General features: G+C 39.3%; 40 protein-coding genes and 3 tRNA genes. 16 read left to right on the top strand and 27 right to left on the bottom strand.

Annotated elements, in window-relative coordinates; all coding sequences use genetic code 11:
• Positions 1–14: 14 nt before the first annotated feature.
• A complete protein-coding gene (gene obgE, locus G3I01_RS07575; protein WP_219552472.1) occupies positions 15–1,022 on the bottom strand; it encodes a GTPase ObgE in 1,008 nt (335 codons plus the stop codon).
• A 7-nt stretch (positions 1,023–1,029) separates the two neighbouring features.
• On the bottom strand, positions 1,030–2,142 hold the full coding sequence (locus G3I01_RS07570) for an adenylate kinase (RefSeq protein WP_219552470.1): 1,113 nt from the start codon (positions 2,140–2,142) through the stop codon (positions 1,030–1,032).
• A 122-nt stretch (positions 2,143–2,264) separates the two neighbouring features.
• Between G3I01_RS07570 and G3I01_RS07565 the strand changes: the two genes are divergently transcribed.
• The 5 genes from G3I01_RS07565 to G3I01_RS07545 all read left to right on the top strand — a co-directional run bounded on the left by G3I01_RS07565 (position 2,265) and on the right by G3I01_RS07545 (position 7,072).
• A complete protein-coding gene (locus G3I01_RS07565) occupies positions 2,265–3,425 on the top strand; it encodes a 5-(carboxyamino)imidazole ribonucleotide synthase (RefSeq protein ID WP_219552468.1) in 1,161 nt (386 codons plus the stop codon).
• A 4-nt stretch (positions 3,426–3,429) separates the two neighbouring features.
• Positions 3,430–3,915 carry a 5-(carboxyamino)imidazole ribonucleotide mutase gene (gene purE, locus G3I01_RS07560; protein WP_219552466.1) on the top strand — a complete coding sequence of 162 codons (486 nt, stop codon included), beginning with the start codon at positions 3,430–3,432 and terminating at the stop codon, positions 3,913–3,915.
• A 209-nt stretch (positions 3,916–4,124) separates the two neighbouring features.
• Positions 4,125–6,155, top strand: coding sequence for a M3 family metallopeptidase (locus G3I01_RS07555; RefSeq protein ID WP_219552464.1), 2,031 nt, complete (start codon positions 4,125–4,127; stop codon positions 6,153–6,155).
• 96 nt (positions 6,156–6,251) lie between these two features.
• Positions 6,252–6,803 (top strand): sigma-70 family RNA polymerase sigma factor, encoded by a 552-nt coding sequence (locus G3I01_RS07550; RefSeq protein ID WP_219552462.1) that lies wholly within the window; start codon positions 6,252–6,254, stop codon positions 6,801–6,803.
• Between the two features lie 2 nt (positions 6,804–6,805).
• Positions 6,806–7,072 (top strand): hypothetical protein, encoded by a 267-nt coding sequence (locus G3I01_RS07545; protein ID WP_219552460.1) that lies wholly within the window; start codon positions 6,806–6,808, stop codon positions 7,070–7,072.
• Here the strand turns inward: G3I01_RS07545 and G3I01_RS07540 are convergent.
• Positions 7,041–7,880 carry a hypothetical protein gene (locus tag G3I01_RS07540; protein WP_219552458.1) on the bottom strand — a complete coding sequence of 280 codons (840 nt, stop codon included), beginning with the start codon at positions 7,878–7,880 and terminating at the stop codon, positions 7,041–7,043. The genes G3I01_RS07545 and G3I01_RS07540 overlap by 32 nt on opposite strands.
• A gap of 135 nt (positions 7,881–8,015) precedes the next feature.
• Here G3I01_RS07540 and gcvP point away from each other — a divergent pair, with 135 nt between their 5' ends.
• The 4 genes from gcvP to G3I01_RS07520 all read left to right on the top strand — a co-directional run bounded on the left by gcvP (position 8,016) and on the right by G3I01_RS07520 (position 13,478).
• Positions 8,016–10,865 carry an aminomethyl-transferring glycine dehydrogenase gene (gcvP, locus tag G3I01_RS07535; protein WP_219552456.1) on the top strand — a complete coding sequence of 950 codons (2,850 nt, stop codon included), beginning with the start codon at positions 8,016–8,018 and terminating at the stop codon, positions 10,863–10,865.
• 128 nt (positions 10,866–10,993) lie between these two features.
• Positions 10,994–12,055: a ketoacyl-ACP synthase III gene (locus G3I01_RS07530; protein WP_219552454.1), complete on the top strand. Its 1,062-nt coding sequence runs from the start codon at positions 10,994–10,996 to the stop codon at positions 12,053–12,055.
• Position 12,056: 1 nt separating this feature from the next.
• A complete protein-coding gene (locus G3I01_RS07525) occupies positions 12,057–12,578 on the top strand; it encodes a class I SAM-dependent methyltransferase (protein ID WP_219552788.1) in 522 nt (173 codons plus the stop codon).
• Positions 12,579–12,629: 51 nt separating this feature from the next.
• On the top strand, positions 12,630–13,478 hold the full coding sequence (locus tag G3I01_RS07520) for a glycosyltransferase family A protein (protein WP_219552452.1): 849 nt from the start codon (positions 12,630–12,632) through the stop codon (positions 13,476–13,478).
• Positions 13,479–13,481: 3 nt separating this feature from the next.
• On the opposite strand, the gene pafA is transcribed toward G3I01_RS07520, so the two are convergent.
• Positions 13,482–15,113 (bottom strand): alkaline phosphatase PafA, encoded by a 1,632-nt coding sequence (gene pafA / locus G3I01_RS07515; protein WP_219552450.1) that lies wholly within the window; start codon positions 15,111–15,113, stop codon positions 13,482–13,484.
• Between the two features lie 115 nt (positions 15,114–15,228).
• Here pafA and G3I01_RS07510 point away from each other — a divergent pair, with 115 nt between their 5' ends.
• The gene (locus G3I01_RS07510) at positions 15,229–15,966 is read left to right on the top strand and encodes an ABC transporter permease (RefSeq protein WP_219552448.1); all 738 of its coding nucleotides are present in this window, start codon (positions 15,229–15,231) and stop codon (positions 15,964–15,966) included.
• A gap of 3 nt (positions 15,967–15,969) precedes the next feature.
• Positions 15,970–16,734 carry an ABC transporter ATP-binding protein gene (locus G3I01_RS07505; RefSeq protein WP_219552446.1) on the top strand — a complete coding sequence of 255 codons (765 nt, stop codon included), beginning with the start codon at positions 15,970–15,972 and terminating at the stop codon, positions 16,732–16,734.
• On the opposite strand, the gene G3I01_RS07500 is transcribed toward G3I01_RS07505, so the two are convergent.
• The 9 genes from G3I01_RS07500 to porV form a co-directional block, all read right to left on the bottom strand.
• Positions 16,735–18,168, bottom strand: a complete 1,434-nt coding sequence (locus G3I01_RS07500) for a DUF389 domain-containing protein (protein WP_219552444.1) — start codon at positions 18,166–18,168, stop codon at positions 16,735–16,737.
• A 2-nt stretch (positions 18,169–18,170) separates the two neighbouring features.
• On the bottom strand, positions 18,171–19,262 hold the full coding sequence (locus G3I01_RS07495) for a mannose-1-phosphate guanylyltransferase (RefSeq protein WP_219552442.1): 1,092 nt from the start codon (positions 19,260–19,262) through the stop codon (positions 18,171–18,173).
• Positions 19,263–19,266: 4 nt separating this feature from the next.
• The gene (locus G3I01_RS07490; protein ID WP_219552440.1) at positions 19,267–19,866 is read right to left on the bottom strand and encodes a SprT-like domain-containing protein; all 600 of its coding nucleotides are present in this window, start codon (positions 19,864–19,866) and stop codon (positions 19,267–19,269) included.
• A gap of 3 nt (positions 19,867–19,869) precedes the next feature.
• On the bottom strand, positions 19,870–20,553 hold the full coding sequence (locus G3I01_RS07485; RefSeq protein ID WP_219552438.1) for an SDR family NAD(P)-dependent oxidoreductase: 684 nt from the start codon (positions 20,551–20,553) through the stop codon (positions 19,870–19,872).
• The gene (locus tag G3I01_RS07480; protein ID WP_219552436.1) at positions 20,553–21,521 is read right to left on the bottom strand and encodes a M20/M25/M40 family metallo-hydrolase; all 969 of its coding nucleotides are present in this window, start codon (positions 21,519–21,521) and stop codon (positions 20,553–20,555) included. The genes G3I01_RS07485 and G3I01_RS07480 overlap by 1 nt, the downstream gene beginning before the upstream one ends.
• Positions 21,522–21,583: 62 nt before the next feature.
• Positions 21,584–23,281, bottom strand: coding sequence for a pyruvate dehydrogenase complex dihydrolipoamide acetyltransferase (locus G3I01_RS07475; protein WP_219552434.1), 1,698 nt, complete (start codon positions 23,279–23,281; stop codon positions 21,584–21,586).
• Positions 23,282–23,284: 3 nt separating this feature from the next.
• Positions 23,285–24,286, bottom strand: a complete 1,002-nt coding sequence (pdhA, locus tag G3I01_RS07470; RefSeq protein WP_219552432.1) for a pyruvate dehydrogenase (acetyl-transferring) E1 component subunit alpha — start codon at positions 24,284–24,286, stop codon at positions 23,285–23,287.
• A 110-nt stretch (positions 24,287–24,396) separates the two neighbouring features.
• Entirely contained in the window at positions 24,397–24,879 is a 483-nt protein-coding gene (gene cdd, locus G3I01_RS07465) for a cytidine deaminase (protein WP_219552430.1), read from the bottom strand.
• An 82-nt stretch (positions 24,880–24,961) separates the two neighbouring features.
• Positions 24,962–26,113, bottom strand: a complete 1,152-nt coding sequence (porV, locus tag G3I01_RS07460) for a type IX secretion system outer membrane channel protein PorV (RefSeq protein WP_219552428.1) — start codon at positions 26,111–26,113, stop codon at positions 24,962–24,964.
• Between the two features lie 418 nt (positions 26,114–26,531).
• Between porV and gldJ the strand changes: the two genes are divergently transcribed.
• Positions 26,532–28,226 carry a gliding motility lipoprotein GldJ gene (gene gldJ, locus G3I01_RS07455; RefSeq protein WP_219552426.1) on the top strand — a complete coding sequence of 565 codons (1,695 nt, stop codon included), beginning with the start codon at positions 26,532–26,534 and terminating at the stop codon, positions 28,224–28,226.
• 66 nt (positions 28,227–28,292) lie between these two features.
• The gene (gene murF / locus G3I01_RS07450; RefSeq protein WP_219552424.1) at positions 28,293–29,603 is read left to right on the top strand and encodes a UDP-N-acetylmuramoyl-tripeptide--D-alanyl-D-alanine ligase; all 1,311 of its coding nucleotides are present in this window, start codon (positions 28,293–28,295) and stop codon (positions 29,601–29,603) included.
• Positions 29,604–29,605: 2 nt separating this feature from the next.
• On the opposite strand, the gene G3I01_RS07445 is transcribed toward murF, so the two are convergent.
• From G3I01_RS07445 to G3I01_RS07395, 11 genes are all read right to left on the bottom strand, one after another.
• On the bottom strand, positions 29,606–30,022 hold the full coding sequence (locus tag G3I01_RS07445) for a DUF4440 domain-containing protein (RefSeq protein WP_257710835.1): 417 nt from the start codon (positions 30,020–30,022) through the stop codon (positions 29,606–29,608).
• Between the two features lie 107 nt (positions 30,023–30,129).
• Positions 30,130–30,204, bottom strand: a tRNA-Val gene (locus tag G3I01_RS07440).
• Between the two features lie 103 nt (positions 30,205–30,307).
• A tRNA-Val gene (locus tag G3I01_RS07435) sits at positions 30,308–30,382 on the bottom strand.
• Between the two features lie 124 nt (positions 30,383–30,506).
• Positions 30,507–30,581, bottom strand: a tRNA-Val gene (locus G3I01_RS07430).
• 143 nt (positions 30,582–30,724) lie between these two features.
• Positions 30,725–31,537 carry a hypothetical protein gene (locus tag G3I01_RS07425; RefSeq protein ID WP_219552422.1) on the bottom strand — a complete coding sequence of 271 codons (813 nt, stop codon included), beginning with the start codon at positions 31,535–31,537 and terminating at the stop codon, positions 30,725–30,727.
• A 170-nt stretch (positions 31,538–31,707) separates the two neighbouring features.
• On the bottom strand, positions 31,708–32,928 hold the full coding sequence (locus tag G3I01_RS07420) for a folylpolyglutamate synthase/dihydrofolate synthase family protein (protein WP_257710834.1): 1,221 nt from the start codon (positions 32,926–32,928) through the stop codon (positions 31,708–31,710).
• Positions 32,929–33,750: an energy transducer TonB gene (locus tag G3I01_RS07415; protein WP_219552420.1), complete on the bottom strand. Its 822-nt coding sequence runs from the start codon at positions 33,748–33,750 to the stop codon at positions 32,929–32,931.
• A gap of 1 nt (position 33,751) precedes the next feature.
• Complete coding sequence (locus G3I01_RS07410) at positions 33,752–34,144, bottom strand: biopolymer transporter ExbD (protein ID WP_219552418.1); 393 nt, start codon at positions 34,142–34,144, stop codon at positions 33,752–33,754.
• Between the two features lies 1 nt (position 34,145).
• Positions 34,146–34,847 (bottom strand): MotA/TolQ/ExbB proton channel family protein, encoded by a 702-nt coding sequence (locus G3I01_RS07405; protein WP_108172251.1) that lies wholly within the window; start codon positions 34,845–34,847, stop codon positions 34,146–34,148.
• A gap of 113 nt (positions 34,848–34,960) precedes the next feature.
• Entirely contained in the window at positions 34,961–36,187 is a 1,227-nt protein-coding gene (locus tag G3I01_RS07400; RefSeq protein ID WP_219552416.1) for a Glu/Leu/Phe/Val dehydrogenase dimerization domain-containing protein, read from the bottom strand.
• Positions 36,188–36,252: 65 nt separating this feature from the next.
• Positions 36,253–37,317: an anhydro-N-acetylmuramic acid kinase gene (locus G3I01_RS07395; RefSeq protein WP_219552414.1), complete on the bottom strand. Its 1,065-nt coding sequence runs from the start codon at positions 37,315–37,317 to the stop codon at positions 36,253–36,255.
• A gap of 91 nt (positions 37,318–37,408) precedes the next feature.
• Here G3I01_RS07395 and G3I01_RS07390 point away from each other — a divergent pair, with 91 nt between their 5' ends.
• Positions 37,409–38,551 carry an acyl-CoA dehydrogenase gene (locus G3I01_RS07390; protein WP_219552412.1) on the top strand — a complete coding sequence of 381 codons (1,143 nt, stop codon included), beginning with the start codon at positions 37,409–37,411 and terminating at the stop codon, positions 38,549–38,551.
• A 72-nt stretch (positions 38,552–38,623) separates the two neighbouring features.
• On the opposite strand, the gene G3I01_RS07385 is transcribed toward G3I01_RS07390, so the two are convergent.
• Together G3I01_RS07385 and G3I01_RS07380 are read right to left on the bottom strand one after the other, a co-directional pair.
• Positions 38,624–44,290 carry a T9SS type A sorting domain-containing protein gene (locus G3I01_RS07385; RefSeq protein ID WP_219552410.1) on the bottom strand — a complete coding sequence of 1,889 codons (5,667 nt, stop codon included), beginning with the start codon at positions 44,288–44,290 and terminating at the stop codon, positions 38,624–38,626.
• Between the two features lie 563 nt (positions 44,291–44,853).
• On the bottom strand, positions 44,854–49,662 hold the full coding sequence (locus tag G3I01_RS07380; RefSeq protein ID WP_219552408.1) for a T9SS type A sorting domain-containing protein: 4,809 nt from the start codon (positions 49,660–49,662) through the stop codon (positions 44,854–44,856).
• Between the two features lie 904 nt (positions 49,663–50,566).
• Between G3I01_RS07380 and gltB the strand changes: the two genes are divergently transcribed.
• Both gltB and G3I01_RS07370 read left to right on the top strand, forming a co-directional pair.
• Complete coding sequence (gene gltB, locus G3I01_RS07375; RefSeq protein WP_219552406.1) at positions 50,567–55,090, top strand: glutamate synthase large subunit; 4,524 nt, start codon at positions 50,567–50,569, stop codon at positions 55,088–55,090.
• A 2-nt stretch (positions 55,091–55,092) separates the two neighbouring features.
• Complete coding sequence (locus G3I01_RS07370) at positions 55,093–56,553, top strand: glutamate synthase subunit beta (RefSeq protein ID WP_219552404.1); 1,461 nt, start codon at positions 55,093–55,095, stop codon at positions 56,551–56,553.
• 51 nt (positions 56,554–56,604) lie between these two features.
• Here the strand turns inward: G3I01_RS07370 and G3I01_RS07365 are convergent, their stop codons facing one another.
• Positions 56,605–57,549, bottom strand: a complete 945-nt coding sequence (locus G3I01_RS07365) for a DUF4382 domain-containing protein (RefSeq protein ID WP_219552402.1) — start codon at positions 57,547–57,549, stop codon at positions 56,605–56,607.
• Between the last annotated feature and the right edge of the window lie 122 nt (positions 57,550–57,671).

Raw genomic sequence — 57,671 nt, 5'->3', positions numbered from 1 at the left:
ACGTTTAACAGGATTTAAACAGGCTCTTTATTAAGCATTTGCCATAGTTTATCCTTCAATTCGGTAAGCCCCATTTGAGCTACTGAAGAAATAAAAAGATAAGGTAACTTTAACTCCTTGTCCAGCTCTTCAGCCATTTCAGCTTTAAGCTCTTCATCAAGAAGATCACTTTTAGAGATAGCGATAAGTCTATCCTTATCTATTAATTCAGGATTATATCGCTTCAATTCATCCAGAAGGATGTCATATTGCTTTTTAATATCCTTCGCATCTGCCGGGATCAGGAATAACAAGGTTGAATTCCTTTCAATATGTCTAAGGAAACGATGTCCAAGACCCTTACCTTCAGCAGCACCTTCAATAATTCCAGGGATATCAGCAACCACAAAGGTTTTGAAATCACGATATTCTACGATCCCAAGATTTGGCTTAAGTGTCGTGAATTCATAATTGGCAATTTTAGGCTTAGCTGCAGTAATTACAGAAAGCAAGGTTGATTTCCCTGCATTAGGAAAACCTACCAATCCAACATCTGCCAATACTTTTAATTCTAAGGTAATATCGATCTGCTGACCGTCTATACCAGGTTGAGCATATCTGGGAGTCTGATTGGTTGAACTTTTAAAATGCCAGTTCCCCAGTCCTCCTTTACCACCTTCAGCTACAATAAATTCCTGCCCGTCCTCGGTGATCTCTTTAATGATCTCGTTGGTTTCGGTATCACGAATAACGGTTCCCAACGGAACCTCAATATATTCGTCTGCTCCCTGAGCTCCGGAACTTCTTTGCTTGCTTCCATTTTCGCCATGTTCAGCTTTTACGTGACGTTTGAACTTCAGGTGAAACAGTGTCCAGAGATTTTTGTTTCCTTTTACAATAACGTGACCTCCACGGCCACCATCTCCACCATCTGGCCCTCCTTTAGTGATATATTTCTCCCGGTGAAGGTGAGCAGAACCCTTCCCTCCTTTTCCGGAAAAAACATGAATTTTCACATAGTCAACAAAATTCCCTTCAGTCATTTTCTTATTATTTCATTAGTTCGTCGATCACTTTGCTTAGGCGCTCGGTGATCTCCTCAATACTGCCCACTCCATTTACTCCGTAATACTTATCCTGTTTCTGATAATAGTTCTTGAGGATAGCAGTTTCATTATAATATACTTTTATACGGTTTCTAATAACCGCCTCATCTGCATCGTCTGGTCTACCCGAAGTTTTACCTCTTTCCAATAAACGCTCCACAAGGATCTCATCTTCAACTTCCAGTGCGATCATAGCATGAACCTCGGTTCCTTTAGATTCAAGATATTTGCTTAAAGCCTCAGCCTGCGCCTCGGTTCTCGGAAAACCGTCGAAAATGAAACCGTTGGCACCTTCATTCTTTTCAACTTCGGCATTCAACATATTAATGGTAACCTCATCTGGCACCAACTGACCTTTATCTATATAAGACTTTGCACTAAGGCCCAATTCGGTTTGATTTTTAATATTAAACCTGAATACATCCCCGGTAGAGATATGAACAAGTTGATATTTATCTTTTAGAATTGTTGCCTGAGTTCCTTTGCCTGCACCCGGAGGGCCAAACAATACTAGATTTGTCATTTTATTTTCTTTGCGTTTATATACTTGTGTTAGATTTCTACCCAATCCGTCGTAATCGAGACCAAATCCAACGATGAATTTATCTGGTATTTCGATTCCCTTTATCTGTACGGGAACATTCTTTTTATAAGCCGCAGGTTTAAAAAACAAAGTAGCCACCTTATAACTGGCAACCTCAGCTTTTTTTAATATCTCATCGATCTCCACCAGCGTATTACCGGTATCCACAATATCTTCCAGCAGCACTACCTCGCGACCTTTAAGCTCCTGATTTAATCCCACCAGTGTTCTTACATTCCCGGTAGTTTCAGTCCCTTCATAAGATCCCATTTTCACAAAACTCACTTCACAATCACTTCTGAATCTTTTAATGACTTCTGAAGCGAACATAAAAGACCCATTAAGAACGCCAATAAAAACGGGTATTTTCCCGTCATATTCGGCATTCAATTCTTCTGAAATCCTGTCTATTGCCTTGGTGATCTCCCCTTCAGAAATAAAAGGTTCGAATTCAAGATCATGTAGTTTTATCAAAATGGTCAAATTTTAAGTGGCAAAGATAAGGAATCTACATAAGCTCAACAGCCCGATTTCTTACCGAATATGTATGGCAGAAATTTCGAATAGGTTATTTTTGCGGAAAGCCGAATAAATTTATGGTAAATTATTTTTCTTCAGACTTTAAACTAGCCATTCTTGGCGGTGGTCAATTAGGTAAAATGATGTTGTACGAGACAAGAAAGTACGACATCCAGACATTGGTTCTCGATCCAAGCGAGGAAGCTCCTTGTAAGATCTCCTGTAATTATTTTGAACAGGGTGACCTCATGGATTATGAAACCGTGCTTAATTTCGGAAGAAAAGCAGATGTGGTCACTTTCGAAATAGAAGGTGTGAATATCGAAGCTTTAAAAAAGCTGGAATCTGAAGGTATCAAAACCTATCCTTCGGCAGACACATTGGAAAAGATCCAGAATAAAGCTGTTCAGAAACAGTTCTATAAAAACAATGATATTCCTACAGCCGATTTTAAAGTTTTTTCAGATCTGAAGGAATTAAGATCTGCCGTTGAAAAAGAAACTGTAAAGATTCCTTTCGTTTGGAAAAGCGCTACTGGTGGTTATGACGGTAAAGGTGTTTCAGTAATTAAGAAAACTGCCGATCTTGATGGTTTATCTAAAGGAGAATGCATTGCTGAAAATTTAGTTCCCTTTAAAAATGAACTAGCTGTGATCGTAGCCAGAAATCCATCTGGAGAAGTACGCACTTACCCGGTCGTGGAAATGGAATTTCATCCTACCGCCAACCAGGTAGAATATGTGATCTGCCCGGCCAGGATCGATGAAAAGGTAGCAGAGAAAGCCAGAAAAACAGCTGAAAGAGTATCTGAAGCTTTTCAGCATGTAGGTTTACTTGCAGTAGAAATGTTCCAGACAGAAGATGATGAGATCCTAATCAACGAGGTTGCCCCAAGACCGCACAATAGTGGACATTATAGTATTGAAGCTTCTTACACCAACCAGTTCGAGCAACAAATAAGAGCAATACTTGATCTGCCTCTAGGAAATACCGACAGTAAAGTTGGTGGAATAATGGTAAATTTGGTTGGCGATGAGAATTATGAAGGTGAAGTTGTATATGAGAATATCGAAGAGATCATGAAACTCGATGGGGTAACTCCTCATATTTACGGAAAGAAGATTACCAGGCCATTCAGGAAAATGGGACACGTGACCATAGTGGATAAAGATCTTGCCAAGGCCAGAAAAGTAGCCGAAGAGGTAAAGAATAGCATAAAAGTGATAAGTAAAAAATAATAACATGGGAAAAGTAGCAGTAATAATGGGTAGCACCAGTGATATGCCCGTAATGCAGGAAGCTATAGATATTTTAAAAGGATTTGATATAGAAGTAGAAGTAGATATAGTTTCTGCTCATAGAACTCCTGAAAAGCTTTTTGAATTCAGCAAAACAGCCCATGAAAAAGATATTAAGGTCATTATTGCTGGAGCCGGCGGTGCAGCACACTTACCTGGAATGGTAGCTTCTATGTCTCCATTACCGGTGATAGGAGTTCCCGTAAAATCCAGAAATTCCATAGATGGATGGGATTCGGTTCTATCTATTCTTCAAATGCCGGGTGGAGTTCCTGTCGCTACAGTCGCCCTCGATGGCGCTAAAAATGCTGGAATTCTTGCGGCACAAATTATAGGTGTTTCCGATAAATGTGTTCTGGATAAGATTCTGGTTTATAAAGAAGGCCTGAAGCAGAAAGTTATAGAAGGAGCAAAATCGCTCAAAAAATAAGAAAGGCCGCGATTGCGGCCTTTCAAGTAGTAAACTGTAATCTGTAATTATTATTTATTAACCATTCTAAATATAAAACCAGAACTTTGTAAACTACTAAGTCTTTATGAGTTAAAACTCATTTGAAATGCCAAAGTATTAAAAATTTCTTAAAAATTACCATTTGCGTTAATTAATTTTATTGATAGCGTTAAAACAAATACCAATATATGAGTTCTCAGAATATTTTACTTACAGATTTTGAATATGCCCCATTCTCTAAAATCAAGACAGAGGATTACAAACCGGCTATTTTAAAGGCTGTTGAGCTTGCGAAGGAAGAAATAAATGAAATTGTAAAGTCTGAAGCTACTCCAACTTTTGAAAATACGATAGAAGCCCTGGAATTTTCAGGAAAGAAACTCGATAGAGTAACCAGCATCTTTTTTAATATCAATTCAGCCGAAACGAACGAAGAAATTCAGAAGATTGCTCAGGAAGTTTCCCCGGTCCTATCTGAATTTAAGAATGATGTGATTCTTAATAAAGAGCTTTTTCAGAAGATAAAAACGGTTTTCGAAAGCAAGGATTCTCTAAACCTTAATAAAGAACAGGAAACCCTGCTTGAGAAAAAATACAAAGCCTTTACCCGCAACGGAGCAAATCTGGCTGATGAAAAACAAACCGAATTAAGAGAAATAGATAAGCAGCTCGCTAAACTAAAATTACAGTTTGGTGAAAATGTGCTCGCAGAAACCAATCGCCATGAACTTCACGTTACCGATGAGTCAAGATTAGGTGGCCTACCGGAAAGTTTTAAGGAAGAAGCGAGATCTGTAGCTGAATCCAAGAATAAAGAAGGCTGGATTTTCACTCTTGAATATCCAAGCTATATTCCTTTTATGAAATATGCCGAGGATCGCGAGTTAAGAAAAGAACTGGCGCTCGCATTTGGATCGCGAGGATTTCATAATGACGAACTGGATAACCAGGAGAATGTTCTTCAAATTGCTAAACTGCGGTACCAAAGAGCCAAATTGTTAGGCTTTAAATCTCATGCGCATTTTATTCTGGAAGAACGTATGGCAGAAACTCCTGAAAAAGTTGATTCATTTTTGAAGGAAATGCTGGAAAAAGCAAAGCCGGCAGCAAAAAAAGAATTTCAGGAACTGGAAGATTTCGCAAAGGAACTTGACAAGATCGATCAGCTACAAAAGTGGGATTCGGCATTTTATGGAGAAAAACTAAAGCAGAAACGCTTCGACCTCGACGATGAAAAGCTCAAACCATATTTTAAATTAGAAAATGTAATTGATGGGGTATTCACTGTCGCAGAGAAACTTTATGGTCTCAACTTCAAAGAAGTTACTAATATCGACAAATATCATCCAGATGTAAAAACCTTCGAGGTAACTAATGAAACCGGAGAAGATGTAGCTCTATTCTATGCAGATTTTCACCCAAGACCAGGAAAAAGAGATGGTGCATGGATGACTATTTATAAACAACAGTACGTTCAGAATGATAAAAATGAGCGACCACACATCTCTATAGTATGCAATTTCACTAAACCAACTGCAAAGGAACCTTCATTATTAACCTTTAATGAAGTCACTACTCTTTTCCATGAATTTGGTCATGCTCTACACGGCATGTTAGCGAATACAACCTATCCAAGTCTGTCTGGGGCCAATGTTTACTGGGATTTTGTTGAACTACCAAGTCAGGTGCTGGAAAATTGGTGCTATGAGAAGGAGGCTTTGCAACTTTTCGCCAAACATTATAAAACCGGGGAAGCTATTCCGCAGGAATATATTACGAAAATTAAGCAGTCTGCTAACTTCCTGGAAGGTATCGCGACTTTAAGACAACTTAGTTTTGGAATGCTGGATATTAGCTGGCATGCGATAGATCCTTCTAATGTCACCGACGTTAAGAAACATGAAGTTGAGGCATTCGAGCCTACTAAATTATATCCTGATGTTGATACCAATTGTATGAGTACTGCTTTTTCTCATATTTTCCAGGGAGGTTATTCCGCAGGATATTATTCATATAAATGGGCAGAAGTTCTCGATGCCGATACGTTCGAATATTTTACAGAGCACGGTATTTTCAGTAAGGACATCGCAGACAAGTTCAGAGAGAATATTTTGTCTAAAGGAGGAACTGAACATCCAATGGAACTATATAAAAGATTCCGTGGAAAAGAACCTAAACCAGATGCTCTATTAAGAAGAGCTGGCCTTATCTCGAAATAACCGGAAACCCTAGGATAATAGAGAATTCTTATCTTAACAAGACAATTGATAATCATTCTTTTGCTATTTTTGATTAGAACCGATGAAATTTAAATCATGCCTGCTAACAACCTCGACCCTAATAAATGGGTCGATAGATATTCAGACTACCTTTTTAATTACACGATTGTTCGCGTGAACAATCGTGAGGTAGCGAATGATCTTATTTCAGAAACATTTTTAGCAGCACTAAAATCTGCCAAATATTTTAAAGGCGAAGCCAGTGAAAGAACCTGGTTAATTTCGATTTTAAAAAGAAAAATCATAGATTACTATCGCAAAATTAATTCGCGAAAAGGCCAGGCAGAAGTCAAGATCAATTATTCTGATGATTACAATGAGGGAGAATGGCTGGAAGAACAGGTAGCTGATCAATTTGACAAAACTGCCGAGGATGAAATGGAGAATACCGAATTAGGGCTTGCCATCCTTGAATGCCTTGACAGCATTAATGAAAAGCACGCTGAAATATTTAAAAGAAAGACAATTGACGGGGCAGATACAGAAGCCATCTGTAATGAATTTAATATCACGCCGTCTAACCTTTGGGTTATAATACACAGAGCCAGAACCGCTTTGGCTGCCTGTTTAGAAAAAAATTGGTTCTAATTATGAGTAATAAAAGCAAGTTTTTTTTTATAGACTGTTCCGAAGCCGCAGAATGCTGCAACAAGTCCCAATATAAGGAAGCGAAATTTTTAGATAAGGTTAAACTACTGCTTCACTTATCCTTCTGCAAGACCTGTAGAAGATTCTCTTCAAATAATTCCAAACTCACCGGTTTGATACATAAATCAAAGATCGAAACCTGCCCGGAAGAAAAGAAAAACCAATGGCGCGAAGAGATCAAAAAGGAACTGGTAGAAGAAAGAACCTAAGTATTAAATACCCCACCAAATACCATATTGGCAAGGATTCTACCCAAAAAGAAGAATAATATTTATTCTGATCCTTACCAGACCCCCATAAAAAAACCCCACTTACCATTAGCATTACCACTAAAGCAAAAAATTCAGTAGATCGGAAAGAGTTTTGCAGTAATTCAGCCGAGAATATCAGAAGAATTAAGATCAATCCAAATATTTTAGTTCTGTAAACGCCCAGTTTTTGAGGAATCGTTCCCAGCCGTTCATTATCGAAATTCAGATCCCTAATTTCAAATGGAAGCGTTAGCAGGATAACAAGCATTAGTCGCTGAATAAAATCTACTATCAAATCTATTCCGAGATATTTTTCAGCATTTATCAATGGTAATAAAACTGTACTTCCCGCCCATACAAACCCAATAATGAAAATTTTCAACCCCGGAAGACTCCGCAAGTTCTTACCCTCACCAAATACAGGAATAGCATAAAAGATCGTAAAAGCACCAAGTATGGCCGTAGCAATTAGTACCGAAAGTTTTAATTGGAAGGTGAAATAGATAAGTATCAAGAAGCAAAACAACGAAAACACTTGAATATATCTCAGGTTTCTGGCCAGGCTTAGGTGGTATAGTTTGGCAATACCTGCATATTTCACAAAATTATATCCGGTGATAGTAGCAAAGAAAATAAAAAAAAGCAGGTCGAGGTCTATGAGCAGGTCGTATTCAAAAAAAGTGATGAGCGTAAAGGCCACCACTGCTAAAGAGACATGAATACTACTATTTATATAGAGTTCAAAAGCATTTTTTAAATACTTCATCCTACGAAATTACACATTAATTTAAACTGAAGAATCTCCCCTTAAAATCTTAACAACTGTACATCCCTAAACTGTAAAAAATTAGCTTGAAATTATGTATTTTCGCAGCACAAAAAACACAACTATTTTATTCTAATGAGAACAGATTCTTTCGCATTACGTCACATAGGTCCTAAAGCAGAAAATCTACAGGAAATGCTGGACACTATCGGCGTTGAGTCTATAGAGCAACTAATTTACGAAACCCTGCCAGATGATATTCGTTTGCATAGCCCGCTAAACCTTCCAAAGGCAATGAGCGAGAACCAGTATGCAGAACATATCAAAAAGCTTTCTGAAAAGAATAAGGTTTTCAAAACTTATATTGGTCTAGGATACCATCAGGCTATTCTGCCAGCGGTGATCCAGCGTAATATTCTTGAAAATCCGGGTTGGTATACTGCCTATACGCCATATCAGGCAGAAATTGCTCAGGGACGCCTTGAAGCACTGTTGAATTTCCAAACCATGGTAAGTGATCTTACCGGAATGGAGATCGCTAATGCTTCTCTATTAGACGAATCCACAGCGGCGGCCGAAGCAATGGCACTTTTACACGCCGTGCGTGACCGTAAGCAAAAGAAAGCTGAAGTAAATAAATTCTTTGTTTCTCAACAAGTACTTCCGCAAACTATCTCTTTGATGGAAACCAGGGCAAATTTCCTTGGAATCGAAATGGTGGTTGGTGATCATGAAAAATTTGATTTTTCAGAAGAATATTTCGGAGCTTTGGTGCAGTATCCGGGTAAATTCGGACAAATTTTCGATTATGCAGATTTCGTGGAAAACTGTAAAAACGCGAATATCAAGACTGCATTCGCAGCAGACATACTTAGCCTGGTAAAACTTCAGGCTCCAGGGGAACTTGGAGTGGATGTTGTTGTTGGAACCACCCAAAGATTTGGAATTCCGCTTGGATATGGTGGCCCTCACGCAGCGTTTTTCGCCACCAAAGAAGAATATAAGCGTAATCTACCTGGAAGAATCATTGGTATAACTAAAGATCTTGATGGTAATAACGCGTTGAGAATGGCTCTTCAAACAAGAGAGCAACATATTAAAAGAGACAAGGCTACTTCAAATATTTGTACTGCCCAGGTTCTCCTGGCTGTAATGGCAGGAATGTACGCTGTTTATCATGGACCAAAAGGCCTTGAATATATAGCTAATACTGTTCATTCATCTGCAGTTGCTTTAGAAGATAGTATTAAAAAGTTAGGATTCGATCAACTGAATTCAGCATATTTCGATACGATCCACATAAAAGCAGATAGTTCGAAACTTAAAGAGATCGCTGAAAAGCACGAGATCAATTTCTTCTATCCTGATGCGGAAAGCGCCTGTATTTCTATAAATGAAACTACAACCACAGATGACCTTAACGCTATAATTGCTGTATTTGCTGAATTAGCTGGAAAGGAAAAATCTGAATTAGAAGAATTGCCAACAAGATCTGCAATTCCTGCGAACCTTCAGAGAAAGACAGAATTTCTAACTCATGAGGTTTTCAATCTGTATCATTCAGAAACTGAATTGATGCGCTATATCAAGAAACTAGAGCGTAAGGATCTTTCTTTAAACCATTCCATGATCTCTTTAGGATCATGTACAATGAAATTGAATGCGGCTTCAGAAATGCTTCCGTTAAGCAACCCGCAATGGGGGAATTTACACCCGTTTGTACCAGTTGAGCAGGCAGAAGGTTACCAGATCGTATTAAAAGAATTAGAAGATCAGCTAACCGAAATTACAGGATTTTCAGCGACTTCCCTTCAACCTAACTCAGGTGCTCAGGGAGAATACGCCGGATTGATGGTGATAAGAGCTTATCATGAAGCTAACGGGGATTCACATAGAAACATCTGTTTGATCCCTTCTTCAGCTCACGGCACCAACCCCGCTTCTGCAGTAATGGCCGGAATGAAGGTTGTGGTTACCAAAGCTTCTGAAAATGGAAATATCGATGTGGATGATCTTAGAGAAAAGGCCATCAAATACAAAGATAATCTTGCGGCCTTAATGGTTACCTATCCTTCAACCCATGGTGTTTTTGAATCTGCAATTCGTGAGATCACGAATATCATTCATGAGAATGGCGGCCAGGTTTATATGGATGGTGCCAATATGAATGCTCAGGTTGGCTTGACCAACCCGGGAAGAATTGGCGCTGACGTATGTCACCTGAATCTTCACAAAACATTTGCTATCCCTCACGGAGGAGGCGGACCAGGCGTTGGGCCTATTTGTGTTGCTGAACAATTAAAACCATTCCTACCTGGAAACCCAATTATAAAAACAGGTGGAGAAAAAGCTATTGGTGCTATTTCTTCTGCTCCATGGGGATCTTCTTTGGTATGTTTAATTTCTTATGGTTACATAAAAATGCTAGGAACAGGCGGACTTCAAAAAGCTACTGAATATGCGATCCTGAATGCGAACTATATTAAAGAAAGACTTAAAGGTCATTATAAAACTCTTTATTCAGGAGAAAGAGGACGTGCTGCTCATGAGATGATCATAGACTGCAGACCTTTTAAAGAACAGGGTATAGAAGTTACAGATATCGCAAAACGACTTATAGATTATGGCTTCCACGCTCCTACCGTATCTTTCCCTGTTGCCGGAACGATGATGATCGAGCCTACCGAGAGTGAAAGTAAACCAGAGCTTGATCGTTTCTGCGATGCATTGATTTCAATTAGAAAGGAAATTGAAGAATGTACCTCAGATGAGCCTAATAACGTATTGAAGAATGCGCCTCATACCATACATATGCTAACTTCAGATGAATGGAAGTTATCTTATTCGAGAGAAAAAGCGGCATATCCTTTAAGCCATTTACACGACAATAAATTCTGGCCAAGTGTTAGAAGAGTTGATGAAGCTTATGGTGACAGAAACTTGATGTGTACCTGTCCTCCAACTGAAGAATATGCTGAAGTCTAAGGACTCAAAAGGAAACAAAAAGAAAAACCTGTCAGCTGGCAGGTTTTTTTTCGACCAAAATTTCACCTAATTTAATAGCTCTTTTGGAGTATTTAATTAAATTGTAAACTTAATTTTAATAAAGTCTGATGAATTGCAAAATCACGGGAACTGGAAGTTATATACCAAATGTTATTACTAAGAATGCAGATTTTGATCAACATGAGTTCTATAATCTTGATGGATCAAATTTCCCCCATGATAACGAAACTACTATTCGGAAATTCAAGGCGATCACTGGAATCGAAGAAAGACGTTATATAGACGAAAACCTCAACACCTCAGATATCGCAGTAATTGCAAGTCAGAAGGCTATAGAAAGTTCAGGTATAGATCCTGAAACATTAGATTATATAATAGTAGCCCATAATTATGGTGACGTTAAATCTAATTCCAACCAGAGTGACACCGTTCCCAGCCTGGCTACAAGAGTAAAATCCCACTTAAGGATCAAAAATCCACGTTGTGTTGGATACGACCTCTTATTTGGTTGCCCCGGATGGATCGAGGGTATGATCCATGCACAGGCTTTTATTAAAGCCGGAATGGCAAAAAAATGTCTTGTTATTGGAGCAGAAGCTTTATCAAGAGTGGTTGACAAACATGATAGAGATTCCATGATTTTCTCTGATGGTGCAGGCGCTGTGATTGTCGAAGCTACCAGTGATAAAGAATCTGGAATTCTTTCGCACGAATCTGCTACTTTCTCTTTTCAGGAATCTGAATATATTTACTTTGGAAAATCCAATAGCACTGAGGCTTCTGAAGACGTCAGGTATATCAAAATGCACGGGAGGAAGATCTACGAATTTGCTTTGACCAATGTCCCAAATGCAATGAAAGAATGTCTTGAGAACAGTGGCAAATCAATTAATGATCTAAAGAAAATTTTCATTCACCAAGCCAACGAAAAAATGGATCATGCCATTATTAATCGTTTCTATAAACTTCACGGATTAACCGCACCAGAAGACGTTATGCCAATGACCATTCACGAACTAGGTAATAGCAGTGTTGCCACAGTACCAACTCTATTCGACCTGGTTACCAGAGGAAAGATCGAAGGTCAGAAACTTGAAAAAGGAGACATAGTACTGTTTGCAAGTGTAGGCGCAGGAATGAACGTAAATGCGATCACTTACGAGATCTAGAATGTACGAGAATAGCTTCCCTGAAAAACGTTATCAAAAGACTTTAGAATTTTTAAAAGAACTGGTGCCTCCACCGGCAAAAGTGCTTGATCTTGGAGTGAAAAATCCTTTTTCGGAGATCATGGAAGAACATGGTTATGAAGTGACCAATACTTCTGGTGAAGATCTTGACAATGACTTTTCAGCAGTAAAGATTGAGACTTACGACCTGGTCACTGCCTTTGAGATATTCGAGCATCTTTTAGCTCCTTATAATATTCTAAGAGAGATAAAAGCAGATAAGATCGTGGCAAGTGTTCCTCTTAAATTATGGTTTTCTCCTGCCTATCGCAGTAAAACCGATAAATGGGACCGGCATTACCACGAATTCGAAGACTGGCAATTCGACTGGCTTTTTGAGAAAAGCGGCTGGGAGATCAGGGAAACTTTAAAGTGGACCAATCCTGTTAATAAAATAGGGATCAGACCAATACTTCGGAAATTTACTCCGCGCTATTATGCGGTTTACGCGGAAAGAGCCTAAGCTTGTAAAGCTAAAATTCTATCTTAGCACTTCAAAGTAAAAAGACCTTCCTTGAAGATAGATATTGTAATACCAGCTCATAATGAGGCAAATTTTATAAGCCAGACATTGCAATCTCTTGCAGACCAAAGCCTATTGCCAAATAAGGTCGTGGTAGTTGATGATAGCTCTACCGATAATACTTCTGAAATCATCGAAAAGTTTACTTCCAAATATCCTTTCATCGAACTGGTTAGAAACGATTCTTCAAACGAACATGCTCCCGGAAGCAAGGTTATAAATGCATTTTATAAAGGCTATTACAAGCTCGAAGATGAATTTGACGTCATCTGCAAATTCGATGCAGATCTTATTTTTCCAGAAAATTATCTCGAAAAGATAGTCGGGCATTTCACGAATGATCCAAAGGCAGGAATGGTCGGCGGCTTTTGCAGTATCCAAAGAAAGAACCAGTGGATACCTGAAAATTTAACTGGTAAGGACCATATACGCGGAGCACTAAAAGCTTACCGCAAACATTGTTTTATTCAGATAGGAGAATTAAAACCCGCCATGGGCTGGGACACTGCAGACGAATTACTGGCAAGATTCCACGGATGGAAAGTTGTTACAGATGAAAGCTTGCTCGTAAAACATCTTAGACCTACCGGAATGAACTACTTTGAGCATTCTGGCCGCAAACAGGGAGAAGCCTTTTACAGATTGAGATATGGCACCATGCTTAGCCTGATAGCTTCGGCCAAACTGGCTGCTATGAAAATGAATCCTTTTGCGTTTCTTCATTATGTCTCGGGATATTTTAAGGCCAAAAAGAAAAAACGACCCTTTCTCGTTTCCGAAGAAGAAGGTCGTTTTATTAGAAAATTACGTTGGGCGAATATTCGAAAGAAGATCGCCTAGAGTTTATTTATCCAGCATTTCGCTTAGAGGTTTACCTGTTGCGGCGTTAGGGAAAGCGATCCCCAGCATCGCTGAAATCGTAGGAGCAATATCATTAATATACGCTTGCTTATAGGTGCTACCTTTTTTAACTCCCTTTCCGAAGAAAATAAGAGGTGCATGAGTATCGTAAGAGAAACCGCTACCGTGAGTTGTTCCTGTCTCCGGGAAAACGATATAACCTGGATCCATCACGTAAACAACATCACCGCTTCTTTTCTGGTTGAAACCATTTTCTATTAAACTGCCAATTCCCTTATCAAAAGAACCGCTCTGCAACTGTTTCCTGGTAAATGTTCTAGAAATGTTATCCTGCTGAAGCAAAAAATACGCGATCTTATCCTGCAATTCATCTGCATCAACTTTCTCTTTGCTTAATTCTGTATAATTAAAGAAAACCTGACCATTTGAAATATTAGCGATCAATTCTTCAGAATCATATTCTTCGGCAACAAACTGTCCAAGTTTCATGATCAATTCTGAATCCTGAAAATTACCCGCTGGTATCTTTTTTGACTTTAAATAATTTGGAACATCTGCTGCGCCGTGATCTGCAGTCAGGAAAACAGTATACTCACCTGCTCCAACAGTTTCATCCAGGTAATTCAGAACATCTGCTATTGCAAGATCGAGCCTCATATAAGTATCCTGTACTTCTTTGGAATTCACCCCAAAGTTGTGACCTACATAATCTGTACTGGAAAAACTAAGCGTTAGCACATCGGTAATATTATCTTTTCCAAGTTCCTCTCCTTTTATGGCCGCTTTTGCAAATTCAGCCGTTAGATCATTCCCAAAGGGAGTAGCTTTGATCAACTCATAATTTCCATTTTCAGGAGCGATCTTCTTAAGATCGTAAGGAAAAGAAGCCGTTTCCATTCCATTAAACCCACCTTCAAATTCATTGATATCACTTCCGCTTTGGGAATAAGTATCTATATTTTTTAAAGGTTCCCATGTTTTAAGGTAGGATTCAGCTTTATCAGACTTATTGAAATCCTGTACCCATTTAGGCAATTCTTCCATGTAATAGGTACTGCTAATCCAATTAGCCTCTGTTCCTCCATTGAACCAATAAGCCGCATTGGCAGTATGACCTGCCGGTAGAATTGCGCCCCTGTCTTTTAGAGCAACGCCAATGGTTTTACCTTTCATTTGTGTATGCAGCCTGTTCTCGTCTGCAAAAGTGGTAGACAACATTCTATTTGGAGACATTTCTCCTGCCCTGGTTTCAGTACCCAGAGATTGCACAGATGGATCACTCGCACAATAAACAAACTGATCTTCAAATTTATTAAACCAGCTATTGCTGATTATCCCATGATATGCAGGAGTAGTACCGGTAAATACCGAAGCATGTCCCGGTCCTGTATATGTTGGCACATAGTTGAAATGAGTATTTTTAAAGGTGAAGCCATCGTTCACAAGACGCTTAAAGCCTCCCTCTTCAAACTGATCCCAGAATCGTGTTAGATAATCATACCGCATTTGATCTACCACGATACCAACAACCAATTTGGGGTTATCTTTTATAATCTGAGCCTTTAAGGGCGACAGTCCAATAAATAGAAATAATGCAAAAAAATAGCGTTTCATAAGATTTAAAATTTAAAACACCTCAAAAATACTAAACTTCAAACGCTAAAGTTTAATTAAGCCTTAAATACTTTAGAGCGAAATTTTAGTATTTTAGCTTTTCAAAATTCAATTAATGACCTACCTGCACTCCATTGGGGAATATTTTTTAATGCTTAAGGGAGTTTTTGGCCGAATGACTAAACGTTCGGTTCTTAGAAATCTCATATTTAAAGAGATCAATGAATTGATCATGGGGTCATTAGGAATAGTGGCATTCCTTTCCTTTTTTATTGGTGCGGTTGTGGCTATTCAAACTGCCCTTAACTTAAATAACCCGCTTATACCAAAAACCCTGGTTGCATATGCAGCAAGGCAATCTGTTATTCTGGAATTCGCTCCTACATTTATCTCGATCATTATGGCAGGTAAAGTTGGATCTTTTATTACTTCCAGTATCGGCTCTATGAGAGTTACTGAACAGATCGACGCTCTAGAGGTAATGGGAATAAACTCAAAGAATTACCTTATTTTCCCTAAGATAGTTGCTATGATGACCTATCCTTTTGTCATCGCGATTTCAATGTTTCTAGGCATCGCGGGTGCATATACCGCTGCGGTTCTGGGAGGATTTGTGACTTCAGATCAATTTATTACAGGTTTACAGGATGATTTCACTCCATTTCATCTTACCTACGCCTTTATAAAGACCTTCTTATTTGCCTTTATTTTAGCAACTGTTCCCTCTTACCATGGTTATTATATGAAAGGTGGAGCACTGGAAGTTGGAGAGGCCTCAACAACCTCTTTCGTTTGGACAAGTGTGGTATTAATTGTAACCAATTATTGTGTTACTCAACTCTTATTAAGCTAACAAATGATACAGGTAAAAAATCTACATAAGGCATTTAATGAACAGGAAGTTCTTAAAGGTATCAATTATACTTTTGAAAGAGGAAAGACCAATTTGATCATTGGACAGTCAGGTTCCGGGAAGAGTGTATTTCTTAAATGTATGCTTGGTCTTTTTAAGGCAGATAAGGGGACTATTGAATATGATGGCAAACCTTACTCCAGTTTTTCTGATGAAGAGCAACGTGAGCTTAGAACAGAAATGGGAATGCTTTTTCAAGGAGGCGCATTATTTGATTCGATGACTGTAGAAGAAAATGTCATGTTTCCATTAACCATGTTTACCAGGCAAAAGAAAAGTGAAATGCTGAAAAGGGTTCACGAAGTGCTGGAACGAGTAAATTTGGAAGGAACAGGAAATAAGATGCCTTCAGAAATTAGTGGTGGGATGCAAAAAAGGGTTGCGATCGCCCGGGCCATAGTTAACAAGCCAAAGTATCTTTTCTGTGATGAGCCTAACTCTGGGCTGGATCCTCAAACAGCTACAGTTATTGACAATCTTATCATGGAATTAACCCATGAGAATGACATCACTACTGTTCTTATTACCCACGATATGAATTCTGTATTGGAAATAGGTGAAAGGATAGCATTCTTAAAAGAAGGTGTGCTTGCCTGGAAAGGTACCAAAGAAGAGATCTTTAAAACCGATGACGAAGCCGTCACCGAATTCGTTTATTCATCAAATTTATTCCAAAAGGTTAGGAAAGCTCAACAACAGGGAATGTAATTAACGCACATTCTTGATTGCAAGCGTATCGAGATTTAACCTTACTTTCATCCATTTTTCAAATTTTTCCTGCTCTGTTTTCAGCTGAGAATTATTTAAACTGGAATTCCAGGTCACGGTAAATGTTGGTATCGTATCCTGACGATCAAAATTGGTAGAAATAAGATTAGAATACCCCATCTGCTCTATATTCTCATAATTGATCTTTGCTTCCTTGCTAAGATCTGAAAATGAAAAAGCATCACCTCTATACTTGGATAGTTCAGATTCCAGGAGTTCTATTCGCTTATCTTTATCTTCTAAAGCTTCCTGATTCTTCACATAGAGATCTTCTAGTATCCCACTTCTTAATTGCGTAGAAAGTCTGTCTATATCCTGAGTCTGATCTGCACCCTGATGAACAATAAGCTTTGCTTCTTTTAAAGCTTCGATCTCCCCCATTCTTTCCTGCCAGGTTTCGATGGTTCCGTAAGGGACCCTGTTCCCAATAAGATAAACATCGATGGTCTTATCTTTAAAACTACTGGTAGATTTCAAAGCTTCAGTTCCTGTAAACCTTACTGTCTCTGAAAGAAATTCTCGTGCTTTACTTTCAAAAACCTGCTTCCTTAACAGGTTCACGAAAAGAATCACACTAGGGATCATTACAATGACTGCTATGGTAGAAGCTATTTGAGCTGTTCTCCTTCTTCTTTTACTATTGGCGTATCTAACCAGAGGAAAGCCTAATAATTTAGCCACTACAAAGGTTGACAATGCAATAAAAACTGCGTTAATAGAAAATAGATACAAAGCTCCCAGTGCATAATGCCATTTTGCATTTGCCAGACCATAACCAACTGTACATAATGGTGGCATAAGTGCTGTAGCGATAGCAACACCAAGAATAACGCTTGCAATAGTCCCTTTCTTAGTTTTAGCAACGATCAAAGCAAGACCACCAAAAATAGCAACAAGTACATCAAGAATAGTTGGGTAGGTTCTGGCAACAAGTTCAGGCGTTTCCTCTTTAACCGGCGAAATAAGAAAATATACACTAGCAGTTAATACACTTAAGCCTACCATGATACCAAGATTCACAAAAGATCGCTTAAGAGTGTCTACATCATTGATGGCAACAGACATTCCCACGCCAACAATTGGTCCCATTAATGGTGAAATAAGCATGGCACCGATAACAACCGCCGTACTACTAACGTTTAGTCCTATGGATGCAACAAAGATGGAAAATATAAGGATCCATGCATTATGCCCTTTAAACGAAATATCTCTTTGAACAGCTTCAACCGTAGATTCTCTGTCGGTATCTTCTCGTATATCCAGCAGGCGGCTTAAGAAACTCCTTGCTTTTGCATGTATTTCTTTCGCGTCTTCACGCAGGTTCTCACCTCCAGAGGCCTTAGTGACCTTTTCCTTATTTTCTGTATTTGCCATTTTTAACCAAGGTCTTCGCCAAACTCCTTCATCACCTTCTCACGTATTTCTTTAATTTCCTGTTCATCAGATTTTGGAACGATCATTAGGACATCCTTATCCTCTACGATGATATAATCTGAAAGTCCTTTCAAAACTACTATCTTTTTATTAGAAGTAGAAATAATATTATTATCAGCCTGTTGAACCACCAGCCTGGAGTTTATCGCTGTATTTCCATTTTCATCCTGGGGTAATTCGTTTTGTACAGAAGACCAGGTACCAAGATCACTCCAACTGAAACTTACCGGAATCACAAATACAGAATCAGACTTTTCCATAATTCCATAATCTATAGAAATGTTTGCAGCCTGAGTGTAATATTCCTCCAGAAAAGCTTTTTCCTCCTTTTTATTCCACATCTCATCCCCTTTTTCAAAAAGACTGTACATTTCAGGCAGGTGTTCTTTAAAACTTGCCACAATAAATTTTGTGCTCCAAATAAATATACCAGCGTTCCATACATAATTACCTTCTTCCAGGAATTTCTCAGCCTTTTTAAGCCCTGGTTTTTCGGTAAATCTCTCTACCTTTCTTAGAGGCTCACCAGCATCCTTATCATATTTTATATATCCATATCCGGTATTCGGAGAACTTGGCTGAATTCCAAGGGTAATAAGGCGGTCGTCCTCTTCAGCATAATCAAAAGCGCTTTGGATCGCATCCATAAAATCTGCTTCTTCTTTTATCCAGTGATCGCTTGGGGCTACTACAATGAGAGAATTCGGATTTTTCTTATAGATCTTTAAAGCACCAAGTAAGATACTTGGAGCTGTATTCCGCATCTCAGGTTCAGGCACTATTTGCTCGTCTTTAATATGCGGAATCTGTTCCTTTATCATATCTACGTATTTCTTATTGGTAAGCACGTAAATATTTTCAGCAGGAATCAAACCAGATAACCTCTTAAAAGTAGTTTGAAAAAGAGTTTCACCTACCCCGAGAATATCTATAAATTGTTTAGGATTAGATGCTTTACTGGAAGGCCAGAATCGTGATCCAACACCACCCGCCATAAGAATTGCATAATAATTGTCCTTTTTTGTCCCCGTCATAATTTTAAGCCTTAATTAAATGTACTTCAGCATTAGGCTGAAAAAGATATATTCTCCCGGTATCCATCTCCAGACATTCATATCTTTTGATCTTTTTTGGACCTTTTTTGAATGTTTTCCCATTATGGATCTTAAATAAACTCCCGGAAGGGATCTCAAAAATATAGTTTTTATCATTTTCCGGATCAAAACTTTTTAGCGCCACAGATAATTTTGCATCGGTATCACTACTGGCCTTTGGATTCCTGAAATGATTTGCTATTACCGGAAGCAGGGAATTCGGAAATATTTCAGGCCTTATAAAAGGCAACATCAAACTTCTGAAACAATGCTTCCATTCTGCCCCATGTGGTTTAATGTTCCTGCCATATTTTTCAAAAGCTATAAGGTGCGCGATCTCATGAATACTTGTGATCAAAAACCTGTATTTATTCAAATTGGCGTTAATGGTTATTTGCTGTGAACCATCTGGCATTCTCCTATAATCCCCATGCCTGGTTACCCGTTCGTTCACGATCTTAAGATGAACACCGTTCATTTTAATAAGTGCTGATACTGGTTCCACGGCATTCGCAGGCAGGTATTTGGCAAGGATATCCTTCATAGACTATGGCGTGCTGTTAGACACCTGCAAAATTTTACCATTATATAGTTTATGTCCCTTCAAACTAAAATCTGCAATATATTCTGCCATTTCTTTGGCAGAAACCGGTGCTTCATAACCCGGAAATGCCTCTTCCAGCATTTCGGTTTGAACTGCACCTAATGCCAGCGCATTAAACGAAGGTCCTGTTTCCTTATATTCTTCCGCCAGTAATTCTGTAAGAGTAAGAACAGCTCCCTTACTACTGCTATATGCAGCCAGTCCCGGGAATTTCATACTACCCTGGACTCCCCCCATGCTACTTATATTTAAAACATGTGAGTCTTTATGCATAAAAGGCAATAGTTTCCTGGTGACCTCAGCCACGCCGAGAACATTCACTTTATAGATTTTACTAAAATCTTCCCATTGAGAATCTGCAAACGATTTATTTAAAAGAGCGCCGGCATTATTAATAAGAACATCTACTTTTGAATCCCAATGATGAGTAATATAACTTTCAGCTTTCAAGTGGCTGTCCTCATTTGTAATATCAAAAGAGAATGCTTTTACATTTTCTAATGATAGGTCTGATACCGTCTTTTCATTTCGGGAAAGTGCCAGTACGTTATGTCCCATCCCGGCAAAAATAGAAACCAGCTCAAAACCTATTCCCCTACTTGTCCCGGTAATTACTATATTCTTCATTATAAATTCATTTTAATTTCCTTATCAGCCGTATTCGCTATCTTTTGAATTCCGGGAATAAGGTCTTCAATTAATTCTGCCATATGCCGGGCATCAAGATATTCAGCTTCATCATCTACATGGTGATAATAGGAATAATTTGAAAAATCGAAAGTAGAAATAGTCTGGGCCGGCACATTGAATTCTTTATAAAATGGATAATTATCGCTTCTTTTAAAAAGGTTCATTTGTCCAGCTTGAGGAAGAAAACCTAAGACCTGCTCCCCTCCGGAATATTCATTGAACTTTTCAGCCAGATTAGACCTATCAAAACCGGTAATATAAGCCTTATAATCCTTGGCCTTCATAGGCACCCCAATCATCTCCAAGTTTATCATAGCATAAAGATCGACCTCATCTTCCTTTAATCTTTTTGCAAGATGCTCCGAACCTTTCAAGCCCAATTCTTCTCCTGAAAAAAGAGCAAAAATTATACTTCTCTTATTATCACCACTGGCGGCTAATTGTTTGGCCAGCTGAAGGACTCCAACGGTTCCTGCTGCGTTATCATTTGCTCCATTGGCAATATCATCACCATCTATAGTTTTTCCATGACCAATATGGTCATAATGCGCTCCAATGAGAATAAACTCATTTTTGAGGTCCTCATCTGTTCCTTCCAGCAACCCAACTATATTATATCCTTTGCGATCATCTACCTGGAACTCGTCCCGATAAGTAGTAAAATAAGGTTCAATATCAGCCTCTGTGAAATGCTCCTCAATATATTTAGCAGCCTTTTCAATACCCTCACTGCCAGTTTCTCTTCCGGCAAGTTCGTCTGAAGACAAATAATTAAGATCTTCCTGAACTTCCTCAACTGAAACTTTATTCGAGTTGGTTTTTGAAGATTGGGCTAAACTTATTTGAAACAAGAACAGCATTAGTAGAAATGCGTTAAAGCGAAGTCTAATCTTATATTTTCTCATACTGCTAAAGATAAAAAAATCCCGCGATTAAGCGGGATTCAAAATATTATTAGAAGCTTGAATTAAGCTAGCATAGTCACTGGATTTTCAAGATACGTTTTTAAGGTTTGCAAAAATGCTGCTCCCGTTGCGCCATCTACTGTTCTGTGATCACATGCAAGGGTAAGCTTCATTGTGTTACCAACTACGATCTCTCCATTTTTAACCACCGGCTTCTCAACAATAGTTCCTACTGAAAGGATAGCAGAGTTCGGCTGGTTAATAATACTCGTGAATTCTACAATTCCGAACATTCCCAGGTTGGAAACAGTAAAAGTACTTCCTTCCATTTCAGCTGGCTGGATCTTTTTATTTCTTGCTTTTCCAGCAAGGTCTTTTACATTACCACCAATTTGAGTAAGCGACATTTGATCTGCAAACTTAAGAACCGGAACCACAAGACCTTCGTCAACCGCTACAGCAACTCCCATGTGGATATGCTTGGCGATCTTCATGGTATCACCCGTCCACTGGCTATTTACCTGTGGATGCTTCCTTAGAGCCATAGCAGATGCTTTAATCACCATATCATTGAAAGAAACCTTAACATCTGGCATTTCATTGATATGCTTACGTGAAGCCATGGCATTTTCCATATCTACTTCTATCGTAAGATAATAATGCGGTGCAGTGAATTTAGATTCACCCAGACGCTTAGCTATAACCTTACGCATTTGAGAATTCTTACGCTCTTCAAAGCTTTCTTCTCCTGCAGGAGTATAAGGCTGTGCTGTTGCTGTGGTTTTTTCCGAAGAATCGGCTTTTGCTTCAGCAGGTTTTTTCTCTGAACCTTTAAAGTTCTCTATATCTTTCTTTACAATTCTTCCATTCTCACCAGAACCTGAAACTTCAGAAAGATCGATACCTTTATCTTCTGCCATTTTTTTAGCTAGAGGGGAAGCAAATATTCTTGCACCATCTTTAGCCTGAGAATCGCTACCAGATTTTTTCTCTTCAGCATCCTGCTTTTCAGAATCTTTTGAAGAATCTGTCTCTTTTTCTTTTCCAGAATCTTCAGATTTCTTTGACTTTTTGCTTCCGCCGCCTGAAGTATCAATTTTAGAAACATCGGTTCCTTCAGGACCAATAATCGCAAGAAGACTGTCTACCTTCGCAGATTCACCTTCCTGTATACCGATCTTTAAAAGAGTACCATCGTAGAAAGATTCAAATTCCATCGTTGCCTTATCGGTTTCGATCTCGGCAAGAATATCTCCCTCTTCTACTTTATCTCCCTCTTGCTTAAGCCATGCTGCCACGGTTCCTTCTTCCATGGTATCACTTAAACGAGGCATTTTTATAATTTCAACACCTTCTGGCAGATCTCCATCTCCTCCTTCGGAATCATCTGAATCTTCAGAATCATCAGATTCATCATCAGACCCAGATTCTTCTTTTGAATCCTTCTCCTCAGATTTCTCATCTTTTTTATCTGAAGAATCACCGCTTTCAGCTTCTTTGATAAGGTCTGAAATATCTTCACCTTCCTCACCAATTATAGCAAGTAGTGCGTCAACCGGCGCTCCGTCTCCTTCTTCAACACCAATATGCAGCAAAGTACCTTCATAGAAAGATTCAAACTCCATCGTCGCCTTATCGGTTTCGATCTCGGCAAGAATATCTCCTTCTTCTACTTTATCTCCTTTTTGTTTCAGCCACTTTGCAACAGTACCTTCTTCCATGGTATCGCTCAAACGTGGCATTTTGATTACTTCTGCCATAGTTTAGTCTAATTTATGTGCTAGAAACGGATAATTTTCCTGTTCGTAAACAACGTCATACATAACATTCTTGTCAGGGAAGTCAGATTCATCTGCGAATTTCTCACATTCTGCAACCTTTTCCTTAACGCGTTTATCGATTTCTTTAATTTCTTTATCTGAAGCGTATTTCTTCTCCTTAATAATATCACGAACCTTAGTTATAGGATCCAGTTTTTGATATTCAGCAACCTCATCCTTGGTACGATACTTTTGAGCATCACTCATAGAATGACCTCTATATCTATAGGTCTTTAATTCCAGGAATGTAGGACCATCTCCTTTTCTTGCCCTTGTGATCGCTTCGTCCAGAGCTTCAGCAACCTTCACAGGATCCATCGCGTCTACCGGACCACAAGGCATTTCATAACCATTACCCAACTTCCAGATCTCAGTATCTTTAGAAGTACGGGCAACTGAAGTTCCCATTGCATAACCGTTGTTTTCTACACAGAAAACTACCGGAAGATTCCAGTTTACGGCCATGTTTAATGTTTCATGAAGAGAACCCTGTCTAACTGCACCATCACCCATAAAGGTAAGAGTCACATTATCTCTTTTGTGATATTTATCTGCAAATGCTAGCCCGGCTCCAAGAGGTATCTGACCTCCTACAATTCCGTGACCACCATAAAATCTCTGCTCTTTAGCGAAAATGTGCATAGAACCACCAAGTCCCATAGATGTACCTGTCTTCTTACCATAAAGCTCTGCCATTACTCTTTTAGGATCTACTCCCATCCCGATTGGCTGAACATGGTTACGATAGGCGGTGATCATACGATCCTTCTCAAGATCCATTGCATGAAGTGCACCGGCTAAGATAGCTTCCTGCCCATTATATAAATGTAAAAACCCTCTAACTTTCTGTTGAATATAAACCTGCGCAAGTTTATCCTCGAATTTGCGCCAGAACAACATATCCTCGTACCACTTTAAGTATGTGGCTTTTGTAATTTTCTTCATCTAAAATTTATATTTAAAGGCCAGACAGATTGGTTTTGCCAAGCGGATAACAAAAATACTATTTTCGTTAAGAAACGAAAACAGTTTTGTAGCAAAAAATAACGAAAACCTTATAGACAGGAACTATCGAAAATTAAAGGCAATAGATCCTTTACAGAATCGGCCTTTACAACCTTTCCGGTTTCCCCCATAAAATATAGCTCTATAGGCTCTTCCTGCTTTACTTCATATTCGGCTAAAGCCTGCCTGCATGCACCGCATGGTGGTACTGGCGAAACTACTTTATGCCGCAAAGATTTTGCAGTGATTGCGATCTTCAGGATTTTTGTCTCCGGAAATTTTGCTCCGGCGTAATAAACGGCCGTCCTTTCAGCACATAAGCCAGATGGATAGGAGGCGTTCTCCTGATTGCTACCAACCACAATTTCTTCATTCTCCAGGTAAATGGCTGCTCCTACTTTAAACCTGGAATAAGGAGCGTAGGCAGTATCTCTAACCTCAACCGCTTTTTGCATTAATTCCTGAATATCTTCAGGGACCTCATCAATAGAATCGTAAACTTCTAAACGTGAAGTAATCGTAAGTGGCTTCATAAATAATAATTGGAAAGACAAGATAACAGAAACCTAACGGGTTTCCGGTCCTTATAAGATAGTTTTAAGAAATATGCTTTTTCTAATTAGAGTAATTGTCACCAAAGTTAAAACTAAGTCCGAACCTCAAAGTTCCCTCTAATGGACTTGGTACCGAAGAAGTGGAAAACAAATAAGAAGCATCGATCACAACAGACTCATAAGCAAACCCGGCTCCCATGGAGAAAAATCTCCTGAAACCCTTCTCTTCACTTTCATTGAAGTAACCAGCTCTCAAAGCAAATTTCTCCTGATACCAGTATTCTGCTCCTAAAGCTATAGTAATTTCTTTCATTTCTTCCGAGAATCCATCTGGAGCATCGCCAAAAGACTTAAAGATACCTTCGATAGACCCAATTTCATTATACTCCTGGTCATCTTCAGCATCTATATCGCCATCACCATCGAAATCCTGAGGAGTTGGCACTAATAATTTATTGAATTCAACATAAGTCCCTAAACGGTTATCTGCATCGAAAATAAAATCAAATCCAGCTCCGAGCTTCAGGTTAGTAGGAATAAAGTTCTCCTGCCCTGCATCATCATATTTCATTTTAGGCCCAATATTTGAAATATTTGCACCTAATCTCCACCTTGCATCGAAATTACTTAGAACTAATTGTTCCCCTTCGTAATACGCAGCGACATCAACCCCAAAGGTAGATGCAGCTCCAAGATCCTCTAAATCCTGTAATCCCAGATCTGATCTTAAATACCTACCAGCAACTGCCATGGAAAAGGTTTCACTTAATTTTAGTGAGTAAGAGAGATCAAGGGTAAGATCATTTGGATTAACAGTATTAGGAAATTGCTCAAAAGTCTCTCTTGTTTCTATATTACCAAGACTAAAATATCTCAAACTTGCAGAAAGAGCACTTCGGTCATCCAGCTTATGATAATAATTTAAGCTTCCCAGGAATATATCATTTACGATCTCACTTAAATAAGGAGTATAAGACACAGCAACTCCATTTTCCCTGATTGCAAAAGCATATTTCGCTGGATTCCACTGCTGCGAAAACACATCTGGGGAACTGGCAACGCCCTGATCTCCCATTCCGGCAGCACGAGCATCGGCAGCTACTAATAAAAATGGAACAGCTGTTGTAATAACCCTATCCCTGTCGTCCTGTGCAAAAACTGAAAAATCGGCGAACAAAATTGCCGTTATCAAAAAGAATGTAATTTTTTTCATTATCGTAGTTAATGATAAACAAATATATAGTAATATTCCTGTTAAGAAAGAACCAATGCTTGAAAAAGCTTTCTCAACCAGATAAATGCTGTAAAATCAAAATGATAAATAAATTAAGGGTTATTGAATATAACTCAATTTAATTGAATTTATTGCAGAGAAAAGACGAGAGGTATAAAAATTCGGTAAAATTTACAAGTGAAGACAATTTCCCGAAATTTTTATCGTTTAAATTCGTCATGGTTTTGCATACCATAAAAGCTTAGAAATAAACCGAATATAAAACAAAGTTAGGTTATAGCATATCAGAGAGTTATAGGAATTTCCGGACTTTCAGAATTAACAAAATAATCTTGTACATTTATCGTTAATTAGTATATTGCAAAGCCTAAATTTCTATCATAAAGAAGGAAATAATATGAATTTGAATGTAGCTTTAAAAGGCGTTATTGCTGTAGTTTGCGGCCTTAGTTTACTTAGCTGTAATAAATCCAATAATTACAAAAACACCTCCAGAGCCACCGGTTGGGATATAAATTCTGACGAAGGTGGATTCCAGTACAATACAGATTATAAGGAACAGGAAGCTGCTCCGGGTCTGGTTTTTGTTGAAGGCGGAACCTATACTATGGGACGTGTTCAGGATGACCCTATGCACGACTGGAATAACACTCCAACTCAACAACACGTGCAGTCTTTCTATATGGATGAGACCGAAGTAACCAACAAGATGTACCTTGAATATCTTGACTGGTTGAGACGCGTTTTCCCTCCAGAGGAAGATAACTATAAGAATATTTACAACGGTGCACTACCAGATACATTGGTATGGAGAAATAGATTAGGTTATAATGAGACCATGGTAACTAATTACCTACGTCACCCTGCCTATGCCGAATACCCTGTTGTTGGAGTTAGTTGGATCCAAGCTGTAGAATTCAGTAAATGGAGAACAGACCGGGTTAACGAACACCGTCTTGAAGAAGAAGGCTTTATTAAAGAGGGCGCACATATTACTGATGCCAGCGCATCTTCAACTTTCAACACAGAAACTTACATCCACACCCCTAGCAAAGCTTACGGCGGAAATACCGAAATTAGCCAGGGTGGAGATGAATCCCAGGACAGATTAAGTGAAACCGACGAAGCAGGTAACCCTGTGAAAAAAGTTTACCCTGGTCGTGAAAGCGGACTTATTTATCCTGAGTACAGACTTCCAACTGAAGCTGAATGGGAATATGCTGCACTTGGATTAGTTGGAATTAGAAATTACAACACCTATAGAGGTAGAAAAAAATATCCATGGGATGGACAGTACACCAGAAACGGTGATGTTAAGAAAATGGGAGACCAGTTAGCAAACTTCAAACAAGGAGATGGTGACTACGGTGGAATCGCTGGATGGAGTGATGACGGCGCCGATATTACTGCTGAAGTAAAAAGCTACGAGCCTAACGATTTTGGTCTGTATGACATGGCTGGAAACGTTTCTGAATGGGTAGCCGATGTTTATCGTCCAATCGTTGATGATGAATTTAATGACTTCAACTACTACCGTGGAAACGTTTATACTAAACACGCAATAAATGAAGACGGTACGGTAAAAGTAGTAGGAACCGATGATGTAGTATATGACACTTTAAGCAATGGTAAGCTAGTAGCAAGAAACCTTCCTGGTGAGATCGCCCAGGTACCAGTGACCGAAGAAGACACCTACATGAGAACTAACTTTACAGAAAGTGATCAGAGAGACTTTAGAGATGGTGATAAAAGCTCAAGTAGATATTACCAACCATTTCAGGAAATGGAAGAAGATCCATCTAAAAGAATGTATAACTCTCCAACTTATGATAATTTCACTTATGCAGATAGTTCTGCAGAAGGAGGAATTACTTCAAGAGGTTACGATAAAGAAAAGAGAACAAGCCTTATTAGTGATGAAGTAAGAGTTTATAAAGGTGGTAGCTGGAAAGACCGCGCTTACTGGCTGGACCCTGCTCAGCGACGTTACTTCCCACAGGATATGGCAACAGACTATATTGGATTTAGAAATGCTATGTCTAGAGTTGGATCAAAATCATTAGATAAAAACAAGACCGCTAGAAGTAATTAATAATTTCAGCATAAATTATACTTAAAGCCCTAACATGTTTAGGGCTTTTTTTATAGCTTTAATTTTATGAATACAGCCAGACTCCATCAACGATTTCTACTTTGCTCAGGTGCGGACACAGATACCAGAAAAATTAGAAAAGATAGTATGTTCTTTGCCCTTAAAGGCGATAATTTTAACGGGAACGAATTCGCTGAAGATGCACTTAAAAAAGGAGCACGTTACGCCATAATAGACGACAAGAAATACGCGAAGAACAAGGAAGAATATATTGTGGTGAAGAACGCTCTTGAAACACTTCAGAAGCTGGCTATCTTTCATCGAAATTATTTAGGAATTCCCATCCTGGCAATAACGGGCAGCAACGGGAAAACGACCACCAAGGAGCTGGTACATTCGGTTATCTCTCAAAAATTCAAAACCATTGCTACAAAAGGTAATTTAAACAATCATATTGGAGTTCCTTTAACTCTCCTGTCAATGGATGATCAAACTGAATTCGGGATCGTTGAAATGGGCGCTAACCACCTGCTTGAGATCGAATTCCTGTCCACAATAGCTAATCCAGATTATGGATATATAACAAACTTCGGAAAAGCTCACCTTGAAGGTTTCGGTGGTGTAGAAGGCGTCATAAAAGGCAAAACTGAATTATATAAATATCTCCAGGAAAACCACAAACTCATCTTCCTAAATCTTGATGATGATATTCAGAAAAAACATGAAAATTACAGCCATACTTTTAGCTTTGGGGAAAGCCGGCTCGCAGATGTGAAAATAAAGTACCAGAAGGGACTTGAACATGCTCAGCTACATTATAATCAAACAGATTTCAAAAGCCAGTTAACCGGGGATTACAATACTACCAATATCGCCGCTGCTTTATGTATAGGTCTCTATTTTAAGGTTGAATTTGGGAAAATTCAAAGCGCTATTGAAAACTATACACCTAGCAATAATAGATCCCAGGTAATTAAAACCGGGAATAATGTAATTATCATGGATGCTTATAATGCCAATCCAACAAGCATGTTTGCCGCTTTAGAAAATTTTAAAAACCTTAGAACTGACAAACAAAAAATAGTGATATTGGGTGATATGTTCGAACTAGGTAGCGCCGCTGCGACAGAACACCAGGTGATTGCTAATTATATATCCAACAGTGATTTTTCTGAATCCTATCTCCTTGGCGAAAACTTCAAACTTACTGATACCAGCAGTGACTTTATTTTCAAGTTTAAGGATTTTGAGAAGCTAAAAGAGCACCTTGATGAAAGCGATTTCCAAAATTGCTATTTCCTTATTAAAGGATCAAGAGGAATGGCTATGGAAAGAGTTTTGGAAAGCCTACAGGTTTATACCAGAAGCAATAATTAAGCTTATTCCGAAGAAACCCTGGTGGAATGTAACATATCCAGTTTCCATCCATCTCCTGTCTTTATAGCTGTAGCACTTTCAAGCCATTGAAGCTTTCCAACGATCTCTTCCTCCTTTTCAAAGGTAGCGGTGTTATGATAAGCAATCCATGCTGTATCATCTTTCACCTTCACTTCGATAAATTCAAAACGGTTAATCCGCTTTTTACCTTGAAGATCATACGAAGCTAGTTCACTTTTTATTCTATTCATATCCCAAACTTCTCCCGCCTCAAGAAGTAAAAAATCGCTGGTATAATAATCACCAAGCCTTTCTAACTGCATTTCTGAGAAAATATCGTCAAAGGAATTCTGTATCAAATCTTTTAATTGTTTCTCATCTGTAGAATTCTGTGCATCAGTATGCAGCGTAAAAAGCAATAAAGTAAATTAAGAGTATTTTTTTCATAATTGAATTTTTGTTGAGTTCAAGATACTTCAATTTCAGAAACTAAAAAACCTCGTTAGATCAACGAGGTTTAATGATGTGAAGTGTACTGGATTCGAACCAGTGACCCCTACCCTGTCAAGGTAATGCTCTGAACCAACTGAGCTAACACTCCATTCGGAGATCAAATATATTAAAAAGAATTATCCCGAAACATAAATGCTCGAAGACTCTGGAAAATAAAAAAGCTTCCATTTCTGGAAGCTTTTTTCGTTCTGTGGGCGCGAAGGGATTCGAACCCCTGACCCCTTGGGTGTAAACCAAGTGCTCTGAACCAACTGAGCTACGCGCCCTGCAAGATTGCGGATGCAAATATATTAAATTTCAATTACCACAAGTATAAAATTTTAATGATTTTCAATTAAAATTTCAGGCATTAAAAAAGGCTTCCATTTCTGGAAACCTTTTCTTTTTCTGTGGGCGCGAAGGGATTCGAACCCCTGACCCCTTGGGTGTAAACCAAGTGCTCTGAACCAACTGAGCTACGCGCCCTTGCTTGATTGCGGATGCAAATATAGACTAGATTTTCAATTACACAAAACAATTTCAGCGAAAAATTGAATTAATTTTTCAAGCCGGAAATAAAATGCTGGATCAAAAAAAAGTCCTGAACTAATAAGCTCAGGACCAGTTTTTTATTTCATAAGCTCAGGTACATTCCTGTAAACATAATCTGCATGTTTCCCAGTAAACAATTTACCCATTTCTTCCATGAAGGCCGTTCTCTCTCCTTCATCTTCCCACACAGATTCTGCAATCTTTCCTTCTTCATCAAAAAATTCTTCTATCTCTCCAAGGTTGTCAAATACAAATACCTCGCTCATTTCCCTGCTATTAGACCCCCATAGATGCCTGTGTGTATAATAGCCTTTAAGCTTTTTGCTCTTTTTGGTAACTTTTTCGTAATACTCGCGGAATTTTTCGGGAGAACCTTCTCCATCCATGGCAAGATCACTGCTTCGAACATAGAAGATACGAGACTTGCTGGTATCACCTGTTTCCGGGATCATATAGTTCATAGACTGGTAGATCTCATCATTATGGTCTGGCGCATAATAACTGGCTTGCTTTTCAAAAAATGCATCTCTGGCATCCTCATCTGGCCAGCCTTCTTCAATAAGCTTCTGATTTACCTCATTAGCTTCTTCAATATCGGCCCAGGTCTTATATACGTTTACAAGTACGACCTCTGAATTATCTGGAGTAAAATAATGTGTATAAACACCAGAACTTAAAATTAGATCATTCTTACTGGTTACCTTATCGAAATATTCCTTTTCAGTATCCAGCCAATCAGAAAAATCTGTATCGGGATTTCCACTCCAATGGGTAGTGGTCATGGTAATGTAAACAGGCTTATAAGGCTGATCTGTTTCTTCCTGGCATATTGCATTTCCGCTTAGGGAAATCAATATCACCAAAACTAATAGTTTTGCAATTGTCTTCATTTTTAGTTGATTTTAATAGTGAATAATTATTCACAGCTAAAGAGTCAACTCAAAAGTAGGGATGGGAAATAACAAAGGAAGGTTAAGACGTAGAACGGGGGAAAATCTAGTTAATTGTTAAACAACACTTTATAAAGATAGACCAATTTTTTTTTCCACCTAATTTTTGGTCAGATTACTTCGGCAACGGTGAAATTGCTTCCACCAATAAAAATCAGATCTTCGTTTAAAGCAACATCTTTAGCAGCAGCATAGGCCTTAGGTATAGAATTATACACTTGCCCGATAAGCCCATATTTCGCAGCTTCTGCCTGTAGTAAGTTTGCATCTAACCCTCTTGGTACGTCTGGCTTAGAAAAGTAAAATTCAGCTTCTTTAGGAAATAAAGGCAAAACCGTAGAAAGGTCCTTATCATTTACCACCCCTATCACCATGTGTAACTGCCTGTAGTTTTCGTTTTTCAATTGTTTCAGGACATATTGCAGCCCCTCGGCATTATGTGCCGTATCACAGATCACCTTTGGAGCATCATGGAGAATATCCCACCGGCCTCTAAGCCCGGTATTGGATTTCACATTTTTAAGTCCATCTTCAATAGCTTTTTCATCTATTTCCCAGCCAAGTTCTTTCAAAACCTTTAAAGAAGACAAAACAGTCCTTAAGTTCTTCTGCTGATAGTCTCCTCGCAGATCTGTAGAATAATCTGGAAAGTTAGAATCTTCAGCAAAGAATATTTTGGCACTTTTTTCGTGCGCTTTCGATCGAAAAACAGGAATTGTTTTCTCTTGTTTTTCCCCAATAACTACCGGGATTCCTTCTTTAATAATCCCAGCCTTTTCACCTGCGATCTCGGAAAGATTAGTTCCCAGAAAGGCAGTGTGATCTAAGCCGATATTAGTTATGACTGAAAGTTCGGGAGTAATAATATTGGTGGAATCCAATCTACCTCCCATACCCGTTTCGATGATGGCAATATCAACTTTTTCTTTAGCAAAGTAATCGAAGGCCATTCCCACGGTCATTTCAAAAAAGCTCAATTTGTTCTCCTCCAGAAAAACCTGATTCCCTTCAATGAATGCAACCACATTCGCTTCAGGTACTACTTGACCATTAATCCTGATCCTTTCCCTGAAATCTCTTAAATGAGGTGAAGTATACAGACCAGTTTTGTAGCCTGCAGATTGAAATACTGAAGCTAACATATGACTAACAGAACCCTTCCCGTTGGTTCCGGCAACATGAATACTTTTAAATCCCTTTTCAGGATTATTTAAATGTTTGGTAAGTTTAATTGTATTGGAAAGGTCCTTTTTGAAAGCTTGTTTACCGATTCTTTGAAACATCGGTAACTGTTGAAACATCCAGTCAACAGTTTCTTGATACGTTTTCACTTATTCCGTGAGTTTAAAATCGTAGATAATCGTTCCTACCTGTGTAGCAGGCGCATTGGAATCGCTGTTAAATCTTGTAGCCAGCGCAGCTCTTTTTGCCGGACCCGAAAGACAGGCAGCACTATTCGTAGTCCCCTTCATCCCGGGCTGTGCACTAATTACACGACCAGACTGATCTACAACTATCTTAACCACTACGATCCCTGATTCGTTGCAATCCTGCACGAATTTCTCTTTATTCAATGCTTTTCTTCCTCCAAGCCTGTAGTTGCCATCGCCGTCTAATCCGGCTCCCTGGCCATAATACGAACTGGCCTTAGGATCACCATCTGGACTACCTTTATCTCCGGCTACATTATCATTGCCTTCACCGCCGGTAGCAGTTCCTGATCTTTCCGGACCATTAAGGATACTACTTAAAGCATCATTCGTCGATTTATCAGGCTTAGGTTCAGGTTTTTTAACCGGTTCAGGCTCCTTTTTAGGTTCAGGCTGCTTGGTCTCAACGGGGGTTGGCTCCTTCTTCTTCTTTTCGATCACCGGCGCTTCTTCAATATCCTGGGTAACCACCTCTTTTTCGATCACTGGTTCAGACTTTACAGGTTGCGCAGCAACTTTTTTGGGAGCAGACTTAACCGGCTCTTTAGGTTGCTCATTTCCTGATCCAACTTCTGAAGTTCCGAAATTAATAGCAATACCGCTCTCTGGTGGCGGGTCTAAATAAGTAAGGCCGAAAAATATCAAAAGAAGTATCAGCAGTACATGGAGCACTACTGTAATGGTAAAAGATTTCTTCTCATGTTTAGTTTCCAGCAAAGACATTCTATTCAGGTTTAACCGCTAATACGATCTTGTAACTATTTCTATTTGCGATATCCATAACATTTACCGCTTTCTCTATAGGCACCCCCTCTTCCACTCTTAAAATAATGGTAGGATTCTCTTCACCGGCAAGGCGGGTATTCAGAGTAGACTCGAGTGCGCTATTGCTAATTCTTTCACTATTTATATACACCTGAAGATCTTTGGTAATACTCACCGAAAGTGTTTGCTTACTAGTGGTCTTACCTTTGGCCTTTGGTAAAATAAGGTCCAAAGCCTCAGGGGTTATTGCCGGCGAGGTTAGCATGAAAAAGATGAGCAGCAGGAAAACCACATCTGTCATCGAACTCATGCTAAACTCTGGGCTTACTTTATTTCTTCCTCTTAAATTCATATTAAGCAGGTTCGTTTAAAAGGTCAAGGAAATCTACCGCGGTAGCTTCCATTTGATGTATCACTTTATCGGTTTTCACAACCAGGTGATTATAACCTATATAAGCGATAATACCAACAATTAAACCTGCAACGGTAGTGGTCATGGCTGTATAAATCCCTTCTGCAAGGGCCCCCATTTGAGCCTGGCCGCTGCTTGTAGCCAATTCATGAAATGCAAGCACCATACCAATCACAGTTCCAAGGAACCCGATCATTGGCGCAGCACCGGCAACAGTTGCCAGAATACTAACATTTTTTTCAAGTTTATATACTTCAAGCCGACCAGCATTCTCTATAGCAGTATTGATATCTTCCAAAGGACTTCCAATTCTGGAGATTCCTTTTTCGGTTAGTCTTGCTACCGGCGAATCACTTTGAGCGCAGCGCATCTTGGCAGATTCTATATTCCCGTTTAGAACGCTATCCTTGATCTGGAGCATAAAGTTCTTATCTACCTTACTTGCCGCCTTGATGGCAAACAATCTTTCAAAATAAATGTAAACCGCTGCGAATAAGAGAACAAAAAGAATGATTATAATAATCTGACCTCCAAGACCACCACTAAACATTAGGTCGAATAATGATAAGGTCTTTTCTTCTACGATCGGCTCTGCCGTCTGTGCAGCTTCGGCTACCTCGTCCTGCTGAAAAAAGTTAAGCATATGTATAAATGGGTTTTTTAATGTAACGTGCTTTAATGATATTAATTGTCAACCAAATTTAATTAATCAGCATTAGGCTTTTACCTGAAAGGAAAAAATGTTTGCACAAACTTTTAAACAAGCTGTTTTAGAGCAACTTCAAAAGCTGTTTTACTGATATTTGTTTTACTGCTGTTATTGTCGAATGTATTCTGAATAGCGTTCTTAATGGTCATTGAAGTATCGTTAAATATGGCCTCATCGGTCATCTGAACTCTTCTTTCCATAAAGTAGGCAAATACTCTTGCCATCCCACAATTCGAAATGAAGTCTGGAATCAAACTTACACGCTCATCGGTGTATTCCATAATGGGGCCAAAGAAAATTTCTTTATCTGCAAAAGGCACATTAGCTCCACAGGAAATAACCTCTAATTTTCTATCTATAAGATTCGTGATCTGGTCTTTTGAAATTAGTCTTGAAGCTGCACATGGTGCAAAGATCTCTGCATCAAGTTTCCAAACCTTTTCATTGATCTCTTCGAATGGGATCACATTATCGTGTCTTAAAGCGTTCCCGTCCTTATCAAGAAACATCTGTTTGATCTCCTCAAAGCTGAATCCTTCTTCATTGATCAATCCACCAGCGCGATCTATAATCCCCACTATCTTCGCTCCCATTTGAGAAAGATAATAAGCAGCTGCAGAACCTACATTACCAAAGCCCTGTACTATCGCTCTCTTTCCTTTAATATCCCCACCATAAATAGTGTAATAATGGTGAACGGCTTCTGCCACCCCATAACCGGTGATCATATCTGCCACGGTATATTTTCTGGTCACATCAGGCGAGAAATTTGTATTCTCCAATACCTTAATCACACCCTGTCTAAGCTGACCTATCCTGTTAATTTTATCAGCCTCTGTAGGCTGAAAATGTCCATTAAAAACTCCTTCCTGTGGATGCCATACTCCACAATCTTCAGTAATCGGAATAACTTCATTGATCTCATCAACATTTAAATCCCCACCTGTACCATAGTAACTTTTCAAAAGTGGAGAAACCGCCTTATACCAACGTTCTAAAACTCCTTTCTTACGTGGATCTGCAGGGTCGAAGTTGATCCCGGATTTTGCACCTCCAATTGGAGGTCCAGAAACGGTAAATTTCACTTCCATTGTTTTTGCTAGTGAAAGCACCTCATTCTGGTCTAAACCTTTTCTCATTCTGGTTCCTCCTCCGGCAGCACCTCCTCTAAGAGAATTAATTACCGTCCAGCCTTCAGCCTCCGTTTCAGAATCTTTCCAGTTAAATACAATTTCGGGTTCTTTATTCTCGTATACTTTGAGTAATTCTTTCATTTTTGAATTATTTTGAAGCAAATATAAAAAACTAAGCAGGCTACATTTGGAATTTGGCAAAATATTCAGGGTTCGTAAATCCTGCCAGAAGAATGATCCATTTTAGCACCCGTAACCGAACAAAGGACATTTACTTCATCCCTTAATTTTAGAACTCCAAGAAGAGCAAAAATCAATGCTTCCTTAAAATCTATCAACTGCTTTTCAGGGATAATAAAATTACAGGCAGACTTTAACTTCAATTGCTCAATAAAGAAATTATTAAAGGCCCCACCACCTGTTAGTAATACATCAGATGCGTTATCATTGTCAAGGCTATCGGCTATCTGAATTGCAGCATGAACCGCGAAGGTTTTTAATATATCGGGGATCTTAAGATCATATTTTTCTATTAACGGAATTATATCAGAATTCACCCATTCTATTCCTAACGATTTTGGCGGATCCTTTTTGTAGAAACTCAGGGAGTGAAGGTCTTGAAGAAGTTCATCATTAATTTTTCCAGACCGGGCAAGCTGACCATCCTCATCGTATTCCTTCCCAACCTTATTCATGAAATAATTAAAGACTGTATTAACAGGACAAAGGTCATAGGCAATTCTCTGAGAGTTTCTTTCCAGAGAAACATTGGCGAATCCACCTAAGTTGATACAATATTTATATTGAGGGAAAAACAATCTGTCTCCAATGGGAACCAACGGAGCTCCCTGTCCTCCCAGCTCAACATCCTGAACCCTGAAATCACAAACTACCGGAATTTTCAATGCTTTAGCTAATTTAGGGAGATTTCCTATTTGAAGAGTAATGCCCTTTTTTGGGCGGTGCTTTATTGTATGACCGTGACTGCACACTGCATCTAAAAGGTCTATATCATATTTAGTGATGAACTCACTAATCACATTAGCCAGATAGTCGGTATACTCACTATCCAGACTCGTTAATTCTGGTGCATCGAGCTTTATAGCATTAGAAAGCTTTTCTCTCCATTCAGCGGTATATGAAAACGTTTCCGAAGCTAAAATTGAAAAAGAGACCTCATTTTCGAAACTTATTTCGGTAAAAACCAGGTCGATACCGTCGAGCGAAGTTCCAGACATAACTCCTATAACTCTGTATTCCGTTTTTTCCATATTCGTAAAAATACTTAATATCAATTGAAAAATAGCTATCAAAAAGCTATCTTTGCCGTCCAAAAATCAGTTTTTTCTAAAAATTTTTCAGATGGATTTCAAACTTACAGAAGAACATATAATGATACGTGATGCAGCCCGGGATTTTGCGAAAGCAGAACTTTTACCAGGGGTGATCGAAAGAGATGAGAAGCAGGAATTTCCGAAGGAACTTATCAGGAAGATGGGGGAACTTGGATTTCTTGGGATGATGGCATCACCAGAATATGGCGGTGGAGGAATGGATACTATTTCTTATGTGCTCGTCATGGAAGAACTTTCAAAAATTGATGCATCCGCCTCTGTAATGGTCTCTGTAAATAATTCTTTAGTTTGCTGGGGTCTTGACACCTTCGGAAATGAAGAACAAAAGAAGAAATACCTTTCAAAACTTACTACTGGAGAGAAACTGGGTGCTTTTTGTCTTTCTGAACCAGAAGCTGGAAGTGACGCCACTTCTCAAAGAACTACAGCGATAGATAAAGGTGATCACTATATCCTTAACGGTACCAAGAACTGGATCACCAACGGTAGCTCTGCAGATTATTACCTAGTGATAGCACAAACCGACAAAGAGAAAAAGCATAAAGGGATCAATGCCTTTATCGTTGAAAAGGATTGGGAAGGATTTGAAATTGGCCCAAAAGAACAAAAATTAGGAATTAGAGGTAGTGATACACATTCATTGAATTTTAATGATGTAAAAGTTCCTAAAGAAAACAGGATAGGCGAAGATGGATTTGGATTTAAATTCGCCATGAAAACCCTCTCCGGAGGAAGAATCGGAATTGCGGCACAGGCTTTAGGAATTGCCTCTGGAGCATATGAGCTGGCAAAAGATTACTCCAAACAACGTAAAGCTTTCGGAACAGAGATCTGTAACCATCAGGCAATCGCTTTCAAACTTGCAGACATGCATACACAGATAGAAGCTGCGCGCCACATGGTAATGAAAGCTGCCTGGGACAAAGACCAGGGTCAGAACTATGATCTTTCAGGAGCCATGGCGAAACTTCATGCATCACAAACAGCTATGGATGTGACGGTAGAAGCTGTCCAGGTACATGGAGGAAATGGATATGTTAAAGAATATCACGTTGAAAGATTAATGCGAGACGCTAAGATCACACAGATATACGAAGGAACTTCTGAGATCCAGAAGATCGTAATTTCAAGAAGTATCCTAAAGGATTAATTTTTTGAAATTTATATAAAGTAAAAGAGCAGCCAAATGGCTGCTCTTTCATTTTTTAGAATATGTTCATTTTTACTTATCTGCAATAACTTTTGCAGTATAGATCGCTCGATCTGTAATCATTCTCACCACATATACCTGATTAGGCTTGGTCCTGAAATCTACATTGAATGTCGAGATACTACTTGAATTTACCGCTTTATCATGATACGTACTTAAGAGTCTACCATTAAGATCAAAGATCTGTACGGTAACATCTGAAGTATAATCAAACAAGTATCCAATATTCAACACATCTTTAAAAGGCACCGGTGCCACACTAAACATTGGCTCAGAAGAATCTACCGTAGACTGAGTTTCTGAACTTATCTTAGTTGATGTGTTCTTAGGTCCATTAGAGTTAATACAACTCTGCATAGCACTAAACCTTTTCTTAGGTGTATAAACTATTGGAGTACTTTCACTGCGAATTTCAGTGATCAAATCTGCATTCTCACTTGTACAGATATCTGTATGAGCTATCAGGTAGAAATCATCTGAAACGCTAATATTCTCAATTGTATAATCGGTCACATATCCAATACTTCCCTGTGGATTCTGAGGGTATTGGCCAGGAGCCACAGTATAATCATAAGTTTTACCTTTTTGCTTATAAGGAAGTGGCTCACATCCAACATACAGATGTACAGAACTCATAATATAACCAGGATCTGCAACGAACTGAACATCAATTGTTCCATCTCCATTATCAAAGATATTAACTTCTCCTACAAGTGCTCCTTTGGAAATATCACATTGACCTGCTCCGGCGTAAAGATCCAAAGAATAATTACCTGCGGTGGAATAATAATTGGTCCAGCCCCATCTACTATCATTTGGAATTAAATCTGGATATTGATCAAAGCAATTTGAGCTGGAAGCGTCTTTCGCAAAGGCGGTTTCACAGGTTATACAATTTGGTTCAATAAGAATTGCAGGAGCAATGGCTGATAAACATCCATCAGGACTTTTTGAAATTACATAATACTGTCCCACTGCAATCCCCGTAATTAACCCATTACTTGCATCGTAATTCATATAAGCTGACGCAGGTACTGCTTCTATTGTAGTAAATTCCGATTGAAGAACAACCGCATATGAATATCCTGGCACATGATTGGTAATTTGAACACTACCGTAATATGTTGAACCATCGTAAGTATCACAAGTTGGATCATTTACCATTAAAGTTACGCTAGACGGAATATCTAACTGAACTGGAGTGGTAAACTCATAGTCTGTTTCACAACCTGTAGTTTTATCCTTTGCAGTTAATACATAGTCTGTATCATATTCCAGGTCTGTAAATGGTCCAGAATAATCTGCAAATGTACCAGACTGACCTTTTATTACTAGCCTAAACTCTAATCCACTAGTATCTGAAGTAACTGCTATAGAAGGAGCTTCACCCAAACAAGTTAGCTGTGGTTCTTCAGTTTCAAAAGTTGGCAGTGGATTAATTTTAACCGTTGCATCTACATTGGCTACACATCCAGTTTCGGTTAATGTCACCTCAGCAAACAGGTCGGTGATGTTATTCAAATTCACTGCATTATCAGGATCGATCAAGCTACCACCGGAATTCGGATCTCCATCATACCAGGCAACCGTACCGATCTCACCATCTAAAACAGTAGAATCATAATCGTTTAGATCTGTGCTGGTTTCATCGATACAGATCTCGATCATAGGATCTGCTGGAGTTGGTAATGGATTTATAGTAACGGTTACGTCAACAGTACCTTCACAACCTGTATCACCTAAAGTAACTTTTGCGAATAGATCTGTAACTAAATTTAAATTCACCGCGTTATCAGGATCGATCAAACTGCCGCCGGAATCTGGATCACCATCATACCAGGTAACTGTTCCTAAAGCACCATCCAAGACCGTAGTATCATAATCATTCAGGTCTGTACTAGTCTCATCGGTACAGATCACTATCATTGGATCTGCGGGTTCTGCTTCCGGATTTATAGTTACTGTAACATCAACGGCCGCTATACAGCCAGTTTCGGTTAGTGTTACCTGAGCAAACAGATCGCTAACATTATTCAAATTTACCGCATTATCAGGATCGATCAAACTACCACCAGAATCCGGATCACCATCATACCAGGCAACCGTACCGGTCTCACCGTCCAGAACAGTCGAATCAAAATCATTCAGATCTGTGCTGGTCTCATCGATACAGATCACGATCATTGGATCTGCAGGAGTTGGTAATGGGTTTATAGTTACCGTAACATCTACCGAAGCTATACATCCGGTTTCAGTTAGTGTCACCTGAGCAAATAGATCGGCAACATTATTCAAGTTTACCGCATTGTCTGGATCGATCAAGCTGCCACCTGAAGCTGGATCACCATCATACCAGGCAACCGTACCGGTCTCACCATCTAAAACAGTAGAATCATAATCGTTCAAATCTGTACTGGTCTCATCGATACAGATCACGATCATTGGATCTGCTGGAGTTGGTAATGGATTTATGGTTACCGTAACATCAACTGAGGCTGAACATCCGGTTTCAGTTAACGTTACCTGAGCAAATAGATCGGCAACGTTATTTAAATTCACCGCATTATCTGGATCGATCAAGCTACCGCCGGAATCCGGATCACCATCATACCAGGCAACTGTGCCGGTCTCACCATCGAGAACTGTAGAATCATAATCGTTCAGATCTGTACTGGTTTCATCGATACAAATAACGATCATTGGATCTGCCGGAGTTGGTAATGGATTTATAGTAACGGTTACGTCAATAGTACCTTCACAACCTGTATCACCTAAAGTAACTTTTGCGAATAGATCGGCAACATTATTCAAGTTTACCGCATTATCAGGATCGATCAAGCTGCCGCCCGAGTCCGGATCACCATCATACCAGGTAACTGTTCCTAAAGCACCATCCAAGACCGTAGTATCATAATCATTCAGGTCTGTGCTCGTCTCATCGACACAGATCACGATCATTGGATCTGCTGGTTCTGCTTCCGGATTTATAGTAACCGTAACATCAACGGCCGCTATACAGCCAGTTTCGGTTAGTGTCACCTGAGCAAACAGATCGCTAACATTATTCAAATTTACTGCATTATCAGGATCGATCAAGCTGCCGCCAGAATCTGGATCACCGTCATACCAGGCAACCGTACCGGTCTCACCATCTAAAACTGTAGAATCGTAATCATTCAGATCGGTGCTCGTCTCATCGATACAGATCACAATCATTGGATCTGCCGGAGTTGGTAATGGATTTATAGTAACCGTAACATCTACTGAAGCTATACATCCGGTTTCAGTTAGTGTCACCTGTGCAAACAGATCGGCAACATTATTTAAATTCACCGCATTATCAGGATCGATCAAGCTGCCACCGGAATCCGGATCACCATCATACCAGGCAACCGTACCGGTTTCACCATCTAAAACTGTGGAATCGTAATCATTCAGATCTGTACTTGTTTCATCGGTACAGATTACGATCATAGGATCTGCAGGCGTTGGCAATGGATTTATAGTTACCGTAACATCCACTGAGGCTGAACATCCGGTTTCAGTTAACGTTACCTGAGCAAATAGATCGGCAACGTTATTTAAATTCACCGCATTATCAGGATCGATCAAGCTACCGCCGGAATCCGGATCACCATCATACCAGGCAACCGTACCGGTCTCACCATCTAAAACTGTAGAATCGTAATCATTCAGATCGGTGCTCGTCTCATCGATACAAATAACGATCATTGGATCTGCCGGAGTTGGTAATGGATTTATAGTTACCGTAACATCAACGGCCGCTATACATCCAGTTTCGGTTAATGTCACCTGAGCAAAAAGGTCGGTGATATTATTCAAATTTACCGCATTATCAGGATCGATCAAGCTGCCACCAGAATCCGGATCACCATCATACCAGGCAACCGTACCGGTCTCACCATCTAAAACTGTGGAATCGTAATCATTCAGATCTGAACTGGTCTCATCAATACAGATCACGATCATTGGATCTGCAGGAGTTGGTAATGGATTTATAGTTACCGTAACATCTACTGAAGCTATACATCCGGTTTCAGTTAGTGTCACCTGAGCAAACAGATCGGTAATATTATTCAAATTCACTGCATTATCAGGATCGATCAAGCTGCCGCCAGAATCCGGATCACCATCATACCAGGCAACCGTACCGGTCTCACCATCTAAAACAGTAGAATCATAATCATTCAAATCTGTACTGGTTTCATCGATACAGATCACGATCATTGGATCTACCGGAGTTGGTAATGGATTTATAGTTACGGTAACATCAACTGAGGCTGAACATCCACTTGCGGTCAGGGTAACCTGAGCAAATAGATCGGTAATATTATTTAAATTCACCGCATTGTCTGGATCGATCAAGCTACCACCGGAATCAGGATCACCGTCATACCAGGCAACCGTGCCGGTCTCACCATCCAGAACAGTGGAATCATAATCATTCAGATCTGTACTGGTTTCATCGGTACAGATTACGATCATTGGATCTGCCGGAGTTGGAGACGGATCTATTGTGATCTCTGCCGAATCGGACTCAGAACTACAAGTTCCACCTCCTATTCCACTTCCTGTAACGATAACTGAATAAGTACCTGCTTCAGATACAGAAATACTTGACGACGTTTCCATTGGAATAACAACTCCGTCTTTCTTCCATTCAAATATTAAAGGTGGTATACCTCCTTCGACTGAAGCCACCAAATCCTTAGGAAATTCACTTTCACAATCGGTAATATCATCAATGGTAACTTCAGGCTCTACATTAAATCCACCCCCAATATAATCTTCCAGAATAGAGGTAACGACATTCGAGGATCTGGTTTCTATAAGAAAAGAAGAAAAGCATGTTTGAGCTAAATTTAAAGTTGCGATATCTATAAAACCTTCAAAAAAGGTAACTGGAGGCATGTTATCTGCTGTTGGATCATTTTTCACCTGATGCGGCCAGGGAGTAGGTTCATTATTTGTATTCAAATACGCATTTAATGTGCTATTGTCAGTATTGATCTGAACCAGCGATTTAGTACTTTGAGGAATATCTCCATTTCCAGTTCCTACCCATCTAAATGCATTCACCGTACCTATAGCCCCACCTTGGGTAACCTCGACAACAACTAATACATCACCAACTTCATGAGCGCCAGAAAAAGAACCTATTTCACTTTGTACATCCTGTTGAAATAGCCAGAATCCAATATTTGTAGTTCCCTCTGAAGAAAGACGGTTTCCAAAAAAGTAAATCACGCCATTAATTAAAATCGCTCCCCCCTGCCCTATATCACTTTTATCACTGGAAGTTCCTGCCTGGTTTTGCCATTCAGGAATATCGATGTGGTCTTTGGTACTACCACCGATGAAGCTTCGATCAGGTTCCGTAGTTCCGTCATCAAATCTAATACCGGTTGAAATACTATTAGGGTAGGTGTTAAATACATTACCATTATAAACATCTTCCCAATCTAATTCACCATCCCTATTCGTTATAGAGGTGGTGGGATCGGGACTATTACTAAAACAATCCCCATCTGTGAAACCCGGCAGAATTTGTCCCTGGGATTCAAATGAGAAAAAAATAAGGAAAAACAAAGCCATTAAACCGAACCAACGGCTAACACCTAAGCTCCTTGTTTGTAAAGAGAGTGTAACTTTTTTCATAATAATCAATATTAAGATTAGGCCAAACACAAATAGGACCTGTTTGGTTCTGTAGAAAGGGGGACGATATTTTTGAATAAATAAAATAGGGTCTAACCTGACCTAAATGATCAGGGGCATACCTTAAAGACATGCCATCTACCGGGGGGAAGAAAAATTATCGATTTGGAGAATCTGTTTAAAGAATCACTTCTTTTATATAATTATTACGCACCGGTTTGCAGGATAAGATATCCAAATATGCAGGTACGCACTGAAAACACCAGATATAAACTATCAAATAAATAGCCTCAACTGGTTTCGATTCGGGGGGAATAAATTAACATTATAGGGGGCAGGGAATAACTAAATTGAAGAGTTGGAATTACTTCTGAATCTTTAGTTACAATCAAATATATTAAAAAACATTTAACAAAAATCCATTAGCAAGCTATCGAGGGTTCAAAACAACAGTTTGATACATAAATTACTGGTTTTCACCCATTAACATTATTTGAGATCAACATATAAAAAAGCAAAAGCAGCCTTCCGGCTGCTTTTTAAAATGAATTATTTTGAAATTATTACTCTGATGAGATGATCGTTTTAGAGAAACTTTCTCTATCTGTATTCATCTTAATTATATATGCCTGGCTAGGTCTTACCGTAAATCCAAGCTCGAGAGTATTGATATCTCCGGCTGTCACTCCTTTAAATTGAAAGTTTTGTAACATCTGACCGTTAATATTGAAGATCTGAATATTTACATTAGAAGTATATTCGAAATTATATTTCACATTCAAGTTTTCCCTGAATGGAACAGGTGATACACTAAATCCGCTAATGGCCTCACTAGATGCTGCAGCTACAATTGATGGACAGGAATCTGAAGGTTCTGTGGTTGCTACTGAACCTCCTAATGGACATCCAGCCATGTTAAGCATATCCAGATAATTACCAAATGATCCTGCTGTTCCACCGCTAAAGGCATCATTAACATCACTTATTAAACCATCAACATTAGTATATTCAAAGTCAACTTCTGAACTACATGTATTAAGCAATGCGGCTACAGATTGTCTTCCAAGATTATAAATGCCACCTCCTTCAATATTCAGTATTTCTAATAAAGTAAGATCTGCCAGCTCTGACGGTGCATTGACAAATATATCGCCATAAATATCACAGGTCGCGTATGCATCACACCATCTGTCTGTATGGTTTTTCCAGTAACCAAGGGTACATCCTTCCTGGTCACATTCTTCGACTGTTACCATAATTACAGCAGTTCCGTAACAAATATCATCTCCGTTGGTGGTCTCACTTCTTACATAATATGAAGTTGTTCCAACACCAGGACTCACGATACTGCTTCCGAGAGCATTCATACCACTATCAGCATCTTCCTGGGTTGTGTGATAAGACAGGCTTCCACCATCAGCAGACACATATAATGAAAGATCTACTGATTCACCGTTACAGATAGTATCTGGATTTGTTGCGGTAACATCGGGATTATCATAAACGTAGATCATGAATGATGCTATGGTATAGCAATCCTCATCTTCATCTGTGGTACTATCACTTCGTACCCAAATTTGATCTGAGCCAATGGCTACGCTGAATGACAATGGATTTCCTATGGCGGCAGTTTGATTAATAGCGTCAGCTTCAGAATTATAAAAACTTAAAGTTCCGCCATCAGCATCGGTAACGCCACCATTAAGGTCAAAGGTTTGTGCACCGGTATCTTCATCTTCACAATCTGAAAGGTCCTGAACCATCAAATCTGGATTATCATAAACTGTGATCTCAAAAGATTCAATAGTATAACATCCTTCTTCCCCATCATTATCATTATCGCTTCGAACCCAAATAGTTTCTGAACCCAGGTCTACACTATAAGTTAGTGGTGATGCAATACTATTTGAAGCTGCAATTGCATCTGCCTCAGAATTATAGAAGCTAACTGAACCGCCATCGGCATCGGTAACTCCATCATTAAGATCAAATGTTTGAGATCCGGTAGTTCCATCTTCACAATCTTCAAGATCCTGAACCATCAAATCTGGATTATCATAAACATTGATCATTAATGATTCTATACTAAAACATGTTTCATCACCATCACTTTCATTATCACTTCTTACCCAAATTTGATCTGATCCTATACTTACACTAAAAGACATTGGGTTGGCGATAGCGCCAGATGCATTTTGAGCATCAGCTTCCGAATTATAGAAACTAATGGTACCTCCATCGGCATCGGTAACTCCATCATTAAGATCAAAGATTTGTGCTCCTGTATCTCCATCTTCACAATCTGCAAGATCCTGAACCATTAAATCTGGATTATCATAAACAGATACATCAAAAGATTTGATGGTGTAACAATTTTCTTCCCCATCATCATCATTATCCAGGCGCGCCCAGAAGGTATCGCCTTCCTGGCCAACACTTACCATGGTTGGATCTAAAATTGCATTTTGAGGAACAAGTGCATCTGCTTCTGAATAATAGAAACTTAAACTTCCTGCATCCTCATTACTAATAGCATCATTCAAATCGAACTCGGCAGTCTCAACATCTTCAGCCTGGCAGGCAGCAAGATCTTCGACATCAAAATCTGGATTATCATAAACGGTCACGTCAAAGGATGCTATACTGAAACAGCCTTCTTCACCGTCTTCATCATTGTCACTACGCACCCACAGTGTGGTAGTACCAAGAGCTGCACTATAAGATTCTGGAGATCCTATCGCTCCAGATTCTGCCAATGCGTCTGCCTCAGATCCATAAAAACTAAGTGATCCACCATCAGCATCGGTGACTGCATCATTTAGATCGAAGGTTTGAGCTTCTGTAATTCCATCTTCACAATCGGCAAGATCCTGAACCATCAGGTCTGGGTTATCATAAACCGATACATCAAAAGAAGCAATACTAAAGCAACCTTCTTCGGCATCCTCATCATTGTCACTACGTACCCAAAGGGTTGTTGTTCCAAGAGCTGCGCTATATGATTCTGGTGAAGCAATTGCTCCAGATTCTGCTAATGCATCGGCTTCAGATCCATAAAAGCTTATACTTCCACCATCAGCATCGGTAACCGCATCATTAAGATCAAAAGTTTGAGCTTCAGTGTCTGCATCTTCACAATCTTCGAGATCCTGAACCATAAGGTCTGGATTATCATACACGGTCACATCAAAAGAAGCTATGGTGAAGCACCCTTCTTCGGCATCCTCATCATTATCACTACGTGCCCACAATGTGGTAGTACCAAGAGCTGCACTATAAGATTCTGGAGATCCTATCGCTCCAGATTCTGCTAATGCATCGGCTTCAGATCCATAAAAACTAACACTTCCACCATCAGCATCGGTGACCGCATCATTAAGGTCGAAGGTTTGAGCTTCGGTATCTTCATCTTCACAATCTTCAAGGTCCTGAACTGTCAGGTCTGGGTTATCATATACGGTCACATCAAAAGAAGCTATGGTGAAGCACCCTTCTTCAGCATCTTCATCATTATCACTTCGTGCCCATAAGGTTATAGTACCAAGAGCTGCGCTATATGATTCTGGTGAAGCTATCGCTCCAGATTCTGCCAATGCATCAGCTTCAGATCCGTAAAAACTTACACTTCCACCATCTGCATCGGTAACCGCATCATTCAGGTCGAAGGTTTGAGCTTCGGTATCTGCATCTTCACAATCTTCGAGATCCTGAACCGTAAGGTCTGGATTATCATAAACCGAAACCATAAATGATTTAATAGTATTACAATCTTCCTCGCCATCATCATCATTATCCAGCCTCGCCCAGAATTGCTTCGGACTTTCTTCTAAAGTTACACTCACCGAAGTTGGATCGCCAATAGCGCCTGTAGCCGCGATGGCATCTGCTTCAGAAGCATAAAAACTTAAAGTCCCCTCCTCTTCATTACTTATGGCATCATTAAGATCGAAAGATTGAGCTCCCGTATCTGTTTCTTCACAAGCTTCCAGATCGGTTACATCAAAATCTGGTGATTCATAAATGGTAATTGTGACCATTGCCCTGGGGCCTTCACATTCGTTTACGGTACAACTTGCCCAGAAAGAGGTTGTTTCAGTAATTTCTCCAGGTGAATAAGTATTTCCAGTTTCAAGTACTGAACCTCCTTCAGCCTGATCATACCAGGTAACAGTACCTTCACAACCTTCTGCTGTAAGGGTATCATCCCAGGAATCACATGCTGCCTGGTCTGTTAATTCAGGAGCCTCTGGTGTAAGATCGATCTCGATATCTATTGGTTTACCAGGGAAATCTTTTAATTCAGACTGGCTTGAAGATCCTGAAGTCCGGGTTCTTACGAACAGGGTACTTAGGTTAACACAGGCATCCTCAGGGAAAAATGAAGATACGTTTACGGCACCTTCTGCCCACTGGTTAATAGAATATTGATAGAATCCAGCCTCATTGATTGGATCCTGGTTATAAATAGAATAAGGCACAATGGTTTCAACATCATTTTCAGTACCAAAGACGGTACCGGTTTCCGGAGTTATAATACTATAGATAAAACCTCCCGAGCCATCTGGCCCCCACTGCCTAACCACAACACTAGCAGCTCCACCACCATTGGTGAATTCAATGGTAATAAGTAAGTCCAATACGGTTCTACCGCCATCTGGACCAGCAGAAGTAACGGTTCCGTCATTATTCAAGGTTAAAGGAGCCTGTAGTATCTCAAAATCTATATAACTACTACCATTGGTCACCTGCCTGTCTGCGGCAAAAGCCAGCCACAGATCTCCTTCCTGACCATACTGAATCGTAGGATCTGCAAATGAAAAATGCGCTATGGCATTTTGGATCTCGTTCTTATTAGGAGATGAACCAGTTCCCCAGGTATAGGTGTTCGGATCATCATTTATCTTGTTAGAACTAGTAAAAATGGTAGGATCGTTATTAGTGATATTATCCCTGAAAAATGTAGTTTGATCGGGATACAAATAAAAATCGTCAGGATAAGGTTGATCAGGTATTCCCTCAGCTATTCCATCTGACGCTGAAGGAGGAAAAACACCTCCCGGGTCTGCATTTTCCGGATCGGTTCCATTTTCAAACAACCAGTCTCCGGCATCAGGATCATCTCCAGGTAAACGCACGTAAGCATTCCCGTCAACAGCGAGACCACCTTTAGGTTGTAACAGTGGAGCCACCCCTTGAATGTTGTTTTGAGCAAATAAATTTACCTGAAATCCAAAAGAAAGAAATACTGCAATTAAAAGCACGTAACTTTTGGTAAACCTTCTTCTCATCAATGAGCGCTGAAATAGCTCTTTGTCTTTTGCAATTGAAATAAGAACTACAAGAGTTCTTATCCACGATGTAATAATTTCCATATGGTTTATTTTAGGTTAGATGAATTATTTAACCATATGTTCGGAGAAGTAATGGAGGGGCACAATTAGAAGAATCTAATAATATTAGGAAAGGGGGGTAAATCTCATATCTTCAGAAGCTGAAGAATGCAAATTATCGTAATAACTTATTTACCAAAATCTGAGCGCGATAAATTGGTTCACCTAAAAAAACACTCAAATTTGTTTAATGCCCATAAGCCGCAATAATTGCCGCTAAAATCTCTTAAAGTTAATTTAAAATGAGATTATCTTAAAGCGATATGAGTTAAATCATAATGGGGGATTTCCTGTAAAAAATGGAATTGGGATTTGAATCCAGAATAAATTAAAATCAGTTCTATCTTTTGGAATATCCATTCGAATTGAATCCCATAGAAGAATGCATAATTGAAGTGAAAAAATATTATTAATAACTAGTTATTAGAGATTTAATATGTAAAAACGCTATTCTACGCCTGAAGGAATGAAACTAAAATACTGAATCAAAATTATAAGAGATAGAAAAATTGAATAAGGAGTAAAAAGAAAAAATGGCGTTTTAGAACTAAGGACCAATACCTAATAAAAAAGAAGGCTAATTCAATTTTAACAAATACTGATTACTATCCTAAAACGCCATTTATACTATCCTAAAATTAAGGTTTATTTATGTCCATTGATAAACAAATGTTATAAAAACCAAAAATTAAGGGTTTACCCTACCCATGAAATTTATCAATTACTTCATTATTTAATTCGTAAAATAATTTCATATTTTTCTGAAATCCGCATTAAATTTTCTTCAAATTATCAATCCCCAAAAACTTGACTTAAAGACCTTTAATATTTTCAAGTTTGATTTGCTTTTGTTTAACTTTAAAAGAATAATTCAGAAGGAACAGGTATGAAAATAAAAGAACAGGGGCTCTACTCCCCTCAGAATGAAAGAGATAATTGTGGAGCAGGGTTTATTTGTAATCTGAAAGGGGAACGAAGTAATAAAATAATACATGACGCCATTGATATTCTGGTACGCCTGGAACACCGAGGTGCAGTTAGTGCCGATGGTAAAACGGGTGATGGTGCAGGTATCTTAATTGAGGTTCCACATGATTTCTTTAAAAAAGTATGTGAATTTGAATTACCCGGTACACGGGAATACGCTGTAGGGATGCTTTTTCTTCCCAAGAATAAAAACCAGGCCCTTATCTGCAAAACCACTTTTGAAGATGAAGTAAAAAACCAGGGATTAGAGATCCTGGGCTGGCGTAATGTGCCGGTGAATCATTCCTGCCTGGGAAAAATGGCCAGTAACGTGGAACCTGCCGTCGAGCAGGTTTTTATAGCTAAACCAAAGGATATTGAAGACAGATTTTTCAATGCTAAATTATATTCGGCCCGTAAGATCGCGGAACATACCGTGGAGCATTCTGGCCTTGCTCAAAGTGAATATTTCTATTTTTCGAGTCTCTCTACCAATACCATAATATATAAGGGACTATTGATGCCTCAGGATATCAATGACTATTACAAAGATCTTAACGATCCAGATGTGATCACAAAACTGGCCCTGGTTCATCAAAGATTTTCTACCAACACCTTCCCTACCTGGGATCTGGCGCAGCCTTTCAGGTATATGTGCCATAACGGTGAGATCAATACTTTGAGAGGGAATCTTAGTAGAATGAAGGCGCGGGAAGAGCTTTTCGAATCAGATATTTTCGGCGAGGATATGAAAAAGATCATTCCGGTGATTATGGATGGAAAATCCGATTCGGCATCTATGGATATGGCCCTGGAACTTCTGCTACAAACAGGAAGATCCCTACCGGAAGCTATCATGATGATGGTGCCCGAAGCCTGGGAAAAGAATCCTTCGATGAAGGATAATAAAAAAGCATTTTACGAGTACAACGCATGTATCATGGAGCCCTGGGATGGGCCAGCCTCCATACCTTTTACCGATGGAAATTATATAGGTGCTCTTCTGGACAGAAATGGTCTGAGGCCCTCCAGGTATACCGTCACTAAAGACGGATATGTAGTCATGTCTTCTGAAACCGGCGTTCTTGACATTAAGCCTGAAAATGTTCTGAAACATGGAAGACTGGAACCGGGAAGAATGTTCCTTGTAGATATGATCGAAGGACGAATTATTGAAGATGAAGAAGTAAAAGAAAAAATAGTTTCAGAAAGGCCCTATAGAAACTGGCTTAAAGATAATTTATTGCCGTTAGCGGAAGTGCCTTATACCGGGAATCAGACTCCTGTAGAGGATATTCCATACATGACCAGGCTTAAACTTTTTGGTTATACCTATGAAGATATCACTACTATTATTTCTCCTATGGCATCCAAGGCCAAGGAAGCGATAGGCTCTATGGGGACGGATATTCCGCTTGCCGTTCTTTCAGATAAACCACAGTTATTATTCAACTATTTCAAACAGCTTTTCGCGCAGGTAACCAATCCACCACTTGATGGAATTCGAGAGGAAATAGTTACAGACATTAGTCTTTCTGTAGGTGAGGATATCAACCTATTCGAAATCATACCTGAACAGGCTAAAAAACTAAAAATTCAGAATCCGGTTATTTCGAATGAAGACCTGGACAAGATAAAATATATAGATTATCCGGGGTTTAAAGCCAGATCTATTTCCATGCTTTACGAAGCTGAAAAAGGAATGAATGGCCTGGAAGACCGTCTCGAAGAAATGATCACTGAAATTAAAAATGCCGTAGATGATGGCTGTAATGTGATCATACTGTCAGACAGGAATGTGAACCCTAAACTGGCTCCAATCCCTTCGCTACTTGCATGTTCATTTGTGCATCATAGGGCCAAGGATCATAATAGAAGATCTAGCTTCGGAATTGTAATCGAATCTGCAGAGCCAAGAGAACCGCATCATTTTGCTGCTCTTTTTGGTTATGGGGCGAGTGCGATCAATCCATATATGGTAAACGAAGTGATCTATGATCTTGTTGAAAGAAAAGAGATCGATGTTGAAGACCCGGAAGTAGCTGTTGAAAATTTCAATATTGCTATTGGGAAGGGAATTATCAAGATCATGAACAAGATTGGAATTTCAACACTACTCTCCTATCGTGGATCTCAGATCTTTGAAATTCTAGGGTTGAACAAAAAATTCGTTAATAAATATTTCAGTAATACTCCTACCAGAATTGAAGGTATCGGTTTATATGAAATTGAAAAAGAAATTCAGAAGCGTTACCAACATGCTTTCTTTCCGCCAGAAACAGAGACCGATCTGGACCTTGAAATGGGTGGGGATTATCGCTGGAGAAGAAATGGAGAAAGACATGTTTTTAATCCTGCCAGCGTTGCAAAACTCCAGCAGGCCGTAAAACAAAATAGCTACGAAACTTATACCGAATATTCAAAAATCATCAATGAGCAGAATGAAAAGCTCATGACCTTAAGAGGAATGTTCAAATTCAAAGAATTGAATCCTATTCCTATTGAAGAAGTTGAACCATGGACCGAGATCGTAAAGAGGTTCAAGACCGGCGCCATGTCTTTTGGATCTATAAGTAAGGAAGCTCATGAGAACCTGGCAATTGCCATGAACCGGATCAAGGGTAAAAGTAATTCTGGAGAAGGTGGTGAAGATGCCGATCGTTTTCAGAAGGATATTAATGGAAACTGGAGAAATTCAGCTATTAAGCAGGTCGCTTCCGGTCGTTTTGGTGTAAGTATAGATTATTTGACCAATGCCCGGGAGATCCAGATAAAAATGGCCCAGGGAGCAAAACCCGGAGAAGGCGGACAATTACCCGGCCCAAAAGTGAATCCCGATATTGCAAAAACAAGAAATTCGACACCTTATGTTGGATTGATATCTCCACCCCCACACCACGATATTTATTCTATCGAAGATCTTGCGCAGCTAATTTTCGATTTAAAGAATGCCAATCGCGAAGCAAGGATCAATGTGAAACTTGTTTCAAAAGTGGGAGTAGGTACGATCGCCGCCGGGGTAGCAAAAGCCAAGGCTGATGTCGTGCTTATATCAGGTTATGACGGTGGAACAGGAGCCTCTCCTCTAACTTCCTTAAGACATGCAGGTTTACCATGGGAACTAGGAATTGCTGAAGCTCAGCAAACATTATTATTGAATAATCTTAGAAGTAGAATTGTTGTGGAATGCGACGGTCAGTTAAAGACAGGCCGTGACGTTGCGATCGCCTGTTTACTGGGTGCTGAAGAATTCGGATTTTCAACTGCACCTCTTGTAGCTACAGGTTGTATCATGATGCGTGCCTGTCATTTAAATACCTGCCCTGTGGGTATAGCCACCCAGGACCCGGAACTTCGTAAGAACTTTAAAGGGACACCTGAAAATGTGATCAATTTCATGTACTTCATCGCTCAGGAATTGAGAGAGATCATGGCTCAGTTAGGTTTCAGAAATATGAAGGAAATGGTAGGACAATGCCAGAAACTGGACATGAATCGCGCTATTAAGCATTACAAGGCGCAGGGAATCGATCTTTCGAATATTCTTTATAAACCAGATATTAAGGATGGTGTACCGCTTTCAAATACCGAAAAGCAGTTACATAATATTGAAGGAGTACTTGATTTCGAAATATTGAGACAGGCTCATCCAGCCATTTATAGAAAAGAACCTGTAACCCTTAGTTATCCAATAAGTAATACCAACAGAACCACGGGAGCGATTATTAGTAATGAGATCTCAAAAATTCATGGTTCCATCGGTTTACCTAAAAACACTTTAACCCTGAACTTTCATGGTTCAGCTGGACAAAGTTTTGGCGCTTTTGCCGCTAAAGGTTTGAATTTAAATATTGAAGGTAATTCCAATGATTATTTCGGGAAAGGCCTTTCCGGAGCCGTTCTTTCCATTAGAAAACCGAAAAAAGCGACTTTCAAATCCAATGAAAATATTATCATAGGTAATGTCGCATTATATGGAGCAGTTCGCGGTGAAGCCTATATCAACGGAATTGGTGGAGAACGTTTCTGCGTAAGAAATTCAGGAGCGAAAGCAGTGATCGAAGGTATTGGTGACCATGGTTGTGAATATATGACCGGTGGTGTGGCCGTAATACTCGGAAAAATAGGTCGGAATTTTGCCGCTGGAATGAGCGGTGGTGTGGCCTATATTTATGATCCTGAAAATACGCTGGATCGTAATAATTTTAATATGGAAATGATAGAACTTGAAGCTCCTTCAGAAGAAAACCTTCAGGAACTGGAAGAGTTGATCGTTAATCATTATCAATATACCGAAAGTGAAGTAGCCAAGGCTATCTTAAATGATTGGGAGGAGGCTTCAACAGGCTTTATTAAGGTTATGCCTACCGAATATAAAAAGGCATTGCAAAAACTTGAAGAAGAAAAAAGAAAAGAAGAAGAGGTAGATCTTAAAACAGCATAAGAATGGGTGAATTACGAGGATTTTTAGAATACGATCGTATTCAGGAAGAAGATATAAAACCCGAAGAAAGGGTAAAGAATTATAAAGAATTTCATAAAGAACTTCCAACCGAAGAATTAAAGAAACAAGGTGGAAGATGTATGGACTGCGGGATCCCGTTTTGTCACAGCGGTTGTCCCCTGGGAAATCTAATCCCGGATTTTAATGACGCCGTTTACAGGAATGAATGGCAGAAAGCATTAAAGATCCTGCATGCTACAAATAATTTTCCAGAGTTTACGGGAAGATTATGTCCTGCGCCATGTGAGTCGGCATGCGTACTAGGCATAATAGAGCCTCCTGTTGCCATTGAAATGATCGAGAAGTATATTGTGGAGCGCGGCTTTAAAGAGGGCTGGATAAAGCCTGAACCGCCCGCTCACAGAACAGACAAAATAGTTGCGGTAATAGGATCGGGTCCTGCTGGTTTAGCTGCGGCACAACAATTAAATCGTGCCGGCCATACTGTAACGGTTTTTGAACGTGATTCTAAAGTTGGTGGGTTACTTCGTTACGGTATTCCAGATTTCAAGATGGAAAAGAAAGTAATAGATCGTCGTTTAGATATAATGAAAGCTGAAGGAATCGAGTTTAAAACCGATACTGAAGTCGGTAAAAACTATTCTGTAGAAGAAATTAAGAAATTCGACGCGGTTGTTCTTTGCGGTGGAGCTACCGAAAGGAGAAAATTACCGATCCCAGGTTCAGATGCCGAAGGTGTGGTTCAGGCAATGGAATTCTTAAAGCATAATAACGAAGCAGTAGATGGTCTTCATGAAGTTGAAGAAAGATTAAGCGCTAAAGGAAAGGATGTTATTGTGATTGGTGGTGGTGATACTGGTTCCGATTGTGTTGGAACTTCAAACCGTCATGGTGCAAAGTCTGTAACTAACTTTGAGATCATGCCATTGCCGCCTGAAAAAAGATCTTCAGAAAACCCATGGCCTTACTGGCCCTTTACTTTGAAGACAAGTTCTTCACATGAAGAAGGCGTTGAAAGGAACTGGAGCATACAGACAAAAGAATTTGTAAAAGATTCTGAAGGGAAATTAAAAGGGCTTAAAACTGTTCAGGTAGAATGGATAAAAAGACCAGGACAACGTCCGGAATTAAAAGAAGTTCCGGAAACAGAAAAAGAATGGCCCTGTGACCTTGCTTTACTGTCGCTTGGATTCACAGGTCCAGAAAAGACTTTGAGCGAAAAACTGGGCCTTGAAATAGATGAGAGAACTAATATCAAGGGCAAGAAAGACTATAGCACGAACGTGAAAAATATATTCGTTGCCGGTGACATGAGAAGAGGCCAGTCACTTATAGTGTGGGCAATATCTGAAGGTAGAGAAGCTGCTCATAATGTAGACAAATATTTAATGGGTAGTTCTAAACTTCCCATTAAAGGAGAAGGCGATCTGCCAACACCTTAATAAAAAAGCCCCGGTTAAAACGGGGCTTTTTTTATCTATAATTCTATTTTATTATAAACCTAATAGGCCCGCAAATGAAATTTGAAGATTTACTTCTGAATTAGCTTCAACCGTAAATCCGCTTAGATCGATGCTACTGGCCGTACTTGCATTTACCATTCTGGAAAATTCAAGATGACCGTCATCATCAATATCAGAGTAGGACGCAAAATGAAGTTCATAATCCCCTTCTTCCAGAAAGTGAATTTCAAAATCACCGCTTGAATTTGAAACTACCGCACTACTAACAGCTTTTGAGAAATTAACTCCTTCGTTATTCGCATTACTTTCCGATTCATTGAAAGAACCTGATTCGTAAACGTAGGCAACAACTACTTCCCCGTCAGCTTCGCTAGTATTTTCAACGTTACCTGTCAAAATTCCAGTGTTCATTTTGTTTACCGCTCTAATATTGTTCTCAAGCTGCGATTCAGAAACAAATGAATAATTTCCCCCCTCTGCTATTAAGCTTTTGCGGAGGTCAAAATCAAGAACAATTTCATTTTGAGTGTCACCAAATATCTCTACCTGGTCGTTTATATTAAGTTCGGTGGCCGTAGATATCTCTTGTTTCCCACCATCTGTAGTCATTATATAATTACCGGGGCCATCACCAGACGCATCCGTTTCGGAGAGCATTAATGTTATATCTGAGGTTGTACCGGCATCTAATTCCAATTCACCTAAAAGTTCCGTTTTACCCTGGGTTAGGCTACTTATCTGAACGGTAGTTTTGCCAAAACTTTCAATAGCTTTTCCATTAACTTTCACTTCTGATATGGTAATAAAAATAGCTTCAACGTTTGTATCATCCACAGGGGAATCTGTTAAATAAATGGTCGTAGCATTTGCTCCTCCCGAACCATCTGGTTCTTCCATGGAATCATCTTCAGAGCAAGAAACAAATAAAATTAATCCTAATAATAATCCGAATCTACTTAAATTCTTAAATAGCATAAAAAATTGATTTTGTGCACCACTAAGCGCATTGGTTAAAATTCATTGATTTATTAAGGATAGTATTTGGGATACTTATTTAGATTCGGATAATGATAACGGGAGGAGTCCTACCAATATTC

The sequence above is a fragment of the Gramella sp. MT6 genome, from assembly GCF_019357415.1.
In the GTDB taxonomy this organism is placed as follows: Bacteria; Bacteroidota; Bacteroidia; order Flavobacteriales; family Flavobacteriaceae; genus Christiangramia.
Note: the sequence above shows the minus strand (reverse complement) of the source record. Positions and strands in the feature narration are given on the sequence as shown.

Excerpts from the sequence above, each read along its gene's own strand:
- obgE (WP_219552472.1), bottom strand. The coding sequence starts at position 1,022 with ATGACTGAAGGGAATTTTGTTGACTATGTGAAAATTCATGTTTTTTCC.
- G3I01_RS07565 (WP_219552468.1), top strand. The coding sequence starts at position 2,265 with ATGGTAAATTATTTTTCTTCAGACTTTAAACTAGCCATTCTTGGCGGT.
- purE (WP_219552466.1), top strand. The coding sequence starts at position 3,430 with ATGGGAAAAGTAGCAGTAATAATGGGTAGCACCAGTGATATGCCCGTA.
- G3I01_RS07555 (WP_219552464.1), top strand. The coding sequence starts at position 4,125 with ATGAGTTCTCAGAATATTTTACTTACAGATTTTGAATATGCCCCATTC.
- G3I01_RS07550 (WP_219552462.1), top strand. The coding sequence starts at position 6,252 with ATGCCTGCTAACAACCTCGACCCTAATAAATGGGTCGATAGATATTCA.
- G3I01_RS07545 (WP_219552460.1), top strand. The coding sequence starts at position 6,806 with ATGAGTAATAAAAGCAAGTTTTTTTTTATAGACTGTTCCGAAGCCGCA.
- G3I01_RS07540 (WP_219552458.1), bottom strand. The coding sequence starts at position 7,880 with ATGAAGTATTTAAAAAATGCTTTTGAACTCTATATAAATAGTAGTATT.
- gcvP (WP_219552456.1), top strand. The coding sequence starts at position 8,016 with ATGAGAACAGATTCTTTCGCATTACGTCACATAGGTCCTAAAGCAGAA.
- G3I01_RS07530 (WP_219552454.1), top strand. The coding sequence starts at position 10,994 with ATGAATTGCAAAATCACGGGAACTGGAAGTTATATACCAAATGTTATT.
- G3I01_RS07525 (WP_219552788.1), top strand. The coding sequence starts at position 12,057 with ATGTACGAGAATAGCTTCCCTGAAAAACGTTATCAAAAGACTTTAGAA.
- pafA (WP_219552450.1), bottom strand. The coding sequence starts at position 15,113 with ATGAAACGCTATTTTTTTGCATTATTTCTATTTATTGGACTGTCGCCC.
- G3I01_RS07510 (WP_219552448.1), top strand. The coding sequence starts at position 15,229 with ATGACCTACCTGCACTCCATTGGGGAATATTTTTTAATGCTTAAGGGA.
- G3I01_RS07505 (WP_219552446.1), top strand. The coding sequence starts at position 15,970 with ATGATACAGGTAAAAAATCTACATAAGGCATTTAATGAACAGGAAGTT.
- G3I01_RS07500 (WP_219552444.1), bottom strand. The coding sequence starts at position 18,168 with ATGGCAAATACAGAAAATAAGGAAAAGGTCACTAAGGCCTCTGGAGGT.
- G3I01_RS07495 (WP_219552442.1), bottom strand. The coding sequence starts at position 19,262 with ATGACGGGGACAAAAAAGGACAATTATTATGCAATTCTTATGGCGGGT.
- G3I01_RS07490 (WP_219552440.1), bottom strand. The coding sequence starts at position 19,866 with ATGAAGGATATCCTTGCCAAATACCTGCCTGCGAATGCCGTGGAACCA.
- G3I01_RS07485 (WP_219552438.1), bottom strand. The coding sequence starts at position 20,553 with ATGAAGAATATAGTAATTACCGGGACAAGTAGGGGAATAGGTTTTGAG.
- G3I01_RS07480 (WP_219552436.1), bottom strand. The coding sequence starts at position 21,521 with ATGAGAAAATATAAGATTAGACTTCGCTTTAACGCATTTCTACTAATG.
- G3I01_RS07475 (WP_219552434.1), bottom strand. The coding sequence starts at position 23,281 with ATGGCAGAAGTAATCAAAATGCCACGTTTGAGCGATACCATGGAAGAA.
- pdhA (WP_219552432.1), bottom strand. The coding sequence starts at position 24,286 with ATGAAGAAAATTACAAAAGCCACATACTTAAAGTGGTACGAGGATATG.
- cdd (WP_219552430.1), bottom strand. The coding sequence starts at position 24,879 with ATGAAGCCACTTACGATTACTTCACGTTTAGAAGTTTACGATTCTATT.
- porV (WP_219552428.1), bottom strand. The coding sequence starts at position 26,113 with ATGAAAAAAATTACATTCTTTTTGATAACGGCAATTTTGTTCGCCGAT.
- gldJ (WP_219552426.1), top strand. The coding sequence starts at position 26,532 with ATGAATTTGAATGTAGCTTTAAAAGGCGTTATTGCTGTAGTTTGCGGC.
- murF (WP_219552424.1), top strand. The coding sequence starts at position 28,293 with ATGAATACAGCCAGACTCCATCAACGATTTCTACTTTGCTCAGGTGCG.
- G3I01_RS07425 (WP_219552422.1), bottom strand. The coding sequence starts at position 31,537 with ATGAAGACAATTGCAAAACTATTAGTTTTGGTGATATTGATTTCCCTA.
- G3I01_RS07415 (WP_219552420.1), bottom strand. The coding sequence starts at position 33,750 with ATGTCTTTGCTGGAAACTAAACATGAGAAGAAATCTTTTACCATTACA.
- G3I01_RS07410 (WP_219552418.1), bottom strand. The coding sequence starts at position 34,144 with ATGAATTTAAGAGGAAGAAATAAAGTAAGCCCAGAGTTTAGCATGAGT.
- G3I01_RS07405 (WP_108172251.1), bottom strand. The coding sequence starts at position 34,847 with ATGCTTAACTTTTTTCAGCAGGACGAGGTAGCCGAAGCTGCACAGACG.
- G3I01_RS07400 (WP_219552416.1), bottom strand. The coding sequence starts at position 36,187 with ATGAAAGAATTACTCAAAGTATACGAGAATAAAGAACCCGAAATTGTA.
- G3I01_RS07395 (WP_219552414.1), bottom strand. The coding sequence starts at position 37,317 with ATGGAAAAAACGGAATACAGAGTTATAGGAGTTATGTCTGGAACTTCG.
- G3I01_RS07390 (WP_219552412.1), top strand. The coding sequence starts at position 37,409 with ATGGATTTCAAACTTACAGAAGAACATATAATGATACGTGATGCAGCC.
- G3I01_RS07385 (WP_219552410.1), bottom strand. The coding sequence starts at position 44,290 with ATGAAAAAAGTTACACTCTCTTTACAAACAAGGAGCTTAGGTGTTAGC.
- G3I01_RS07380 (WP_219552408.1), bottom strand. The coding sequence starts at position 49,662 with ATGGAAATTATTACATCGTGGATAAGAACTCTTGTAGTTCTTATTTCA.
- gltB (WP_219552406.1), top strand. The coding sequence starts at position 50,567 with ATGAAAATAAAAGAACAGGGGCTCTACTCCCCTCAGAATGAAAGAGAT.
- G3I01_RS07370 (WP_219552404.1), top strand. The coding sequence starts at position 55,093 with ATGGGTGAATTACGAGGATTTTTAGAATACGATCGTATTCAGGAAGAA.
- G3I01_RS07365 (WP_219552402.1), bottom strand. The coding sequence starts at position 57,549 with ATGCTATTTAAGAATTTAAGTAGATTCGGATTATTATTAGGATTAATT.